Below are 57,671 nucleotides of genomic sequence, written 5' to 3'. Positions count from 1 at the left end.
AACGTTGTGCGGTGTTGAACAAGGGGTTGAGATCCATAGTTTCCCCTGTTTTAAAGGGGGCATCTAACAACATGTCTTTTACCAAATTAAAATCAATTCCTTTGCCGGTTTCATTTAAAAAGTGCAACCATTCTTCTCCATGTAAACTGGCAACGCGCTCTCTTGGATAATAGGCAAGGGCAACTCGACGTAATAATTCTGAAATATGTGCACTGGTTAAGGAGCTATTCTGTTCTTTTTCATAGTGTTTTTGGTAGTCATGTAACAACAGCAACGCTTGTTTCTTTGCCAAAGCATGACGATGTCTTTTATAAGCACCGTAAGCGAGCATGATTATTAAAAATAAAACAAATGCAAGCAAAATGTACCAACCAGGGGCCAATGGCCACCACCCAATAGGCGGCGGAAGATGTATGTCTTTTAACTGGGCCAAGGGAGCTGTGTTAGCCACGCGACCTCCTAGGAAACGTTTGCCGCACCAACTGTGCTAAATCAATATCTGCGGTGACCTGCACATACTGAATGCATAAGCGCCGCAATTGATTTTGCAAGCGATCGATGCGTTGCTGACAATACTGCTCATAAGCCGTGCTCACCGAACGTAGGCTGGTATCGAGTATTATTTCTTGCTGTCCATTGGTTATCGCGTATTGCTGTGGCTTTGGTGGTGCAAGTTCCACGCGATCACAAATATGATAGGCCAGAATGTCATTATGATAACGTAACCGATTTAAATGTTTTTCACATTCACTGTCCATAGAGTAAAAGTCGCTGATTAGAACGAGGATACTTCCGGGTCTCACAACGCGTCGTAAGCGAGCCAAGGCATCACTAAGTAGCTTTGGTTTGGCTTCTCTTTGTTCTTCGGACTGATCCGTATATCGGCTTAGGGACGCTAACAAGGGCAGTACCCCCATATCACGACTGCGGGGAGTAAATTCGCTGTGATCGGTCGCTGAGTAAAATACACCGCCCACTCTATCGCCTTCCTTGATTACGGTCCAGGCAAGAAGTGCCGCTAATCGGGCGGCAACCACTGATTTAAACGCAATGCGTGTACCAAAAATCATTGACGGATTAAAGTCAGTGAGAAGGACTACTGGTCGTTCACGTTCTTCCTGATAAATTTTGACATGAGGTCTACCGGTGCGCGCAGTGACGCGCCACTCCATATGACGTATTTCATCACCTGCCTGATAATTTCTTACTTCAGCAAAATCCATTCCACGGCCACGTAATTTGGATAAATGATTGCCGGATCGTATTGCTTTACCTTCAGGGTGATAATGAACCGATTGTACATAACGCCTCAAGTCAATCAATTCATTTAATTGTGCAATAACGCCATTAGCCATAAAAACCTCGTATACCTCATATGCTGTGTAGGATAGATAGAGCTTAACTCACCCATATCGCAGCCTGGGTGAAGGCACATGCCATAACCCGGGGAATCTGCAGAAAAACCCGGATTACGCTGTGCTTCACCCAGGCTACAACTACGGAACAGCAACTAAACGTAATAAGGAGTCAATAAAATCATCGCTACTGATTCCTTCCGCCTCAGCTTCAAAACTTAATAAAATTCGATGGCGTAATACATCATGAGCAATGACGTGGATGTCGTCTGGAGTGACATAATCTCTTCCGGAAAGCCAAGCATGAGCTTTAGAACAGCGATCTAAGGCAATCGTAGCACGAGGGCTGGCGCCAAAACGCAACCAACGACCTAATTCTTCGCTGTATACGCCAGGATTGCGTGTTGCTACGACCAATTGCACCAGATAGTTCTCTAATGCTTCGCTTGTATGCACGTTAAGTACTTGTTTACGTGCCTCAAATAATGTTTTTTGCGATAATTTTTCCGATGCCAGTGGTTTGCTGGCCATTGTGGCACCTAAGGCTTCTTTGCGTGATAAGGCTAAAATATCATGCTCTACTTTAGCATCAGGATAACTAATTTTTACATACATTAAAAATCGGTCTAATTGAGCCTCAGGTAAGGGATAAGTGCCTTCTTGCTCAATTGGGTTTTGTGTTGCCATAACTAAAAATAATTCAGGCAGAGGATAGGTTTTGCCTCCTATAGTAACCTGCCTTTCTGCCATTGCTTCAAGTAAAGCTGATTGTACTTTTGCTGGGGCGCGGTTAATTTCATCGGCTAAAAGCAAATGATGAAATATGGGGCCTGGTTGAAATACAAATGAACCATTTTGTGGATGATATACATCAGTACCCGTTAAATCGCCCGGCAATAAATCAGGTGTAAATTGGATGCGGTGAAAATTACCTTCGACTCCATCAGACAATTCTTTAACTGCTCTGGTTTTTGCTAACCCAGGCGCACCTTCTACCAGTAAATGGCCATCAGCAAGCAAAGCAATGAGTAAACGTGAAATTAATCCATTCTGACCTAAAATTCGCGAATTTAAGCGATGACTTAGCTGTAATATTTGGTGCTGCACAGCATTTCCAGTCTTATTGTCTTCTACCTGCTCCATAGTTTCTACCTTAATATAAGTAACACTAAATAGAATAAAATAAAGAGAACTTATCCTAGCGTGAATTGTGTGTGATGCCAAGTACCATGAATGGTTGGTTGTTTAATGTTTGTGCATTTTTATCTAAAGATGCTGCCTCATTGTAGCCTGGGTGAAGCGAAGCGCAACCCGGGTCGAGAAATTTTATTCATATCCAGAGAACTCGGGTTACGCTTCGCTTCACCCAGGCTACATGATTATTGCTGATAATCGGGTTGCAGTTCTAATGGCATCAATGTTTGTAACTTTTGATAAAGAGAAAGAATTTCTTCACAAAAGACATGCAGTTGTTGCTGATTTTCCCATAAATCGTAATCCGTTCCTTTAAGAAAAACCTGTTGCTTTGCTAGGGTTTTAAATAAAACGAGCTCTTGCCGAGAAAAGCCCAGATGGCTATTTAATTCAACCAACTCCATAAGTTTCTTATGCTCTTTCACTGGACGATGATCGTGTAAACAGTATGCTTTTAATGTCAGTTGAAAGGCTTGGTACATTAGCGAAGTCACTGGGGTTAATACGGTAAGTGGATCAGCCTGTCGAAATGTCCAATCTGTGATTTGTTGTAATAGATAATCAGCAGCATAGGCATGTTGTGTTGCGATATTGAGCATTTCTAACGGGGATAAGTAGCGTTTGTCCATAAAGCTTTTCCTATTTGATTCAGTACCTTGGGCTTGTGCAGCAAGTTTAAACTGCTTTTTCTAGGTTTAAGTATGTTAAAATAGGTCCTCATTATATCCATGAAATAAATTGATGCACGCTTTTATTAACAGTTCGTTGAAAATAGGCTCTCTGACGCTACCCAATCGGCTAATTCAAGGTCCTTTGGCAGGTTATAGTTGTGCGCCATTCAGAACTTTATTCAATCGATATCTGACACCTGCATATTGCGTTACGGAAATGAGTTCTGCAACCGATATCCTCCATAAACACAGTACTAATTCACGTTATATTTATCGAGCGCCGCAGGAACAGATTCTTGCATATCAAATTGCAGGCACAGAACCATACATATTGGCGCAAGCCGCCCAACGATTACAGTTCAATGGGGCGGATATTATTGATATTAATTGTGGCTGCCCTAAACCTAAAATACGTAAAAAAGGTGCGGGAAGTGCCTTGCTTGAGGCTCCCGAACAATTGGTACGAATTATTCAGGAAGTACGTGCGGCCATTACCATCCCTTTAACTATAAAAATTCGTATCCAAGGCAATGAACAGGATCTTTTACTGGCAAAAAAAATCGAAGAGGCGGGTGCAGATGCTTTGATTGTGCATGGCCGACGTTGGATTGATGATTATGATGTCGCTGCTGATCTGCAGCAAATCGCACAAATCAAACAAAACATGACTATTCCAGTGATTGCTAATGGTGATATTCATGATGTTGCCAGTTTACAAAGAGCCGTAGAGTTAAGTGGTTGTGACGCGTACATGATATCGCGTGCGGGAAGTGGTAAGCCTTGGCTTTATCAGGAGTTATTGCAGCAGCGGGGTGTTCCTGTAAGTGTCACGGAAAAAATCTGCTTGTTTATGACCCATTTGCAAGGATTGGCTAGTCTGGAAGATGAATATAAGGCAGTTTTGCAAAGCAAATCTTTGATTCGTTACTATTTTGGTACATGGCTTGATGAGTCACTATTAAATCGATTTTATCAATTGGGTTCTTTAGTTGGAATTGATAGTTTTTTGCAATCTATATCTTAAATAAACCATAATTAATTACCCCAATCTTGGTATATCTACAAACAAGGTAGGCTGGGTTGTTAAGCCTAGTATGTCTTAATGGGAAAATGCTGGGCTTAACAGCCAAGCCTACTTATTTTTTACCTACATCTACAGGTGGGGCGGAGCGAAAAGCAATTTAAGTTTAAATGAGATCGCTATAATCTTGGTTATAAATAACGAGATGTTGTAATCGCGCCACTACTTTTTTAGCCCCTTGCGGATCGCCGTTTTGAAAACGAAGTTTGGCCAGATAATTGAGGTAAAGCTCTATATATTTTGGGGGAATTGGATAATGAAGACCAGTCTCCAAAACTTCCTGAGCGGACTGTAGCTTATGTTGCTCGACTAAAAATCGAGCAAAAGTAAGTCGCGCCAAACAAAAATGCGGATTATTTTTTAGTGCTTTAAGAAAATATTCTTTTGCTTCCTGTGGGTTATCAAAGACCAAGCTTTGTAACAAGGCCATTTGAAAATATGAATGAGCGAAGTATGGGTTCATTGCGATGGCTTGATTAATAGCCGCTACTGTTTTTGCTGTCCAGTCATACCGTTGACGCTCCGATGGCGTGTGCTGGAGCAATTGCAGGTAAGCATCAATTTGCAGGCTTTGAACTTCAACAAATTGAAATGATTTCAATGCATAATTACTGTAATTAACCGCTTTCCGAAATTGTTTTTCCTGCAGTGCCGCTTCAGTTTTGCCAATATAGTGTTCTAGGGTTAAAAAACGAACAAAGTAACTGCTTACGAGCAGGAGAAATACAATTAGGCTACATTGTAGAATCCAAAAACTTTTACCAGACGGTATTGAATAAACTCTGATGCAGCCTTCTTGTTTAAAGAAGTAATAAAGGTACCCCAAGCAACATCCCATGAGGAGATTTATGGGAAATACATAGAAATTAAAATCGATCACACTATGGCAAACCAGTGCACTTAATGCCGCAAAGCACGCCATACCCTGAATCCCGGCAATAGGATTTTTATTTTGATGGCTTAAGTAGCGTTTTAAATAGACGATACACGTCACCATCACTCCAAGCAGGATAACAACACCTGGAACTCCTGTTTCAATCAACAACTGTAAAAAGTCATTATGCGCATATTCGAGATTGGAACCATCACCCGCTAAACTGAACGCAGGGTAGTACTGTTTAAAATTGAAAATACCAAGCCCATACCAGGGGGTTACTTGCCATAAGTGCCACGCACCTTGCCAAATAACAAGGCGTGATTTCTCATGCGCTAGTAAATCCAGCCGATGTTGGATGGCAGGTTGCGCCAAGAGATACAAGGTACATAAAGCCAAAACCAGAACAGCAGATAGTTGATAAATATTTTTTATTTTTATTGTATGGCGACACAAAGCGACTTCTAGCAAAGCAAAGAAAATAAAACAAAGAATTACACCACGGCTTAAGGCTGCAAACAAAGCAAGGGTGATGATGTAAATACTGATTAGAAGCAAAGTATTATCAATTGTTTTTTGTGTTTTAGATTGATTTATTTCAATGAGTTGAGGATGATTTAATGTAAAGAATTTTCCTATTAGTAATAGATTAACTGTCATTAAAAAGGCTGCAGCAGTATTTTTGCTTGCAAAAAATCCAGCAGGCATTTCATTTTTACCCCAGAGCTGAATCAAGGCATAGGCGGCACAAACCAAAGCCAATACCCACAATAATCGGAGCAAATTTTGCCATAACCATTCAGTGCGAAGATTTTGAGCCACTAAAAAAAAACCAAATATCCACGCAGAGCATTGGAAGATGCCGAAAAAAGCAGTATTGGGCACCCAGCTCAATAGCGGAAGGAGTATTATCCAGACAAGCCAGAGAATCAGCCAAAACGCTATTGTGGTGCATTGAATTAATTTGGCAGACCAATGGAGGGAAATAGAACCAATTAGTGCAACAAGCATTATGCTGTAGCTGAGCAGTAAAATTGAATAATCGCTTGTGCCTTTAAACAAAAACGATGCAACCAGAAGCAGAAAAAACAAGACTCCCATTTGCTTATGAATAGACGACGTAATAGGTCGCCCCCTACTTACATGCTGCAGCATGTAAGTAATGAGGAGGGGTTATTGTCATCATGAGTATTTTTTAACATCCAGAAACCCATTTTGCCGTGATAAAAGGACCATCTAAAGAGAAATCATTCTGAGTGACTACGGTTGCAGGATTAGAGTTTCCTCCTGGAGGTAGAAGAAACATATCAAAATAATGTTGCCACATCCAACCGGCCATTAAACTAAACTGTCCTTTGTGTGTATTCCATTGATAACTGGCCCCTAATTTTGCTTCCACTTCGGGGACGACATGGACCCCTTTGGCATTCGCGCTGAACGAAGTAACATTACTTCCGCTTATGTTTGCTCCAGATAATTTTGCCTTTCTTTCTCCAAGGAGGATGGCTGTGGCGCTTTGCGCAAATACAGCAAAACTATTGTTTAGCTTATGAGCCATATCTATCCCAATGCGAGGACCTGCACCCTGGAATTTAGTATGAGATACTGATTCTTGAAAAAGAATATCGCCCGGTTCGCCAACGATTTCTTCAAAATTAGATTCAGCACGTTTAATCTTGGCGTTGACATATTGTCCACCGCCATAAAAACGAATATTTGTTGTATTCCCGAAGTAGCTGGTTTGTGCTAATTCAAGATTGACTGCATCAAAATTAGTATCAAACCTCAAATTCATCGAGTTATTGATATCTGGTCTGTCTGGGTCTGCATTAATTAAGGTAATCACGCTACTCGAGCGGTTCCCTTGGAAGTGCAACCAATTTATATTAAGGTCATTACCAGTGTTAAAATGATAGCCACCTTCTAGTAAAAAACCCCAATCCCAAGGGGATTTAATGTTCTTAAACGTGTTAGTAGATGTGCCGTCAGCTGCGATATTATTTATAGTCAATGTAGGATTTAGTAGGGGGGAATTGGTATTCGGCTGTAAATATAAAGCACTAATGCCTATCTCCCATGCATTACATGGACAGGGAACAGTGACATCGGGGTTACAAGAAGGTTTTATGATCCCCATGGCACCAGCATGTACCATACTGATATTGAAGGTAACAAATAAAAAGGTAGCTATTTTCTTCATGAATTTACTCATCCGTCCTTATTGATCTTGTCTATTATTCAATAAGTTTTTTCATTAAGCAATTAGATAAGCGTTATTTAGTCCGCATTGTAGTCAGGGTGTGGGCGAGACCATAACCCGGGTTTATAGGTTTCCCTTCATCCAGGGCTACAATCGATTAGCCGAGCAAACTTCTTCCGCCGTCTACTTTGAGTATTTGTCCTGTAATAAAGGGGTTTTCCGCTAAAGCTAAAATGGCCTGGGCAATGTATTCAGGATTACCGTGCTTTTTTAATGGGGTTTTCGCAATAATTTTTTCTTGTAGTTCTGGGGGCAACGTATTGTTGTGCTCAGGCCAGGCAATTGCTCCTGGAGCAACTGCATTGACCCGGATTTCAGGAGCAAACTCGCGTGCTAAACTTTTTGTTTGCATTTCCAAAGCTGATTTGCTTTGGCAATAGACGGAGTACTCTTTCAGTGGCTTTTCTGCATGGGTATCGGTTACATTGATAATTGCTCCCGATTGCTTGGCTAATAATGGACGAGCTGCAAGGCTTAGTAAAAAAGGTGCTTTAACATGGATGTCAAAAAGCGCATACCAATCTGTTTCCGCAAAGGTCGTAAATTCTGTACGGATGAAAACAGAGGCATTATTGACTAATAAATCCAACTGTCCCGCCCAATCTTGCACTGCCGTCATAATTTCTTCCGCGGCACATGGTGCGGTTAAATCTCTTTGCACTACAAAGGCACTGTTTGCTCGTTGGCTATTTAAGTGGGCAGCAAGAGAATGGGCTTCTGACAATGAATGATGGCAATGAATGACTACTTTATATCCTGTTGCATGTAGTTTTTTTACAATAGCCGCGCCAATTCGGCGCGAACTGCCAGTGATTAAGGCAACTTTTGCTTCTTGTTTGTTTGGCGGATTCAATGTATGGTTCCTATTCTTTAGATATTCTGGGTTACCTACTGCTACTCACAGTGAGAGGAACAAGGCGAGGACGTCTCCTCATCCGCTCTGACAGGCACCATCTCCCTGTGTGGGGGATGGGAGAATTAAGCTCTTGGCAGGAGTTTTTTACCCAGGTTGTATCTGCAATTTTTTTAAGTAATTAACTATGAGTATAATACACACCCTACACGCATTACTGAATGAACGTCAGGCTATCCCTTTTGTAGAATTCATGCAACTTGCATTGTACGCTCCTGGTGAAGGATATTACAGTTCTGGGTTGCAAAAACTAGGGAAGCATGGTGATTTTATTACTGCTCCTGAGTTAACCCCTTTATTTGGTAAAACGTTGGCAAATCAATGCTTGCAAGTCCTTAAGGAACTGGAGTCTCCCGTTGTATTCGAATTTGGTGCAGGCTCTGGCGCACTTTGTGTGGCGGTATTAGAACATCTAGAAGAGCATAACTCTTTGCCAGTGGCTTATTATATTTTGGAGGTCAGTGCGAATTTACAGCATCGCCAACGTGAACTTATCGCACAGAAAATTCCTCATTTAGCCCATTTAGTTACCTGGCTTGATCGTTGGCCGGAGGTTCCTTTTAATGGAGTAGTTCTGGCTAATGAAGTTCTGGATGCGATGCCTGTCCATCGGTTCATGAAAACAGAAGACGGTATTATGGAAAGTTATGTTGCTTTGAATGAGCAGCAGCAACTCAGCGAACGATTCAAGCCCTGTCATAATCAACGGTTACTGGATTATGTACAGGAGCGATTATCGTTACCTGATGTACCTTATCTTTCTGAGGTGAATCTTTTTATTGATGATTGGATCTTGAATACGTATCAGATGTTAAAGCAGGGCGTGGTCTTTTTAATTGATTATGGATTTCCGCGCCATGAATATTATCATCCAGATCGCAATCAAGGGACTTTAATGTGCCATTATCAACATCATAGCCATCCCGATCCTTTATTACATCCGGGAGAACAAGACATTACTGCACATGTGGATTTTACGCACGTGGCAGAAGCCGGGCAACAAGCAGGGTTTCATATTGCTGGTTTTACGAACCAGGCCTCTTTTTTGCTGGCGAACGGTTTGCTAAGCTTATTGAATTCAGCAGATAATGAGTTGGTGCAAGTACAAGCAAAACAAGCGATAAAACAGCTTACCCTTCCCAGTGAAATGGGGGAGTTATTTAAAGTCATTGCATTAAGTAAGGATGTAGAAATTTCTCTAAACGGATTTTTATTAAATGATAAACGAGTGAGTTTATGAATATAAAAAAATACCTGACAACAGTAGAATTACAAAAAGAGTCCATGAAATTTTCTGCTGGTCACACGACTATTTTCTCTGCAACTGAAAGAGAGCCATTACATGGCCATATGTATGGCGTTTATTTGGCACTCACGACTTGGGTTGAAGAAAATGGGATGACTTTTGACTATCGCTATTACAAAGAACGTATCCATAAATTATGCCGTCATTTGAATCAAACTTTTCTGATGCCGCAATTTTCTCCTTTTCTGGAATATGCTGAGGATAAAGAATATTATTATTTTACGTTTAACCACAAAAAAATTCCATTTCTTAAAGAAGATGTAACTTTATTGCCAGTAACCAATATTACCGTTGAAGAGTTATCACGTTGGTTTGTTAATGAACTGATTAAAGATAAGGCAGAGTTGGACAGGCATCGTATTGAACAAGTTCTGGTTAAGGTTTTTTCGGCTCCGGGACAATCAGCCAGCCATCAATGGCAAAGAGTGCATGAATAAGAACGGTCGTGAGCATTCTATTGGGACAATTCCGTGACCATATCTGCAGACACATCTTCAGAGCTAATCCATGATGAACGTTCCCAGGAGCTTGGGAAAACGGTCTATCAAGTGTGCATTCCGCATACTCATCGGGATTGTTTTGATTATGTCGCTGATGGTTTAAACCCCTGTACAGGCGCTCGAGTTTGGGTGCCTTTTCGCAAGCAAACCCGTTTGGGGGTAATAATTGGCGCAAGCAACTCGGCGCAGGATGTCACTTGCCTAAAAAGTATCAGCGAGGTCATTGATAAGTATTCTTTAATCGATACAGACATGTTAGCTTTATGCTTATGGATTGCCAATTATTATCAATCGCCTTTGTCTGAAGTATTGCCTCTGGCTTTACCTAAAAAATATCGATTGGGGGAGCTCTGCCAATTACCTATGGGTGATTTTTATCAACTGGCATTACCAGTTGAAGAAGCCAAAAAGCGCATCCCCGCCCGTGCGCGTAAGCAACTGGAACTTATCGAATTCTTAAACTCCCAAAACGAACCAGTTGCCAAACAGCGTTTGACAGCGCAAGGATTTAATTCCACACAACTGTGCAATTTACTTGCTACAGAGGTTATTTCTTTGTCCCAGCAAATCAAGTTGCCAGAAAAAGAAGAGACGGCATTGTCGCCTCCCTTAGCACTTAATCCGGAACAAGCAGTGGCTGTGGCGGCAATTACCGATGCATTGCATCAATATCAGTGCTTTTTATTGCAAGGGGTTACTGGCAGTGGCAAAACGGAAGTTTATTTGCATGTAATCGCGAAAATATTAGAGCAACAAAAACAAGTTTTGGTTTTAGTTCCTGAAATCGGCTTAACACCACAATTGGTCTCCCGCTTTACGGCACGTTTTAAACAGCCAATTGCCGTAATTCATTCCAGCTTGAATGAAACGGAGCGGCAAGTCGCATGGCAATTGGCTAAGGAAGGTAAGGTGCAGATGGTGATTGGCACTCGAGCTGCACTGTTCACGCCTATGCCCAATTTAGGCCTCATTGTCATTGATGAAGAACACGATGCGTCATTAAAGCAAATGGAAGGCGTGCGTTATTCCGCCCGAGATGCTGCGTTGATGCGGGCGCATTTGGCCAATATTCCCATTATTTTAGGTTCAGCAACCCCAAGCCTTGAAAGCATGCACAATGTGAAGCAAAAAAAATACACATTATTACGTCTGAACCATAAGGCACTCTCCACTACCCCTTTGCATTATCAACTGGTTGATTTACGGTCGCAAACATTGCAACATGGTTTGACAACAACCACATTACACGTCATTAAAGAGCATTTGCACAAAAAAAATCAGGTACTGGTATTCATCAATCGCCGCGGTTTTGCACCTGTTGTGTTATGTCATCAATGTGGTTGGATGGCTGACTGTCGTGCTTGTGACAGTCATTTAACGCTGCATAAACAGCTAGGGCAGATGATCTGCCATCATTGTGGACTGACCCAAAAGAAACCAGAGCGTTGCCGCAGTTGCCAAAGCATGGAATTGATCCCTGTTGGGGCCGGTACCCAGCGCATTCATGAATTTTTAAGTAGCTATTTTCCGAGTACTGAAGTAGTGCGCATTGATAGGGATGCGGTGCGTAAAAAGAATTCTTTAAATGAACATCTGCATAAAATTCATCAAGGCGAGGCACAGTTAATTGTGGGCACACAAATGTTAGCCAAAGGCCATCATTTCCCACGCCTGTCTTTAGTCGTTATTCTTGATGCAGATGCCGGACTTTATAATCAGGATTTTCGCGCTCTAGAGCATTTAGGACAATTATTAATGCAAGTTTCGGGGCGTGCAGGGCGTGCAGAGCAAGCTGGCCAGGTTTTGATTCAAACGCATGAACCCAATCATCCCTTGCTGAATTTATTGATTCAGCAAGGATATGATTCCTTTGCAGATGCATTATTAATGACACGTCAACACGCGCAACTGCCCCCTTTTCACTATTTGGCCATCATTAGAGCCCAAGGAAAAGTTGCGGGGAGTGTATTAAACTTCTTACATGCGGCTAAAGAACAAATGCTGGAGCATGCCATTACGGTGATGGGTCCTGCACCTGCTCCTCTGCCGCGTAAAGCCAATCAATATCGTATGCAATTATTACTTAAATCCTCGTCGCGGAGAAACTTAAAAAATGTTTTAACCCAATTACGCCAATGGCTTGCGGGAAATAAATTAAGTAATGGTGTCCGTTGGAATGTGGATGTGGATCCTATGGATTTATCTTGAAGGAGGTCGAGTGGTGACTGAGTCGAAAATCGAAATACATAAAAAGGTTTTTCCCATAGCTTGGGGCGATATGGATGCACTAGGGCATGTAAATAATGCACGTTATTTTGATTATTTTCAGGAAGCGCGTATTGAATGGTTACGAGAGCTCAATATTAGTATGGCCGGAAAAACTGGCCCTGTAGTTATTCATGTGGCATGTACTTTTTTAAAACCAGTTATTTATCCGGCGACCGTGACGCTGTGTTCCAAAATACATAGCCTGGGCAACTCCAGCATGATGATGGATCATGAGCTCTATCAGGATGAGGTCATGATGGCGCAAGGCAGTTGCAAAATTGTTTGGGTGGATTATACACAAAGTAAATCTGTACCTTTGCCTGAAAAAATCCGCAGTTATTTTAAATAGACCTCGAGCAAAATCCGAGGTGATGCAAGAGGTCTGATTCTAATAAAGTAATTAATGTAGCCTGGCTGCTTGCAGCCAGGATCCCCTCTTCCGCATATGGGAGAGGGTTCAATGAGATTTTTTTCTTAGCCTAGTGAATCTAGGTGCAAATAAGGCATTTAAACCGCGATGGGCGCTTTGATTGCAGGATGAGATTGATAGTTCACAAACTCAAAATCATCATAAACATATTCAAATAAGGATTGGGGTTTGCGTTTGATATTTAAAGACGCTAAAGGCAAGGGTTCTCTGCTTAATTGGGTACGGGCTTGTTCTAAGTGATTGAGATATAAGTGGCAATCTCCACCTGTCCATATAAAATCGCCTACTTTGAGATTACATTGCTGGGCAACCATATGGGTTAGCAGCGCATAAGAAGCAATATTAAACGGTACGCCTAAGAATACATCCGCAGAGCGTTGATATAATTGACAAGACAGGGTTCCGTCTGCCACATAAAATTGGAATAAAGCATGACAAGGCATTAAGGCCATTTGCTCCAGTTCGCCAACATTCCAGGCACTAACCAACAAACGGCGTGAGTCAGGATTGGTTTTGATTTGCTGCACAATATCGCTGAGTTGGTCAATTGTACGGCCATCTGCCGTTGGCCAATTGCGCCATTGTTTGCCATAAACAGGCCCTAAATCTCCATGACTGTCAGCCCATTCGTCCCAAATAGTAACCCCATTTTCATTTAAATAGGCAATATTGGTATCCCCTTTTAAAAACCACAGTAATTCATGCACAATACTGCGCATATGTAATTTTTTGGTCGTTATTAAAGGGAATCCTTGGCGTAAATCAAAGCGCATTTGATAGCCAAAAACCGATAGGGTCCCTGTTCCTGTCCGGTCTGTTTTTTGGGTGCCGTGCTGCAAAATATGTTCTAGCAAATTCAAATAAGTTTTCATCGTTTAAGCCACCATAACCAGAGTCCCAATAATAACATGGGAATAGATAAAATTTGTCCCATAGTCAACCATCCAAATGCAAGATAACCAAGCTGCGGATCAGGTTGTCGGAAAAACTCAGCAATGATACGACACACCGCGTATCCCATTAAAAAAACGGCGGATACTCGCCCAACAGGACGAGGTTTACGTGCATAGATCCAAACCAGAAGAAATAATCCAATTCCTTCCATACCAAATTCATACAACTCCGAAGGATGTCGCGGCTGATTATCAACATGGCTATATACCATCCCCCAAGGCATATCGGTCACCCGGCCCCATAATTCGCCATTTATAAAATTGCCGATACGTCCTGCACCTAAGCCTATGGGAACCAGTGGTGTAATAAAATCAGCGATTTCTAAGAATGATTTTTTACTTTTATGAGAAAAGTACCAGAGTGCAGCAGCAACCCCAAGTAAACCACCATGGAACGACATTCCTCCTTGCCAGATTTTAAATAAAGACAAGGGATCATGCAGTAAATCCGGGAAATTATAAAAAAGCATATAACCGATGCGCCCCCCAAGAATGACACCAAGGGCTGCGAAAAAGATCAAATCACTGATTTGTTCTGAAGTCCAATTCAGATGATAGTGTTTGTTACGCCAATGAGCGAGTAACCAGCCACTCACAAAACCAATCAAATACATTAAGCCGTACCAATGGACTTGTATTGGACCTAGTGAAAATGCGACAGGATTAATGTAGGGAAAGGTTAGCATATTTTTTTAAGTTCCTTTTTTATAACACGCACGTTTCCGTAGTTTAAGTGATGAAGCATTGTAGCCTGTAATCAGCTTCCTATTCATAAAGACTTTCCAGCTCTGATGAGGCCGCCTAATCCTTCATCCTCTAGTGCCTTTTGTAAATGAAAACGTATTTGCGCAGGGTGTTCAAATTCCAGCACTTCAGCAAGAATTTTACGCGCATTGGCAATGGACAAATTACGAATGACCCATTTTACTCGCGGTAAACTTGAAGAGTTCATACTTAAGGTATCAAAACCCATGGCGACTAATAAAATAACGGCTAAAGGATCGCTGGCCATTTCGCCACAAATACTGACTTCTACTCCTGCTGCATGGCCTCCTTCCACGACTTTTAGCAATATACGTAACATTGCCGGATGCATGGCATCATAAAGACCGGCAACACGCGCGTTATTGCGATCGACTGCCAGAAAATATTGGGTCAAATCATTGCTTCCTACAGAGATAAAATCGACCCGTTTGGCGATTTCTCGTGCCAAATAGGCTGCTGCAGGAACTTCAATCATGACTCCTACCTTTGGTTTTTCGATGACACAACCTTCTTCTAACAATTCTGTAAACGCTTGATCAATAAGATAGGATGCCTCTTCGACTTCACTTAAATTGGTCACCATAGGTAACATGATGCGTAAATTATTTAACTCTTCGCTTGCACGCATCATTGCCCGAACTTGCATCAGGAAGACATCAGGATGATCCAATGTGACCCGAATACCTCTCCATCCTAAATAGGGGTTATCTTCTTCTACAGGGAAATAGGGGAGGACTTTGTCGCCACCAATATCCAGGGTGCGCATGGTTACAGGGCGTGGGGCAAAGGCTTTCAGTGTTTGTCGGTAAATAATGGTCTGTTCATCTTCTGAAGGAAAATGATCTCGACTCATAAAAGGAACTTCAGAACGATATAAACCAACACCTTCAGCGCCGACGCTCATGGATAAACCCGCGTCCATAGCTAAGCCTGTATTGACTTGTAAAGAAATTTTATAGTTGTCCGTAGTTTCTGCAGGTTTATCGCGTAGACTAATCAGGCTCTGATTTAATGCTTGCTCTTCTTGCTCTAGGAGCTTGAATTCTGCCAGTACGGATTTTGATGGCGAAATATAAACTTGCCCATAATATCCATCCACCACAATAGCCCGGCGGGAAATTGAATCTAATTTTAAACCACGCACGCCCATAACTGTGGGCACTCCTAAGGCGCGCGCTAAAATAGCAACATGTGAATTATTGGAGCCCTTGGCTGATACAACTCCCGCCAGATATCCTTCTGGAACCTCCGCTAGTGCCGCAGCAGTTACTTCTTCTCCAACCAAAATGGTTCTTTTGGGATATACAATTTCTTCTTGTTGTGACCATTGTAATGCCGCCAACACACGACGTCCTAAATCACGGAAATCACTGGCGCGTTCACGAAGATAGGTATCTTCCATATTTTCAAACTGCGCGATGTGCTTTTTAATTACCGCCGCTAAAGCCCCCTGGGCGCCAAGCTTTTCTTTACGAATAATGTGCTCTACTTCTACACCTAGGCTGTCTTTATCAAGAATTCGCAAATAGACATCGAACAGTGCGTGTTCCTCTTCGCCAACAACAGATTTCATGCGTTTACTTAAGCGGTGCATGTCTTCGCGAGTGGATTCCAACGCTTCATAAAACGCATTAATTTCTTCATCCAATGTCTCGACAGGATTTTGTGGGACGGCATCAATATCTGCTTGTGGATACACAACCACAGCCGTACCTATCCCAATTCCTGGGACAGAGCCAACTCCTGCTAAAGCCGCAGGGCTGGTTTCAACTTTTTTGCTCACGCCCATAGGTTTGGGCTGTGTTAATTCGGCTAACTCACCGGTTGCCTCTGCATGGGCAATAATGCCACCAAGCTGGGCCGCTAAGGTAATTAAAAAAGATTCCTCTGTATCATCGAAATGGCGTTGTTCTGTTTGTTGAACAATGAGAACGCCATAGAGCTTTCTATGCTGAATAATAGGGACGCCCAAAAACGCTTTAAGATGCTCTTCGCCTAATAATGGATTATGATAAAAATCAGGATGGGCGGGGGCGTCTTCAAGATTTATAGGTTCTTCACGTCGGCCGACAAGACCTACAAGGCCACTATCAAACGAGATACGCACACGAAATGGTGCTTGCTGATTTAAACCTTCTGTGGCGATAAGAACGTATTCGGCGTGTTTGGTATCGATGAGGTAAACGGAAGCGGCCTCGGCATTAATGGCTTTATTAATTTGTCGCACTAAAATGCCGAGTGCTTCAGAAAGCTGCTTGGCTGTAGTGACTTCTTGAACTATCCGTTTAAGTACTTTGAGCATCTATGCCTATGATTACCTCTTTTCTAAATGGTCAACGGCCGTATTTGGCAAATCTTGCACGAAATTCAACCGCTCCCTAATATTTTATATCTCAGCAACCTATGCTCTCTTTTTGCGTTTAATGCCATAAGGAGAACGACGATTCTTTTTCAATAAAGGTTCTAACTCTTTTAACGCCTGTGAATACACTTGACGTTTAAAGAAAATAACCTGCCCTTCTGGTTCATGAAAGTCGACCCATCGCCAGCTGTCAAATTCTGGTGAGTCACTTAAGTCCAGTTTGACTTTTTGCTCACTAGCAACGAGCTTTAACAAAAACCATTTTTGTTTTTGTCCAATCACTAAAGGTTCGCTGCCATGACGTAGATATTGTTTTGGAAGTCTGTATTTAAGCCAGCGCTTGGTTGAGCCCATAACTTCAACATCTTCCTTATCCAAACCTACTTCCTCATGCAATTCCCGAAACATTGCTTCTAACGATGTTTCGCCAGCAGCTAAGCCGCCTTGCGGAAATTGCCAAGCATCATGACCAGTCCTTCTACCCCAAAAAACTCTATTCTGCGCGTTGACAAGGATAATACCTACATTCAACCGATAACCGGCACGATCAATCACCATGATGTCACTGTTTAGATTAAACCGCTAATAGCTTGATTTTTCCATAAACTGCGAGACCTTGGCAATTAAATCTGTAATTATTATTGAAAAAAGGTTACTACTCAACAAAATCTGTCTTACTTTCGCATTTTGACGATTGAATTTGTAGCCTCGGTGCAGCGCAGCGGAATCCGGGTTTCGCTGCGCCACACCCAGGCTACATCCCTCTGTCCAACATTCATTACACTATCGCAAGCATTTAGTTATATAATTAGGACACATACTCTCATTGACCAGCATATGAAAAAGAGAATTTTAATTATCAATACAGGTGGCACGATTAGCTGCATTAAGACAGAAAATGGTTATGAGCCTGCTGCAGGATACGTAGAAGCTGCATTACAACAAATTCCTTTACTCAAACATGCAGACATGCCCGAATATGCGATCAAGGAATACTTGCCCTTGCTTGATTCTTCGAATATGACGGTGTACGACTGGAACCGAATTGCACGGGATATTGCGGACGACTATGCGCATTTTGATGGCTTTGTTGTGTTTCATGGTACGGATACTATGGCTTATACTGCCTCGGCTTTATCCTTTATGTTGGAGAACTTAGGCAAACCAGTAATTATTACCGGTTCGCAAATCCCTTTATCCGAAGTACGTAATGATGCGATCGATAATGTGATCACCTCTTTATGGCTCTGCGCAAATCAGCCCATACATGAAGTGTGCATTTATTTCAATCAACATTTATTGCGTGGTAATCGCTCACAAAAAATCAGTTCGCAGGGGTTCAAAGCATTTGACTCACCGAATTATCCACATCTAGCGTCTATAGGGATTGAAATAAAAGTTCAGCAAAACTTGTTACTGAAGCGGCCTAAAAAAGCATTTCATTTACAAACGATAGAACCACAGTTTATTGCTAATTTTCGGTTATTCCCAGGTTTTGCTACGGATGTTTTGACATATATTTTAAATCAGCCTTTATGCGGTTTGATTTTGGAGACATATGGTGCTGGTAATGCTCAAAATAATGAGCCTCGTTTTTTAAAATTGCTCAAGGATACTTGTGCACGCGGGGTGATCATTGTTAATTGCACTCAATGCCAACAAGGTGGTGTAGAGATGAGCCAATACGCTACTGGCCATTCTTTAAAGAACGCTGGAGTGATTAGCGGCCATGATATGACTCCGGAAGCTGCCCATTGCAAGTTATTGTATTTGCTCAGCAAAAGATTAGACATTGCAGAAATAAAGAAATTGATGGAAACAGACTTGTGTGGTGAGTTGACTGCGTAGTTTGGATATTTTTGTAGCCTGGTTGCAGTGTGGCGTAACCAGGGTTTGGGGATCTTGATCTGCTGAGGAAACCCGGGTTACGCTGTGAAGCACCCAGGCTATAGAATCAGTGTGACGCAAAAAGTTACAATGCGAGTGCTGCTTTCTCATCATTTTTTTCTTTGAGCCCTCTGGTTTCAATTTCCTCAAATGCATTGTCCATAGCAACTTTTAATCTTCCACGACTGGGCTTTATGGTTGGGGCTTTAACTCGAGCAACGGCAATAAAAGTTACTTGCACAGGTATCGAGTCAATAGGTTTGGATTCTTCACAGATCTCAGCATTCTCTCGATGAATGGCCTGTATGGCTTCAATAACAAAAGTTTTCCGTAGCTCTTTATAATCGGGTTTTTCTGGATCCAAGCCCTCTAGTTTTTTCTTACAGATGAGAATATTTTTCATCAGACAATCTTCTTTTTGGGCTCTGATTTCTATCGCGGTAGCATTACTAATGGAGTTGGCAACTTTTTCATATATCTTAGCAAGCATTCCTTCTTCAGGAGGACAAAGAATATGTTCGCCCAAGTAATAAGCTGCATGAGCACAAAGTAGATTAAACGGATCATCATCATCAGCGACATCGACAAAAGTAAACAATTTCTTCTCAGCCTTATCACTTTTATCAGCTTTCTCGCCTTTCTCACCAAGATAACGGTAGAATCGGTCCAGGCGTGAGTTAAGGTCACTTAAAGTGTCATTCAAGTCACCTCGCTTCCATGATTTTTTGGCGCGCATACTTTCGACCACGACATCTGTTTTGCTGATTAGATCTTGCATGCCTGCTAAATTTTTTTTATCTGTATCTTCTGTTTGAAAGTCCGCGATGAGTTTTTGTAGATTACGTGTTACCTCTCTTTGTTGCTCAGAATGTTTGGTATCTCGAAACCATCCATATATTACCCCTTTATCTTCAGCAATGGAGTCTTCATTCGATTTATTCAAAACTCGGTCTATGAGTGCTTGGGCTGTTCTAACAAATATGGTCATCGCTCTACTCCTTGAACTGTAATTTAGTTATCATACCTCTTTAACTTAGGCAGACTGTTTCATTTGCATCGCTGTCATTGTGTTTTAACTTAGGACTCATAACTACATGAACTTACAAATTATTATTTTAGCTGCAGGGCAAGGTAAACGAATGTATTCCAGTACTCCTAAAGTACTTCACCAAATTGCTGGGAAGCCTATGCTGACTCGAGTAGTGGAAACCGCACAACAACTAAATCCTGATGTAATTCATGTTATATACGGTCATGGTGGTGAACAACTTAAGAACTCACTCCCTGACTTACCTGTGCATTGGGTACAGCAAGCAGAACAATTAGGCACCGGACACGCAGTAATGCAAGCCTTACCATTTATTCCACCACAAACACAAGTACTTGTTTTATCTGCTGATGTACCGCTTATTCAAGCCGATACGTTGCGTGCTTTAATTGAATGCAGCAATACAGCAAACCCCTATAAATCCATTTTGGCACTTTTGGTTGCTCATCTCGAAGATCCTAGCGGTCTTGGACGTATTATTAGAGACAACCAAGGTGAAGTTTCCATCATTGTAGAAGAAAAAGATGCAAATGAGCAAGAAAAGAATATAAAAGAAATTTATTCAGGGGTTTGTTGTGCATTTTCTGACGATTTGGCAGCATGGCTGCCCAAGCTGGGCAATGATAATGCGCAATCTGAGTATTATCTCACAGAAATTATTGCTTTAGCTGTTGCCAGTCAAACACCAATTAAAACACTGAGTGTAAAAGATAGCGCAGAAATTCAAGGGGTAAATAACCGCTTACAATTGCAGCAATTAGAGCGCATCTGGCAAGTACGGAACGCTGAACAATTATTACAGCAAGGCGTTACTTTGGCTGACGCAAATCGTTTTGATGTCCGTGGTGAGTTAGTTTGTGGCAAAGACGTATTCATTGACATCAACTGTATATTCAAAGGCAAGGTTGTTCTTGGTGATGGTTGCTCTATAGGCCCTAACTGCATACTCAGCGATGTGAGTTTGGGTGCTGGTTGTGAGATTCATGCGAACAGTGTATTAGAAGGATGCAACATCGCAAATGATTGCGCTATTGGTCCTTTTGCACGCCTAAGAGCAGGTACCGAATTGGCTGCACACTGTAAGATAGGTAATTTTGTGGAGACCAAAAAGGCTGTATTTGATGAGGGCTCTAAGGCAAGTCATTTAAGTTATTTGGGTGATGTGACTCTTGGGAAGCAAGTGAATGTGGGTGCAGGTACTATTACCTGTAATTACGATGGGGTGAACAAACACAAAACCATTATCGAGGATGGTGTTTTTGTCGGTTCAGATACTCAGTTTATTGCGCCAGTGACTGTAGGCGCTTATGCAACTATAGGGGCGGGCAGTACCATTCGGAAAAATGTTCCTCCCGGTGAGCTGACACTTACGGAGTCAAAACAGAAAACGGTCTATGGCTGGAAAAGACCAATAAAAAAAGAGTAGTATTCACACGGACTTCCTCGTCAATTCATGGCGTAGAATTGTAGCCTGGGTGAAGGCGCGAGCCGTAACCCGGGAGCTTATGTTTATTCACGTCTAGAAACCCGGGTTCCGCTTGCGCTACACCCTGGCTACAACTGCTGGCAGGCTCGATTGAGGTTATGGGGATCAATCATACTGCAAGGTTAATGATTTGTTCTTTTCCATATAAGCACAGAACCACAGAATGAAAGGTAAAGTGATCAAGGTTGTAAATAATTTATAATGCCAAACATTAACTACTAAATTAATCACTTGATCATAAGGATAAATGCCGCCAAATAACAAACCGTAATCGATTAAACACAATAAAGAGTTAGAACAAAAATTAGCAATTAAAATACGCAATGGGCGATGTAAGTTCCACTTAGAATGCTTCAAATAGTTGAGCAACATGGCATTACTAATAAAGGCAATAAATAAGGTTAAGGATGCTGCAGGTAGTCTTTTTAGCATGATGTAGTTGTAAAAATGATTCAAATTACAAAACGTTGGAGAAGGTAAAGCGACAATCCCCATAAGTAATGCATCAAATGTAAATTGGGTGGCAATCAGTATCAGACATAATTTTAGATTGACTCGGTATCCCCAAAGCTCACCAAGAATTGTACTAATCACCAAGGTAATGGGAAAAAATAATGAGCTGGCTGATAGGACCATATATTTATTTATAATGGTGACTATTCTGTACTCACAAGCCAAACAAATCAGCATGACTACGATCGCAACACAAATAAAGTAATGATATAAGGGTAATTGCTCGCTGCCGCGTTCAGGGGTCAATAAATTCTGATATTTTAATAAAAAAGCCAGATAAAAAATACCAATAAGAAGCAGTATTAGCGAGGCAATCATAAATGAATCAATAAAAATGTGTTTAAAACTTTGAAGATGAGTACCTGAAAATAAGAGAAAAAAATCCAGCCCAAAAAAACTGATGCCACCTAATAGTGCAAGGAGCATGCATTGCTTTGGTGTAGGTGATTTTTTACTGGATTTAGGATAAACCAATAGATGCGGCAGGTAGAAACTCAGGGCAAAAGCAATGGTCGTGGCAAAGAACTTTTTAGGTATGTCTTGAAAAATAATTTGATACACTGGATTATCGTGCATGTATTCGGCTGCAGGTAAATTGATTAAGACATAAACCCCGATACAAAAAAGATATAACGTCAGTAAAGAGATATTGAGTAAATGTCTTTGTTCTTTAATTGAGCAGTTTCTTAATGCCAATAAATACAAACCGGCTATGAGTGGACAGATTAAACCATTCACAGAGAATACCAGGCCTTCAACGAGCACAATTTTAAATGAGACGTTGATTAATAAAATAAGAGCGGTAATTACACTGATACTCAGAAACAAAAAGCAGCAAGAGCGCTGTGAAGGCAACGATTGATTCATAGGTGTAGAATTTCCATAATTTTGCCTTGGCCTTTGCTGATAGTTGCCTTGTAATGAACAAGTTCGCGCGTAAATATACCACCATTGCGTTTAATATGGCAAGTAGTTGTCCAGTTGCTTGATGCGCGGAGTGTAGGGGAGAACATGGGGCGAGATTCATAAATTTCTATTGGTTCATCTAGATTTCACGTGCTGTTAACGACCTGATTTTCGCTTTAAAGGAAGTATGCATAAATCAAAATATTAATGAGCGTAAGCGGAGCCCCAATTTTTATAAATTCAAGGAAGTTAAAGCCTCTAATGCCTCTTTTTTCACAGTTTTGAATAATAATGATGTTACTTGCTGCGCCTAAAATTGATAAATTACCGGCAATGGTACTTCCTGCTGCTAAAGCCAATAGGCTGGCATCAGAAACAGAATGGTGCATGAGCAGTGGTAAATACAAGATGACCAGGGGTACATTGGATATAAATTGACTCAGAATAATGCTGATTATCAATATAACCGGCACTTGAGCCATTGAAAGATGGAAATGATTGATCTGCGCTTGCAAAAAACCACTATCCCATACACTTTGCATCAAAATGAACATACTTGCGAAAAAAATCAAAGAGCCCCAATCCAATCGTTTGATAAGTTCCCAGCGGAGTTTACTTAAAAAAATTGGCAAGGAAGAGATAAGTGCTATATGACTGAAATTTAAATGGATGGATGATTGGATGTATTCGAAAACAATTTTCAGCATGATTAAAAGAAAAAAAATGCTTAAGCTTAATTGAACAAGAGTGACTGTATGACGATCATTGATGGGGGCAGGAGTAGGCTTTTCTATAGGTTCGTTTAAAGTATCTCTATATAGAAAATAGAGAAACAGATAAGTAATGATAAGATTTATTATTGTAGGTATCGCCAAAAGTCGGATAAATTGAAAAAAAGGTGATGGCATGTTTCCCTGTACAGCAATTAATAAGTTTTGTGGGTTACCAATAGGGGTGAGGGTACTGCCAATAGTGATTGAAAACGCCAGGGCAAAAAGTAAGGGCTTAATTAACTTTTTATGTGATTGACATAGTTGAATAATAATGGGGGTGCCTATAATTGCAATGGTATCATTCATCAGTAGGGACGCGCTCAATCCAAGGACAAATAGAATAATGAATAAAGCCTGTTTCCCAGTGTGGACACGATAGAAGATTTTGTCCGTTAATTGTTCTAAATAGCCACTGTCTTCAGCTGCTTGGGCGATGAGAAAAACACCAAACAAATAAAACATTACATCCGGTTCAATTGCGGCAATTGCGTGAATTGGGGTGATTTGCTGCAATAATACTGTTGCTGCAGCGCCTACTGTAGTAATAAGCCAAATTGGAATGATAACTTGAGTCATTCTGCGGATAGCAATTGCAATCAAGGTGATTAAAAGAATCAGAAGCGCTATAGGCATTCTTTTAATCCCCTCAACTCATTAGCTGTATTGAAATGCCGCATTTTCTTCGGTTGGTTGGACTAAAGGATGCTCTTCTTTTTTAGGTGGCGTGGCACTTATGAATTGAGAGCGATCTTTAGTAGAAAATAAACTGTGTGCGGTGACTAGAGTTTGCGGAGGTTTTTGAAAAGCTAAGCGTTTGGCATTCGCCATTGTTGGTGTGCGTACTGCTTTTAAATCATCGGCAGGAGGTAATGTGATCGCTTGAGGCTCTATAGGGAGCTCGATGATTCGTCCATGTTCATGTAAACCTACGCCCACTTTAGAGTTTCCTTTTGCCAAAATTACTTCATTAGATAGATTATTTCGTTCAAGCCATAATTTAAGTTCAGATACGAAATCCCAAAAGTCTTCTTTTTTACTTAAGGATAATAGAAATTCAGACAATTTTATAGGTAAGCCAAAACGAAAGTTTAATACAACTGGTAGTGTATATTTCACTGTAGATGCAATGGCTTTAGGTGCTGTGGTTAGTGATTTAACCGGTTTTGTCGATTCTACAATTTCTAAGATGTAGAGTAAGTCACTGCGTATGTCAGGCCAAAATTGCTTAATCACCGGATCATTGACTGCATTTTTTGGACTAAGAAACATGTTCGGTATCAGAATTCTTGTTGCTTTTTTAAAAAATCCAGGCTGTGTAACTTGTACCTGCTCTAAATCACTTTTAAGTACTTTAGTTAAGAATTTAAAAACCGTTGAAAGCGGAATGAAGGGTTTTGAACCTTCTGGCGGTTTAAAATCAATCGGTATTCTTTTCATCAGCCCTGCAAACACAACATCAACCATAAAACGTTTGCTTCGATCATAAATAACAAAAGGATCAAGGGAGATTGTATCTTTTGTCGTTTTGACTAATGGCAAGTTCATGTGTGATGCGAGATTAATGTGCGCTAAAAGTAATAAATGGTGCAAGGTTCTGAGGTACAGATAAGGAGGCATTCCCACTGTGGAATCAAGTCCATAATCCATCAACAATGAGAGTCCGGTGTACACTGCACCTAAAGACAGTACGGATTGCGATTTCATGGCTTTATGCCGTTCACATCGTTCTGGTGTTGCCATCCGGGTGATGTATTCACCATAAAAAAAGACGGCTAATACCCATGAGAGTTGTTTTCCACCGTAGGGAAGGTTGCTAACTACCCAAAGTACCAGATCATTCAATGCCAATGTTAATGGTTCGCGTAAAGTGCCTTTAAATTTACGTTTAAAATTACACTCTTCTTCTTTACATAATGTTGGTGGGGGTTCGCTGAGTTTCCATTTGTATTCATTAAAAGCGGCTGGGCCCATGGAAACAAGGGCAAAAGTATGTACTGCTAATTTAGGGGCTTGCCTATAAGTAAATCCCCATGTTGTATAATCGATAAGAGTTAGGGTAGGTTGTATTAGATAGGATGCCAACATTCCGCTTGGGTCTGCTGGTCGCAAATAAGTTTGAATGCCGTAATTGACACAATGTGCGGCGACAACAGGTGCAACATCATAATAGAGTATATTCCCTGTTCCTTTGACGATCTTCATCACTGGAGGCGTAACTACGGCAGGAACCGCCTCGCGTAAGGCTAAAACCTGTTCAACTACATAAAACCCTGTATTTATAACGTAACCCACGGCTTGCGTGATTGGGGTCTTGTTCCAAACCCATGTTACTCCATTGCCAAGTGATTTGGCGCCATCTGTCCACCAGTTCATATTGTTTGCGCTCCCTGCAACAACGAAATTTTATTGTATGAGTAAAAATATAGAAATGCCAGTCTTTTTCTCATGAAGCCCAGGAACATTACATGTTGTATCAAGATCTTTTTATCTAAAAACAAACTCGATTATTCTTTATTTTTTAACTCAACGACTTCAATGTCATCACTAATTAATTGGTTCTTCCATGGTAAGTCATGATAAGTTTGTCCCTTTTTAAGCGGTAAAATGGGATATTTAATCACATCAAAAAAAGGTGAAAGATCAAAATCGCTTGGCGTATAAAGACGTGGGTTGCGGTGGATTAAGGTATAGCCTGCTTGGTCTTTTTTTATCAGGGGTAAGATAGGATAGTTTATCGATTGAAACACCTTGGCAATCATTGACGAACATATATCTTCAGTGGGTTGCAACATATTGTGTTGAAATAAAGAAGAGCGCCATCTACGCGGAAAAAAACTCCAAGGAAAAATAAAGCGTGCCAGATCAAAAAGATGTCTCAGACTGTAGTTTTTGCCAATTTTATGAATGGCGGCAGCAATCACTTTTTCTTTATCTTCGGGGAGGAGTGCGGAGGGTCTTAAAATACGTATATGATCGTTTTTGTATTCGTCCACACCAGTGATGCGCGTGCCTTCGCCGAGGACACTTTCGATGATCAGCTGTTTTGAAGTCAGATTTTGCACCTGTTTTTGCACTACCTCACGCAAGGAGGGATCGCTAATTTCCTGAAGACGTCCAATATATAAAGCAGCATGGGTCCAGGTACTTTCGGAAATAAGACGAATAATATTACCCATCCGCGTATGGCTTTCTACTAAGAGTACATCGCCAGGCTTTATTTCCTGGGTCATTTGTTCGAAATCGTACAGATACGTTCTTTTGCTGACGTTATCTTCCTTGGATAAAAATCGATAAAATTTTGCTAAAATGAAGTTTGCTAGAGTATTTTTATGACTTTCTTTCATTGTTGTTATCCATAACCAGCATCTAAATGTGGCCTGGGTGCAGCGCAGTGGAATCCGGGAACCGTATTCTTGTATTCCCGGGTTTCACTGCGCTACCCAAGCTACGCTACTGCAAGGCAGTCTCTTATAAATTTTTATCTGGATAGTCGCAAAGATCCTGAATAATGCATGTCTTACATCGAGGGCTGCGGGCTGTACATACGTATCGCCCATGCAAAATCAGCCAATGATGTGCATCTTTTAAAAATTCAGGTTCTATGTTTTTTAGCAGCGCTTTTTCTACTGCTAAAGGGTTTTTTCCTTTCGCCAACCCCGTGCGATTTGCTACCCGAAATATGTGCGTATCTACAGCCATGGTGGGCTCGCCAAAAGCTGTATTGAGCACTACATTTGCGGTTTTGCGCCCCACCCCAGGCAGTGACTCCAATTCCTCACGGGTATTGGGTACATGCCCCTCATGCTTTTTGAGTAGCAGGTCGCACGTTTTCATAATATTTTGCGCTTTGCTGTTATACAGGCCTATAGATTTTATATATTCCTTTAAGCCCTCCAGCCCTAAATCAAGAATATCTTGGGGCGTGTTGGCTACAGGGAATAATTTGGCTGTTGCTTTATTGACGCCTATATCCGTTGCTTGTGCTGAAAGAATAACAGCAATTAATAATTCAAAAGGAGAATGGTAGGTCAATTCAGTAGTTGGATGAGGGTTTTGCTCACGAAAGCGTTCAAAAATTTCTCGACGTTTTTGCTTATTCATGATTTTTTTTCGCTTTTACGCGCGCTAAAGCTTGTTGAATATAGTCTTGCTTGGCTTGTAGGTCTTGAGTTTTATCCGTTTTCAATGCAAGCAGGCGTTTTTCTCTATACGCTTGTTGTTTTTCATGTTCCTCACGCAATAAACGGCTTTGTTTCGCGTGAAAGCGTTTGCGTGCTAACTCTTTATCGTAGGATATCTCTGGTAATGTAACCATCTCGATGCAATCTACTGGGCAGGGCGCAACACATAAACCACAACCGGTACATTCATGGTTGATTACGGCATGCATTAATTTGCCACTGCCGATAATTGCGTCAACCGGGCAGGCTTTGATGCATTTGGTACAGCCAATACATTCTGCTTCACGAATGACGGCAACAGATGGCGGACGTGTATTGGCAAGTGCTTCTGACAAGTAAGGCGTTGGATCAACATGTAGCAAAGCACCTAACGCTTTGACGGTGGCAACGCCTCCAGGAGGACATTTATTAATCGTGGTTGTACCTTGAGCCAAGGCTTCGGCATAGGGTAAACAACCAGGAAAATCGCATTCGCCACATTGGGTTTGTGGCAAAAGCGCGTCAATTTCTTTAACTGTGGGCATTGTACACCTGTTTGGACTGCTCCAGCATCGCTTGTATTTTGTCCTTTTCAACACGCACCATTAACGGCTGGAAGGTATTGAGATGATGATTTAATAAAGGCTGGTCAATTGCATCCCAAGTAAGTGGTTCACAATTCAAAAACTCTTCTGCGGCTTCTGCCATCAGCGGCAATACTGGTTTTAAATAAGCCATGAGGATGCGAAATAAATTAATCCCCATAGTGCAAATGTCTTGCACTTCAGATAAACGCTCCTCTTCTTTTGCCAAAACCCAGGGTTTATTTGTATCGATGTACTGATTCACTTTATCGGCACAATCCATGATTTGGCGAATAGCGCGTGCATAATCACGAGCAATAAAAGACTCCACTACTTCAGCACGCATGGCCAGCAACTCTGCATACAGTTGCGGATCACTTAGACGATTACTGAGTTGGTTATCAAAGCGCTTATTAATAAAACCGGCGCAGCGGCTGGCAATGTTGACTACTTTCCCTACCAGATCGGCGTTGATGCGGTTGGTAAAATCATCAAAATTTAAATCAAGATCATCAACCCGACCATTGAGTTTGGCTGCAAAATAATAGCGTAGGTATTCTGGATGCAAATGTGCTAAATAGGTGCGTGCTTCGAGAAATGTCCCGCGTGATTTTGACATTTTTTGGCCATCAACAGTCAAAAAGCCATGGGTATAAACCGCTGTTGGCATGCGATGACCGCTGGCAGCGAGCATCGCGGGCCAAAATAAAGCATGGAAGTATACGATGTCTTTGCCAACGAAGTGGTACAGTTCGGTGGTGGAGTCTTTATCCCAAAACTCAGCAAAAGAGACACCATGCGCATCACAGTATTTTTTGAAACTAGCCATATAGCCTATAGGCGCATCCAGCCAAACATAAAAGTATTTGTCCGTAGTCCCCGGAATAGGAAAGCCAAAATAGGGGGCGTCACGGGAAATATCCCATTGCTTTAAGCCTGCGGCAAACCATTCATCCAGTTTATTGGCAACTTCTGCTTGTAAGTGATCGCTACGGGTCCATTCTTTTAAGAGCTGTTCATAGCGAGGTAAATCAAAGAAATAATGCTCGGAATCTTTTTCTATGGGTTTGGCCCCCGAAATAGCCGATACTGCATCAAGCAGATCCGTAGGCGAGTAGGTCGCGCCACAGACTTCGCAGTTATCCCCATATTGATCTTTAGCGCCACATTTAGGGCAGGTTCCTTTGACATAACGATCGGGTAAAAACATTTGTTTTAGGGGATCATAAGCCTGGCGGATGGTTCTTTTGATAATTGAACCATTGGCTTGTAATGCCTCGTATATGGCGACAGCCAACTCCTGATTTTCAGGAGAGTGGGTGGTGTGGTAACAGTCATAATCAATTGCAAAGGCTTTAAAATCTTGCTCATGGCTTAATTTGATTTCAGCAGTCAACGCTTCGGGAGTAATTCCCATTTGCTCTGCTTTCAACATAATTGGGGTTCCATGTGCATCATCGCCACAAATGCTAATGCAGTCAATGCCTAACATTTTATGGGTGCGCACCCAAATATCTGTTTGGACATGTTCTACTAAATGCCCAAGATGTAAATGACCATTTGCATAGGGTAAGGCGCTGGTCACCAGCATTTTCCGTTGTTTCGCCATCAATTAGGTACCTACTTGCATGAAATGACTGATTATAACGCATAAGAGTGATAAATGCTTAAAAAATTGTAGCTGGTGCAGACATCGCCGTAACCCGGGAGTGAAGCCTGATGCGAGCCTTGTTTTTTGGTTCTACTTTGCTGCTTTTAAGAATGCATTGGCTGAATTATGGCAAGAATTTTAGTAGGAATGATTTGTGGAGAACGCTATAAGAGGAAATAAAAAACGCGGCCTAGGCCGCGTTTTACAATGGTACTCTCAGCACTAATTAATTAGTGTTGGCTACCTGAAAGGCCAAGACCGCGACCTTGTTGGAGTTCTTCAGCATCATCTTTCTTCTTAGTAGCAACAGTAGCAGTAGCAAGTACTGGAGGAAAGTGTTGTGGTTGTTGTGGTTGTCCTAATCTAACAACAGTCGCAGTTGGTTGCTTCTTAGCTGTAACAGTAGCAGAAGCCTCAACATCATCAGAAGTACTTAATCTAGCAAGTGGTCTTCTAGAGCCAGTGCCCAAAGTAGCAGTGGCTTCATGGCTACTATCTAAATCTTCTTCTTCATCATCTTGTAGACCAGTAGGAGCTACTGAAGAAGGACCTTTCTTAGCACGAAGATCTTTGCAGCACTTTGCAACCCAAGAAGCGAAGTTACCAATAGCAGCACCTGTATAAACAAGAGCAGAAGTAGCCGCAGCAGCTAAACCAGCAGCAAGACCGATTTGTGCAAGGGTGCTAGCACCAGCGATAGCAGCAATAGAAAGACCACCGATTGAGAATGTAGCAACAGCAGCTAAAGCAGCAGGCCACAAGAATAAAGTCAGTGCAGCAGCACCAGCAACAGCTAAAGAAGCCCAAGCAGCAATAGCAATCGCTTTTTTATGGTTCGCTAAGAAATCAGTAGCTGAACGAGCTAGATATTTAGCACCATCAGCCAGTAAACCAACTAAGCCGCGAGTAGTAGTGCCAGTAGGTTTGCCATCTGCATCTACATCAGTACCACCGAGTACTAACTTAGAAAGACCAACGAAAGCACTCGCTGGTAAATAACCAATCGTTTCGAAAAATTTTGCAACTTTTTTTGGTAATGCCATGTTTTACTCCAAGGTTATAAATCACGGCGAATCATAGCAATGTTTTTGCTACATGTGAACCAAAAATGCTCAATTTGTTGTAACAAAAGTGTAAAATAATTTGATTTTTTAGGATTATTAGTGTAATAAATGAGCAGATTTTTTATTATTTGTTCTTTTGGTTTTATTTTTGGGCGCATTTTGTGCCCTCGGTTTTAATTAAGCGATACAGATACTCGAAAATACCCATATCATAATTCACTAGATATTGATTCATTGGCTGTTATTTTGTCGTTGCATGATGATATAAAGTAGGATCCGCAACCCCTGCGCCGCTAAAGCCACGTCGTCTGAAAGTACAACTGTCACATTCACCACAGGCTTCGCCCGCATCATTTGCCTGGTAGCATGAAACCGTTAAGCTGTAGTCTACGCCAAGACTTATCCCTAACTGGATGGTTTGTACCTTACTTAAATGTTGTAATGGCGCATGAATAGAAAAACGATCTCCAGTTACGCCTGCTTTGGTTGCTAAATTGGCCAAAGTTTGAAAGGCTTCAATAAACTCCGGACGACAATCAGGATAATGAGAATAATCAACAGAGCTTGCGCCAATGAAGAGATCTCGTGCACCTATGGATTCAGCCAGGCCTAAGGCCATTGCCAAGAAAATGGTATTGCGCGCAGGAACATAGGTTACCGGAATCTCAGAGCCTTCCTGAAAGGCAGGCACGTCCAGGTTCGTATCTGTTAAAGCGGAGTTACGAAACAGTTCCGTATCTAAGGTCACAATATGATGTTTTATCACTTTATAATGGTGTGCAATACGCTGTGCTGCTTGTAATTCAGCAGAATGTCTTTGCCCATAGGCAAAGCTGATTGCTGCACAGGCAAAACCTTTTGCTGTTGCTAAAGCCAGGCAAGTGGTCGAATCCAGACCCCCAGAGAGTAAGACTACCGCTTTTTTCATAATATATAAGTCTCCATGAAGAGTTTACTTTTGTGGCTTTATTAATAAGTAAGTGTTGGCTGGGCTGTTTAGCTCAGCATTTAACTACGTTTACTTTTTAAGTAAGTCCGAGCAGATTATATTCTCAAATCAATTTTGGCAAATGATATTCAGAACCAAACATTAGATGAACGTCTGTATGCAAATTTGCGCGTGCAACGTAGGCTGTTGTTTTTTTGTTCGGACTTATTGGGAAGTTTGCTTTTTTTAGGTCAAAAATGCTGTTAGAATGCGCCAAATTATGCCATAACATGGAACTTTATGACGACTACTCTTTATCCTGTTATCCTTGCTGGAGGTTCTGGGACTCGTTTATGGCCGTTATCTCGTAAAAATTACCCAAAACAATTCCTGGCCTTAAATGGTGAGTTATCTCTTTTGCAACAAACGGTGAACCGAGCACAGAACTTGGTGAGTACTCATTCTCTGATTGTCAGTAATGATGCACATTATTTTCTTTGTCAGGAGCAATTAAATCATTTAAGTCATTCAATGACCTATCTGTTAGAGCCTTGTGCACGCAATACCGCCCCAGCAATTGCCTGTGCTGCTCATTATTTATCCCAAATTGCCGGTCCTGATGCCGTCATGTTGGTACTTCCTTCAGACCATTGGATAGCGGATGATAAAGCATGGCAAGAAGCCATGTTAACAGGAGCACAATTTGCAGCAGAGCATCAAGCTTTAGTGACTTTTGGGATCGAGCCAGATAGTCCCAAAACAGGCTATGGTTATATAGAGGCGGGAGAGTCGCTAACGGATAAGGTGCAGCAGGTTTTAAGTTTTAGAGAGAAACCAGCCATTGAGATGGCGAAAGAGTTTATTGCCAGTAGAAATTATTTTTGGAATAGCGGTATGTTTGTATGCCGTGCGGGTGTTTATCTTCAGGAGTTAGCTGAATACCAGCCGGATATTTCATATTTTAGTCAGCAAGCTGTTTTAAAAGCGCAACATCATCATGATTTTTTACGTCTCGATTTAGAATACTTTTCACGATGTGAGGCGGAATCGATTGATTATGCGATTATGGAAAAGACAAACAAAGCAGCAGTTATCCCCGTGTCCATGCAATGGAGTGATTTAGGATGTTGGTCTGCAGTAGCTGATGCCAATATACCGGATCAAGACGGGAATACGATGACTGGAAAAGTTATTGCGCAGCAGAGTACTAATTGCTTGATTCATAGTACCGATATTTTGGTCACCGCCATTGGTGTACAAGATCAAATTATTGTGGCAACACAAGATGCAGTTTTAGTTGCTGACAAGCAATATTCACAGCAGGTTAAGGATTTGGTGAGCTCTTTAAGTAAAGATCACCACCAACTCACACAGGATCACCAACGCGTATCTCGCCCTTGGGGATATTATGAGGTTCTCGCCGAGGGCGCTTCATTCAAAGTGAAACGTCTGATGGTCAAACCTGGAGCCCGTTTATCTTTACAAATGCATCAACATCGTGCGGAACATTGGGTTGTTGTTTCTGGAAAAGCCGAAGTAATCAATGACCAGCAAACCATTTTCCTATCGGTAAATCAATCAACTTATATTGCGCAAAATACGCTCCACCGCTTAAGTAATCCGGGGAATGAGCCACTGTATGTCATTGAGGTGCAAAGTGGTGCTTATTTGGGAGAGGATGACATTAAGCGTTTCGATGATATTTACGCGCGTGATCTCTCTTCAGCGACATAGCTTTTTCTAAAATATTGTAGTCTCGGAACCCGGGGATCGTTACTATTGCATTCCCGGGGATTGGCTGCGCTGCACTCAGGCTATAAATTCAACTAAAATGATGAATTTTCAATCAATAATTTATTATTTTATGAAAATTTTGGTTTCAATAGTGTAAATCAATGTCTGTACATCTTGTTTTTAAAATTAGTGCTATGTTATAAAAAAGAACACATTAATTTTTTTCTGTGATAAAATGAATTAGTCGTCGAGATTTATGGGCACAGAGGTGACTGTTATGGCAACAAGTAGCGCAATTCTGCAATCTTTCCTTAGAGATGCATTAAAAGAACAAAGAAACATCGCTGATTTGAGTTTCGAAAAGCTACTTGAGTACAGTCGAACCCAATGTGGTCTTATCAATATAGACTCTGAAGAGATTAATCTTGCAGATGAGGATAATGTTGATTTTGCCAACCTCAAAAGTGTGCTCCATGACAATAATGACGCCGTCATTTTTCAGAACGATAATCTTTATTATGTAGATATACAAAAAGAAAGTATTCAACTTCTGCAAGAACCCATAGAACCAGAAATCACGGCAGAGGAAGAGTACGATGAATACTTTAAATCTCCTAAGTACATTCAATATCTTCGTCATCAAACGTACTATAATCGGTTAAAACAAGCATCCTCTGAAGCCAACACCTATAAACGAGCGAAAGGAAGGGAACTGGATTATATTGGGTCTTTAACCGGTCGCGCGTTTGCAGAACATCGTAGTGATGACTTTCTTCCTTCCTTAGAATTTTATTTAGGAAAATTGGATAAAGCTGATGTTGTCCTGTGTCGATACATGAGTGATAAACAAAAAGAACAGCTAATATATGACTTAAGAATTACGCTGTTGCTTTTGGCCGCGCAACAACAACATGAAAAAGACTATCAAAAAACAGAAAACGATAAGAAATATAACCAACAGATTGCGAAGTGTTCACTTTTACTTAAAGAGCTCGACCCCGAATATCAACGACGCGTTCAAGAATCTCCTGAGCTAGCGGAGATTTCTGATGCACAACCTATAAAATATATGGGTATTCCTGTTGCTCGCTTGTTAGCTAAAGACATTGTTGACCTATCAGGGGGAACCACTAAGACCATTAGAGGGTACATGGATTCCCTGAATGATAAGAGATTATATTGGGTCTGGGGGTCAAGTTTTATAAAAACCTTGATTGGCTTAGTTGCTGAAGACTCTCGTTTTTTCGGAGATCAAGCCGATAAAGCGATTAAAATGCCGGATCCTTACACCGGGAATTTGAGCTGGATTTTATATTACGCGCGTTTTTTCATGAATTTATTTTTGTTACTCAAACATACTATTCGATATGATGAAGAGCAGATGAGTGACGAAGAGGCAAAAACTCCTTGGCAGGAGCGCTTCCAAACCGAGTGGTCAAAAAGAAAATTTACTTTATTGAATGATTCAATTTGGGGAACAGCGAATTTAGTGTGTTTTTTCTGGCTTACTGGAGGAGGCACATTGGGTGCTGCGGGAGATGCGGTTACCCTTGCATTGTTAATTTTTGATATTGCTATATCGATCTGGGATTTGGCTGAGCAAAAAACAAAATATGATAAAGCCATGCTGCAATATGAGGAAGATTTAGCAAGATTAGAGCGGCAACTTCATGCCTTGCGTAATAAAAATGGACAACTTGAAGAGGAAGAGCTAAAAACAATACGCCAAATCGAGATGCAAATCCATACGTTAAAACAAGAGCAGAAAAAGTGTAAAAGAGAGTGGCAGCTGCAAAAAGTATCCTTAATTTGGGGTATTGTGTACGCGACTGCTTTGATGGGCGCGTTTTTGGTCTTAACCATGCCATTCCTGCCTATATCAGCTCCAGTTTTAGCTTCAATGGCTATTGCGGGTGCGGTATTGTGCTTTGCATTTACTGTGATTAATAATATAGTCAAAGGTGGTATTGAACTCTATAAAACTCATAAGACAAAACAAGAGTCACAGCAAGATGCCGACTTTAAGATTAAGTGCTTAGTTCAATTGATAAGAAGCGATAGATTAAAAGGCGATAACTCTCTGGACAGCAACGAAAAAAAATTTCTTTACCTTGAAATTAAGCAATGCCTAGCAGAAACTGAATATCAAAAACAGATGATGATTTATCAATCAGTCAATTTAATCCGTAGTACTTTGATTCAACTTCTTATTCCTGCCGTGGTGTTCGCCAGTTTAGCGGTCGTACCTTTGGGTATTGGTATCCCTATGCTTATTGCAGCGGCGGCACTGGCAATTGCAACCCAATTTTTAGTGGACGCTAGGTTTAAACCTGAGGAAAAAAAGGAATTGGAATTTGATGAGCAAGAATATAAGACCTTTTGTGGTGAAATTATGAAGCCTAAGAAACCTGAGCGCCCTCGTCTTTTCTCTGCAGGAGCTGAAAAAGAACGACGAGAAGAACTTGATGATCTAGCGAATCTTCCAGGGGACACCATCCTTGCAAATGATTAAGATGTAGCCCGGGTGCGGCGTAGCGAAACCCAGGCTACGGATACTAACCATGTCACTTTGGTGTTCAGAATAAACACTTTAATCAAAAAATTTTCATTAATATTCAATATATTATATAAAAATAAAAAGCTGGATTTCATTTTCTGCTTATGTATAATGTTTGAAAGAAGCCTTGGTTGGAGGCCTTAATGAAACAGCTCACTGCTCTGTTGTTGCTTGTTTTTTCTGTCAACGTTGTTGCTTCTGTTGGATTCGGTGATGCTTGCGATACGCATGCGGGCATGTCTGATTCTTATGTTCTTGCGCTTAGTTCGCAGCCTGGTTTTTGCCAAACTTACGGCTATGAAGCTGGCAAGCCAGAATGCATGAACTTACCCCCAAATTCGTACCAAGCAAAACATCTTACCTTACATGGTTTATGGCCTAACCAGAATGCCTGTGGTCAAAGTTATGGATACTGTGGCGTAGAACAAAAATTCAAGCATTGTGCTTATCCCCCACTAAATTTGTCACCACAAGTATCCGAACACTTGAAAAAAATCATGCCCAGCTATAATTATGGGAGTTGTTTGGAGCGCCATGAATGGAATAAGCATGGCAGTTGTCAGGTACTATCTGCAGATGAGTATTTTTCTTTGGCCATGCGTTTGACTGATGCGGTCGACCATTCTGTTTTAGGACAGTATCTGACCCAGCATCAAGGACAAAAATTACCTTTAACCGCATTGCGGGAGATGGTGGTGCAAGCTTTTGGGAAAAAGAACTCCGGTAAAGTTTATCTGGGGTGTCGAAACGGTATCTTGGTTGATATTTACATTGAATTGCCGGCATTAATTCCTTTTGATGAATCTTTAGAGACGTTAATCGATAGTGCACCGAATTCACCAGTGAATGATACCTGTCCTGCTAATGTAATGCTTTCCAATTTTAATAAAGGATCTTGGTTTTAGATGGCTCTGAGTGAGGTGAGGTACGATTCTCTATTGGAAAACCCGGGTTCCGCTTTGCTTCACCTAGGCTACACCTTGCACATTGCCAGAACTTCCTCTAATGTAGAGGAATTATTGAACCAGGAATGAACTTTATGCTAAAGCGGTGTTACTTATTGATTCTAATTGTCTTTTTATTAGCTGCTTGTGCGCATCATGGGCCCAGAAAAAAAACGATGTCTCCTTTGCCGCCAGCTGTAAAGACGAAACAAGTCAGATCAGTTACTCCGTTTAATCAGGTTGTCTTCCAAGGCCCTCTGTATGTGAGTTTGCATACGGGGTATAAACAGCCACAGGTGATTTTATCTGGTGACGCCCGCGATTTAGTTGCGGTCAAGGCAGAGGTCAAAGGAAACATACTGTATTTGACAGGATATCCATCACATGGCCCAGTATATGCTGATGTTCGCGGCCAGTTTCTTAACCGCATAATGGCATCAGGTACTCCTCTAATTACCGGAAGTCAGATACGTACCAGTGCATTGGATGCCTATTTGGTCAATACCGGGACCGTCAAATTAGGCGGCTCTATTGGCTTACGTGTGCTGGATATTAAAGGTAAAGGTCTTGTCCAAATTGGGGGTATTTCTAGCCCAAACTTACAGGTACATCTGCAAGGAAATCCAAAAGTTCAGCTCGAAGGAGTTGCCAATTTAGCCAATTTGTCGATGCATGGAAATGCTTGGCTCAGTTTGTATTGGGTCAGAACGGATAATTTAACGGTGCGCGCAAAGCAGAAATCAACGATTCAATTAGCTGGTGCAGTCAATAGGCTCGATGTTGAGCTTTGGGGAAATGCGCACTTTAAAGGACGCTATTTACGTGCACAACGCAGTTTTGTAAGAACACACGGTCACTCTATTGCAGAAATTTCAGTGGCAAAACATCAGAGTAATTTGGCTACGGATGCAAGTGACATTTATTATTATAACCTTCCCACTACGCGTGCGGACTTTATGGCTTTTGATGGATCGGTATTAGATATGCGTGAGTGGAATCAAGCCGAGTTGAAAGATTTTACGCGTTACAATAAACAATTCCCTTAAAAAGTAGCGAGTTTGGTTTTCCCTCACCTCTCTCCCGATGGCGGGAGAGGGGATTTTTTGTTTTCCATAAGTCGAACAAATGCGTCCCCCTTCTCCCTTGAAGGGGAGATGGCGCTCATCAGAGTGGATTAAATTTCGTTTACTCTTAGTTCCTTCTCCATTAACAGAAGTGAGGGCTGCTCCTTCGAGTTATGAGGCATATGTCGATTAATGCATTGGGTAATCTGCTCTAGGTCACTCTCCAATGGTAAAACATGTGCCGAGTTAGTAAGCCAGTGTATGGTGGTGTTAGGTAAAGAGGAAAACATCCTTTCTACTTCTTTGGAAGCAACAACACGATCATAAGTGCCTAAAAAGAGATCAACTGGACAGTTTGGTGCGATCCAATGGTGTTCGCGAATAAAGTGAAACACCTCAATCAGCGTAGGAATTGGAAATTTTCTGTATGATATTTCCGCATGTTCATTGGTTATTAGGTTACCTGCCTGTCCACGGATCTCACAAAATCCAAGTTTTTTTAGTAGATTAAGAATCATTAGGTTCTTATGAATATTCATGTGTAGTTTTAAGGCTGGCGCTAAAAGAAACATGTGATTGAATGTAAATTTGGCACTCAACTTACAAGCTAAAAGTCCACCAAGCGATAAGCCTAGAACATCTACTTTTTGATATTCTTTAAATAATGTCTCGCATTCTTGCATGACACAATTGAACCAATCCTCAGCCTTGACTTGTGCAAAAGCAGAGATGCTTTCAGCATGCCCCGGTAATACAGGACAAACTAATGCATCATAATGATTTAATTGAGGAATCAGATAACGATAAACTGCTGGGGAGGAAGTAAACCCATGTATCAGCAGCAGGGCACGATCTTTTTTGGGACCCCGTCGATAAATTGGTTCGAGCAAAGCTAAATCATCCTTGTTTAAATCAAGCAGTTGTTTGCCTCGTCGCATATACCGAAAATCATCTTGCTTCATCATGATGTATTATTCCATTTTATGTTGCCATTTTTTTGCAAAATTAGTGTAAATTATGGGTTAATATAATTCACAAAAAGCAAATCCTGATACTATTTAGTGTATCTGAAAATATTAAATTCGCGCTATTTATTTCAGGGCAACGTTTCTTTTAATGTGCTATCTTTAATATAATAGGGGCAGATACTATAGAGGTTAAGATAAATGAGTACAGACAAAACTGAACCTAAGAAGCCAAAAACAGATACACAGACTCCAGGTCCTACTAGTGGTACACCTACTCCTCCACAACCGCAGGTGATAACTCCGGATGTTTCTAATGGTCCAAAACCAAGCAAGAAAGACGACGGCAAAGCCAAGCAGGACGATGCATCTCCACCTAAAAAAACGGACGCTAAAAAAGACGAGGGTAAGGGCAAGGAGAAAAGCGCTAGCCAAGAGATGCTTGAAGATATGGGGAAGATGGTTGCGGACATTAATGGTTCCATAAACGATGCTTTGAAAAAGGGCGTAGAGAAACTTGGTGATAAATTTGCAGAAACTAGGGTAGGAAAAGCGCTGAGTGGCTTGAAGGATGCGGTAAACGAAAAAGCAGGTGAGCTAAAAGACGCAATTTCAGATAAAATAGACGATAAAGTAAACGCTTTCAAGCAAACGACAGTAGGGCAGGCGCTTACTAAAGTTGCAAACACGGTGGGTGCAGTTACCGATGCGATAACTTCTGCTCCTGACAAATTGGGCGATAAAATAGCTGATGCTCTAGAGAAACTTATAGATAAAGTAAAAAAACTTGATTTTTCGCCCAAAAAAGAAGAGGAAGATAAGGCAGTAGTTGAAGCAGAAAATGATGAAGATGAGGAAGTAGTTGAAGCAGAAAATGATGAAGATGAGGAAGTAGTTGAAGCAGAAAATGATGAAGAAGAAAACGTCGAAGAATGGAATACCGAATGGAATTCTGAGCTTCCATTTAATGATGATGATACCCTAGGTGGAGCCATTGAAATGACTGCTCTAAGTAGCAGTAAAACTGGTGAAGCGGAACAATCTCTCGGGTCTGTGGATGATAGTAGTTTTGATGAGGTTGCACCTCAACAAAAACAACCAGCTCCTGCTCCTGATACTCCAGCTCCCGATACCCCTACTGTGGGAACTCCGTAATTTCTGGGAGCACTCGAAAACCTGGGTTAAGGCCTTATCCCTTTACCCAGGCGACAATGGATGAGTGAGTTCTTTTTAATTTCCAGTCAATAATTTATGCGGTAAGCTTTCAATACGACCGGCTTGGGTGACCACCACGTAATTTAACTTGCGTTGCAGTTCGCTAATGGTGTCCGCGCCAGCATAGGTCAGACCAGATCGTAAACCACCTACGATATCTGCAATAATTGCGTCAGGGTTTTCTTTGAAGGGTACTTCCGTTGCGACGCCCTCAGCCGTTTTCCATTCATGCATTTGTCCTAAGAAGTTTTCCTGGGCTTCCTTGGATGCCATGCCACGGTAACGCTTTACTTTAGTTCCATCTTGCTTTTGAATGATTTCGCCAGGTGTTGGGGCAGTTCCTGCGAGCATACCGCCTATCATGACAAAGTCAGCGCCAAAGGCTAATGCTTTGACGATATCTCCGGAGGTTTTAATTCCACCATCAGCAACGATAGAGCGATCCGAACGTGAACAGTCTTGAATGCAGGTTAGCATGGGGACACCAAAACCGGTTTTGATGCGCGTACTGCACACGGAACCTCCGCCAATACCCGCTTTAATGATGTCCGCACCACATGAGGCAAGATAATCCGCGCCTGCATAGGTGGCAACATTTCCAGCCATAATACAGCGGTCAGCAAGGATTTGGCGTAAACTCTTTAGCGTTTTCCCCACATATTTGGCATGCGCATGGGCCACATCCACGCAGAAATAGTCAGCGCCTGCATCACGTAATGCTTCTGCCCTTTCTAAATCGGCAACACTGCAACCTACGGAAACAAAAACTTTAGTTTGGCACTTTTTAAATTCTTCAACGTTTTCTTCGATGCTCATAAAGCGGTGTAAAGCACCCATAGCACCTTTGGAACCCATGAAGTTTGCCATAGTACTTTCAGTAATGGTGTCCATGTTGGAACTAATTACAGGGAGTTCTAGAGTTAATTTACCCAGTCGGTCAGTACTGGTGGTTTCCACCACGCGTCTTGATTCGTGGTGGTTGTATGAAGGAACAAGCAGAACGTCATCAAAGGTGATGGCATGATCGGTCATGGTAAATCCTTAAAGTACATTTCTACTATCCTGGCCAAACTGTCTCGATTTTTTGTGCTCCGATGCTCACATACTTCATGTATGCTGCGCTTCGGTGCTCAAAAATCAAGCCATTTTGGCTCAAGCTAGCGAAATTTAAACGGACCCTACTATAAATGTTCCGCAGCATAAAATGCAAGTCTTGAACGCTCCCCACGGGTTAAGCTCATGTGGGCACTATGCTCCCAGTGTTTAAAACGATCTACTGCAAAAGTTAAACCCGACGTCGTTTCACTCAAATAAGGGGTATCTATTTGTTTGATATCCCCAAGACAAATAATTTTAGATCCAGGGCCTGCACGTGTAACTAAAGTCTTTATTTGTTTGGGCGTTAAATTTTGCGCTTCATCAATGATAATGTAGCGATTTAAAAAGGTACGACCACGCATGAAATTCAAAGAACGAATTTTAATTTTGTTCTGTAATAAATCTTGGGTTGCGCCACGTCCGAAAGTACCACCCACTTGTGAGCTGTGGAGCACCTCTAGGTTATCCATTAGCGCGCCCATCCACGGAGTCATTTTTTCTTCTTCGGTGCCAGGAAGAAAACCAATATCTTCGCCTACAGGAATTGTCACCCGCGTCATTAAAATCTCTGAATAACGGTTTTGATCTAAGACTTGGGTAAGACCTGCAGCAATAGTGAGTAGTGTTTTTCCTGTTCCCGCAGGACCTTGTAAGCTAACAAAATCGATATCGGGATCCATCAGCAAGTTTAGGGAAAAGTTTTGCTCCCGATTTTTCGCATGGATTCCCCATACAGAATGTTTTGTATAATCACGCACGAGCTGAATTACCGCATGATCACTTTCCAATTTTTTTACTATGGCTTGGAACTGATCATCTTCGGTGCTGATGCAATCATTGGGGTTCCACTGATGGATTAGCGGGCCAGCTACTTTATAAAAAGTTTTGCCGCTTTCCTGCCATGATCCCATGTCTTTGGCGTGGGTATCCCAGAAATTATTATCTAGAATGTGTAAGCCTCTATGCAACAGATTGACGTCATCAAGGACCTGATCGCTGTAATAATCTTCTGCAAGAATTCCCAAAATTCCCGCTTTGATACGTAAGTTAATGTCTTTGGATACAATAATGACCTGCTTTTTCCCGGCGTATTTTTTTTGTAAGCCTAAAGCGGTAGCCAGAATTGTATTATCTACTTTATGCCCTGGGAGCGTTGAGGGGACAGCTTGGTCAAATTCATCGGTTTGAAAAAATAGCTTGCCGCTGCACTTTTTCTTATCGGAGTGCAAATAATTAGGTATCGCTAATCCAGATACAATTTGCTCATGGGTAGAATTACTCATGAGTTCTACCATCATGCGGTTGGTTTGGCGTACGTTACGCGCTACTTCCGAGGTACCCATTTTATGATTGTCTAACTCTTCCAGAACAACCATGGGCACATAGATATCATGTTCTTCAAAATGATAGAGCGCTGTAGGATCATGCATTAAAATATTGGTATCAAGTACAAACAGCTTGGTATTGCTATTATCCATAAATTCACCTTGTGATTAAAACGTGTAGCCTGGGCGAAGGCAAAGCCGTAACCTGGGGTCAGTGGTGAGAAATTTCCCGGGTTAGGGCTACGCCTTCACCCAGGCTACAATTATTTGATTGCTTCCTTCATTCATTCTGCTTAGGGGATGAGACCCAGTCAAGAATTTTATTTTAAAGCACTGAGTACTTCGTCTACATGGCCTTTGACACTTACTTTACGCCATTCTTTGCTTAATTTGCCTTGGGGATCAATGAGAAACGTACTGCGCTCAATGCCACGTACTTGTTTGCCGTACATGGACTTCATTTTTATCACATCAAACAATTGGCATAACTGTTCGTCGTGATCACTAATGAGCTCGAAGGGAAAGTTTTGTTTTGCTTTAAAATTCTCATGTGATTTCATGCTGTCACGAGAGATGCCAAAGACTTGGGTATTTAATTTTTGAAATTGAGGATATGCATCACGGAAATCCTGGCCTTCAGTAGTACAGCCTGGTGTGGCATCTTTAGGATAAAAATAGAGAACGACATACTGACCTTGATAATCACTCAGATGTGCATTGAGTCCACTCGTTGCTGCAAAAGCAAAATCGGGTATGGATTCACCAATATTCATTAATCTCTCCCTGTTTTTTTCATTATTCGCGAACGGTCTCTTTCCCACTCGCGATCTTTAATGGTGCCTCGTTTATCATGTTCTTTTTTACCTTTAGCCAGCGCTATTTTTATCTTTATGTTATTTTTTTTCCAGTATAAAGAAAGGGGCACTATAGTATAGCCTTGGCGTTCAACACTGCCGATGAGATGATTCAATTCTTTTTTATTTAACAATAGCTTACGTGTACGTATCGGGTCGGGGATAGAATGTGTCGAGGCGGTTATGAGCGGTTGAATTTGCGCACCAAGTAAAAAGGCTTCACTGTTTTTGATAATAATATGCGCATCAGATAAATTTATTTTTCCTGCGCGCAAGCTTTTGACTTCCCAGCCTTCGAGTACGAGACCTGCTTCGTACTGATCTTCAATAAAATAGTTAAAACCTGCTTTGCGATTCAACACGATGGTTGAATCGGATTGTTTTTTGTTAGTCATATTTATTCTTTGACGCGATCGTGTTTGTAATCCAGTGGTAATTGAGGATAGACGCGATTTAATTGATCATCAACTGCGACGCGATTATCAAAAACAAAACACTGTCCTTCCCAGAGCGATTCTTCTTTGGGCATTTTTTCAATGTAATTGAGAATACCGTCATGCAAATGATAGACATTTTCAAAACCCAACTCTTTTAAATAAGCAGTGGATTTTTCGCAGCGTATCCCACCTGTGCAAAACATGGCGATTTTTTTATCTTTTTTATCGTTTAACTGTTCACGCACATATTGTGGAAAATCACGAAAATTTTCTGTAGTGGGGTTAATGGCATTTTTGAATGTACCCAATTCAAATTCATAGTCATTACGGGTATCAATTAACACCACATCCGGATCTTGAATTAATTCGTTCCACTCTTCAGGGCTCAGATAAGTCCCTACGGTTTTCAGTGGGTCAATGTTATTTATGCCCATGGTTACGATTTCTTTGCGTAGTTTGACCTTAGATTTTTCAAAGGGATTCTCTTTATCAAAAGTTTCTTTAAACCTTAAATCGGCCAAACGCTCATCTTGGCGAATGAATTGGTAGAATAGGTTCATCTGCTCACGTGTGCCGGCAAAACTTCCATTGATTCCTTCAGAGGCCAATATAATCGTTCCCTTGATTTTGATTTCATGCATTTTCGCCAGCAAAGGCTCACGCATCGTTTCAAAATCTTCTAAAAGAACAAATTTATAAAATGAAGCAATCACTATCTCGTTCATCATACTACCTGAAAAATAACCCAAAATAATCGACAAAAATTACCATTTACACAGAATTTAATCAATAGGCATGAATTAAATGCATCTTATTAAGACGTTTAAATTTGAAGCAAAATTAGCTAAATGCGTTGACAAAAACTAACCAGCGATCATACTGTTATATACCTAAGGAACTTCAAAATGCTAAGTTTTAAACAACTTAAATTGTTCACTCCAGAAGCTTTAAAGATGAGTAATAGCCTAGTTTAATGGCGAGTTTTAAAAGCGTCCAGAGCGGGAAAGTAATGACTAAAAATAGCATTTTGAAGTTTCTTAGGTAGGTACCAAAGCTATCGGTGTTTTTCATTCTGCCGGCTTTATAAGGAGATAATATGGCACATTACATGCGGAAGTTGCGTTGGTTCTTTATCCTTTGTTTCTTTATCCCGTTCATGAGTTTTGCCGCTACGCCCATAAAAACTATGGTTGTTTTTGGCGACAGTTTATCAGATACAGGGAATACCACTCATTTACTCAAAAGCTTACGTCAGGAAGAGGATCCTGCTTTTTTAGTTGCGCCTTTTAAAGTTTTTGTACTCAATAAAATGGTTGAGTTTGCTGATGAATATTATGTACCACAAATGGTTTTGGATTCGGGCATCGCGATAGTAACCGATTTTTTTGATAATCAATTGGCACCCTATATTGCCAATTTGGTCAGCAAAGTTAAGTTGGTGCCTGTCCTACCCGGAAAACCATACTGGAATGCTCGTTTCTCTAATGGTCAGGTATGGAATGAGTATTTAGCAAAAATGCTATCTATTTCTCCTGAAGATGAAGAAGTTTATTTGAACCGTGCTTTTGGTGGAAGCTGGGCAGCAACATATGATTATCAACTTACCGTATGGAATTTGATTCGGCATCCATTAGGAACAATCAAAAATCTTATTGTAGGTAAATTGGTGCCACCAAGCCTTGGCTTGACCGTCCAAGCTTATTTGCTAGAGCACCCTGTTTTAAGTGATGAAACGGTATTTTTCATTTTCACAGGAAATAATGATTATATTAATGTCTTGTTCTTTGAAGATAATTACAACACTGAAGTAATGAGTACCTATGTGGATAATGTCCTTTCCGGCACCGGTTCTGCTGTCATGAAATTAATGAAAGCAGGTGCGCGTCGTTTTGTGATCATGGGACTGCCACATATAGGCGATACTCCTCGGGTCGTGCAAACCACAGATAGGGAAGTTTTAAATAATGCGGTGGATGTACACAATGAGCGTTTGCAAAATCGCATGAAAGAATGGGCGAAGATTTATCCTGAGTCCGATTTTCTTTACGTCGATATGCATGATTATTTGTCCCGGGCCTTAAAAAATCCAGAAAACTATGGATTTACTAATACGACTGAGGCATGTATTGACGTGAAGTTCCCTATGTATGATGCATTCCGTAGTTCACCTTTTGCGAATAACTATGTATTACGTTACGCACAAGTACTTCAATATCGGGATGCGAGTTTTGCGTCAGGAGATAAAAATTATCATGTATGCGATACACCTGATAGTTATTTATTCTGGGATGAAATTCATCCAAGCACCCGTGCGCATGGGCTACTTGCTTTTGAGATTTGCAAGACAATGAAATACCATGGATATGAAGTAACGTGTGAAAATCCTATAGAGTAAACGTGTGTTAAAGCGTTAAAACCTGTTTAGGTTTTTCGGAGCCTGGGTGAAGGCATGGCCCTAACCCGGGTTTTCTTTTTAGAGCATCTAAAATCGCGGTGTTCTTCGTTTAATTTTAGAGAATAATTTGTGGCATCGTCCTTTCTAAATCGTTACGAATCATGTTAGTGATTTATAAATGTTTATGGCATAATTGCCCTTTTTTTATTGATATATCGTTCATATGCGGTTTTTGAAACGAGGAGCAGGTTTATGTGTGGGATTATTGGAGCTGTATCTGAAAGGGATATCAGTAAAATTTTACTGGAAGGATTACGTCGTTTGGAATATAGAGGTTATGATTCTGCCGGGATTGCAGTCATCGATAATCAAGAGCATTTAAAGCGCGTACGAATTCAGGGCAAGGTACAAAATTTAGCGAATGCGATGCAAGAAACAGCTATTGCAGGTTCTACAGGGATTGCCCACACACGATGGGCCACACATGGTAAGCCTTCTGAGCAAAATGCACATCCTCATTTGTCTCATGGGGAAATTGCCATAGTACATAATGGTATTATTGAAAATCATGACACGTTACGTCATGAATTAATGATGAAGGGATATCAGTTTACTTCTGAAACCGATACAGAAGTCGCTGCACATTTAATTCATTACTACTATCAACAAAGTGAAAATTTGCTTGAATCAGTACAAACCGCAGCTGCAGAAATGGATGGTGCGTTTGCTTTAGGCGTTATTCATCAACAAAAACCAATGGAGCTTGTTGCAGTTCGTAAAGGTAGTCCTTTGGTTGTTGGTTTAGGTATCGGTGAGAATTTTATCGCTTCTGATGGATTGGCATTAAAGTCTTTTGCACAGTCAGTGATCTATTTAGAAGAAGGTGATAGTGCCTTTATTACTTCAAAAAATGTGGCAATCTATGATGCATCTAAATCGGTTGTTGAGCGTCCTTTGCATCCTTTAACCAGCGATGCTGAAACTGTAAGCAAAGGACCTTACCGGCATTTTATGCTCAAGGAAATCTTTGAGCAATCTAAGGTGCTGACGGATACTTTAGAAGGGCGAGTAAATAGCCTTGAGGTGCTTAAATCCAGTTTTGGTGAACGCGCTTCCCATATATTTCCAACCGTAAAACAAATTCATATTGTTGCCTGCGGTACCAGTTATCATGCCGGCATGATTGCCAAATATTGGTTAGAGTCTCTTACTGGATTGCCCACACAAGTTGAAATCGCGAGTGAATATCGATATCGCGACGTTGTTGTACCCAAAGATACTTTATTTATTACAGTTTCCCAATCAGGAGAAACAGCAGATACACTAGCTGCTTTGCAAAAAGCGAAGGGTATGGGTTATGTCGCCACTTTAGCTATTTGTAATGTTGCAACAAGCACTTTAGTCAGAGAGGCGGATTGTGTTTTCTTAACGCGCGCAGGAGTCGAGATTGGTGTGGCTTCTACTAAAGCATTTACCACCCAATTGGCTGCTTTTTTGATGTTAGCGGCAGCACTTTCCCACGATAATCGTGCTAATGAAGTCTTACAACAATTGCAAGAGTTGCCTGCATGCTGTGAGCGTGTATTAAAAATGAATGAGGAAATCGAAGATCTCGCTTCTTTATTTGTTAATAAAGCACATGCTTTATTTTTAGGGCGTGGCGTTCAGTACCCAGTTGCTCTTGAAGGTGCTTTAAAATTAAAAGAAATTTCTTATATTCACGCGGAGGCATACCCTTCCGGAGAATTGAAACACGGGCCTTTGGCTTTAGTTGATGAAAACATGCCTGTTATTGCTGTTGCGCCTAATGATGAACTTTTGGATAAATTAAAATCTAATTTACACGAAGTGAGTGCGCGCGGTGGTCAGCTGTTTGTTTTTGTTGATAACACTCAAAACTGGCAAGCAAATGGCACACGTCTAATTAAGGTGCCTTACTGTGGTTTATGGGTTGCGCCAATAGTTTATACGATTCCTTTGCAGCTGTTGGCTTATCATGTTGCTGTGGCTAAAGGTACTGACGTTGATCAGCCGCGTAATCTTGCCAAGTCGGTGACTGTTGAGTAATAATGTGGCGGTTTTTTAAACGACTTACCCAGCCTAATTTTAAAAGGTTTAGGTTGTGGTAATTAAATTGTTCTATATTTATGTTTTACGGGGATGTAAATGACTCAAGAGATGTTGGGATTAGCTGCGATTATTGCGCAAGAGCTTAAAGTTAAACCAGCGCAGGTAGAAGCGTCCATTCGTCTGCTCAATGAAGGGGCAACAGTTCCTTTTATTGCACGTTATCGTAAGGAGGCCACCGATGGGCTGGATGATGTGCAATTACGCTTTATTGATGAACGTGTACATTATCTACGTGAGTTGGATGAGCGTCGCGCTGTTGTGTTGCAGTCTATCCGAGAACAAGAGAAATTAACTCCTGAACTTGAAAAGAGTATTCTCGCTGCAGATACTAAAACGCGTCTTGAAGATTTATATCTACCTTTTAGACCCAAGCGTCGCACTAAGGCACAAATTGCTATAGAAGCCGGCTTAGATCCATTAGCCCAGGCTCTTTGGACAAATCCTGATTTGGATCCCGAAGAACACGCGGTTCAATTTATCAATCCCGAGGCAGGTGTCGAGGATGCAAAGGCAGCATTAGAAGGCGCGCGGCATATATTAATGGAGCATTTTGCTGAAGACGCTGATTTAATTAATGAACTGCGCGAACATCTGTGGCAGCATTGTATTGTTAAATCGATAGGCAGCTCTAAGAAAAAAGAAACTGTAAACAAGTTTTCAGATTACTTTGATTATGCTGAAGCGATTAAAAAAATTCCTTCTCATCGTGCTTTAGCTTTATTCCGTGGCCGTCGCGAAAGTGTGTTACAAGTAAGCCTTACTTTACCTGAACATGAAGCAACATATGGTGAAAATAAATTAGCAGTACATTTCAATATTGTTGACCAACAAAGAAAAGCAGACAGTTGGCTGCTTGAAACAATACGTCTTACTTGGAAGGTAAAATTATTTACTAAGTTAGAGCTGGAATTACTCACTCGTTTACGTGAAATGGCTGATGAAGAAGCAATAAAAGTATTTTCTAGAAATTTACGGGACTTGTTACTCGCGGCGCCCGCTGGTCCACAAATCACGATAGGTCTTGATCCTGGAATCCGAACTGGTGTGAAAGTGGTTGTAGTCGACGCAACTGGTAAACTGCTGGATTACACCGTTATTTTTCCATTTGCCCCACAAAATGAATGGCATCAGGCAATTACTGATTTGGCTAAATTGGCAGCAAAATACCAAGTTAACTTGCTCAGTATTGGTAACGGAACAGGCTCTCGTGAAACCGAACGTTTGGTGTCTGATTTAATAAAAATGTACCCTGATTTAAAACTGACTAAAGTTATTGTGAGTGAAGCAGGAGCATCGGTTTATTCGGCGTCAGAAATTGCTTCTCAGGAGTTTCCTGATTTAGACGTTACCTTGAGAGGTGCTGTTTCTATCGCACGCCGCCTTCAAGATCCACTCGCAGAATTAGTTAAAATTGAAGCCAAGTCTATTGGCGTAGGCCAATACCAACATGATGTGAATCAAACTCGCTTGGCGCGTTGTTTGGATGGCGTGGTAGAGGATTGCGTGAATGCGGTTGGTGTCGATGTAAATACTGCTTCGGCGGCTCTGTTGTCTCATGTTTCTGGTCTTAACGAAGCTTTAGCCAAAAATATAGTACTTTATCGGGATGAACATGGTGCATTTAAAAACCGAATGGAATTAAAAAGTGTAAGCCGCATGGGTGAAAAAGCATTCCAACAAGCTGCAGGCTTTTTACGTATCATGCACGGAGATAATCCTTTGGATGCCTCCTGTGTGCATCCAGAAGCCTATCCTTTAGTAGAAAAAATTATTGCCGATAAGAACATTGATATTAAGAAATTGATAGGTAATAAAGACGCTTTACACAGTGTCAATGCAGCACAATTTATTGATGAGCAATTTGGTTTGCCTACTATAAGAGATGTATTGCGCGAATTAGAAAAACCTGGCCGTGATCCCAGGCCTGAATTTAAAACAGCACAGTTCAAGGAAGGTGTTGAAGACATCGAACATTTACATGAAGGGATGATCCTTGAAGGGGTCGTCAGTAATGTAACTAACTTTGGTGCTTTTGTGGATGTTGGTGTGCATCAGGATGGACTAGTACATATTTCCGCGATGACGAATAAGTTTATTTCTGATCCACGCACCGTCGTAAAGGCTGGTGATATTGTGACTGTTAAGGTCATTGAAGTCGACAAAGAAAGAAAACGTATTGGTCTTAGTATGAAATTGGAAGACGAACCAGCGAGCCAACCGGTTAAAAAAGTTGCAAAAACATCTGAAGTGAAAAAACAGCCTCAAGTTAAGAAGCCTGAGCATAAGAAAAAGCCTGAGGCTAAAAAAGTTGAGCCGGTTAAAAAGACTGTATTTAATACGGCAATGGCAGATGCGTTAGCGAAATTAAAGCGTAATTAAAGGTTTGGTGCATTGTAGCCTGGATGCAACGTAGCAAAACCCGGGTTTTGCTACGTTGCATCCAGGGCTACATCTGACTAACATAAAAACACGATGGTGAATCATGACCAATACTCCAAAGGGAGAGTTAGCTATCCAGACTTTGGCAATGCCAGCAAATACTAATGCCAATGGCGATATATTTGGTGGATGGATTGTGTCACAAATGGATTTAGCGGCAGGAATATTGGCGAAAAAATTGGCATTGGGCCGTGTCGCTACAGTGGCTATTCATTCCATGAGTTTTTTAAAACCAGTTCATGTGGGTGATCTGGTGAGCTGCTATGTCACTCTGATAAAGCAAGGTAATACCTCTATGACCTTTAGTGTTGAAGTATGGGCACATCCTGCAACGCAGAATGAAGCATATCAAGTTACTGAAGGCGTTTTTGTTTTTGTTGCTATAGATGAAGAAGGTCGCTCAAGACAGGTGCCTAAAAAAATATGACTCATGATTCGTCAGAACTGCAGCACCTACTTACGGAAATGGCTACACTCATTGAACAAAATGCAGAGCCAGATCCCCAGTTATATACGTTATTTTTTCAAGAGCCCGAACTTGCCTTTAAACTAGTCGATATCATCAATAATTTGGAAGAAAAGCTGGATGAAGGTCTTTCAGTTTATTCCGCATGTGTTTTTGCTTTAGATATTTGTGTGGCACAACTACAGGGAGCCGCCGAATCTAATAAAGTTACTGCAAGATCATTAATTCAATTGATGGATCATTTGGCGGAAATGATTGATTCACGCAAACACACTTTAAGTTTTTGGCTTCCTGTATTAAATTCCTTTTATGAATCACATGTTGAATTGACTGAAGAGTTGAAAAATGCCTATTTTGATCTCGCCAGTGATGAAGACGAAACGACTCATGAAGGCGAACCGATATCCCATTTAGATGCGATTCGTGATTTGATTCATGAGTTGTCTGATCTGAATGTTTTCGAAATTGCTGAAAATTTTTTCGCGCAGAGCTATGCGATGCCGGCGGATTTTTTTATCGACCTGATGGTTGATTTATATAATATTGAAGAGGGGGCGGATATTGGCCTACTCATTTTATTGCACCCTAAAGCTGAGGTTCGCGACATTGCGATTAATACCTTAGGCCAAATTATAGATTTCGTAACATTATCTTCTGTGTCTCTTTCACGGTTGCAGACTATTAAGTACTGGTATCCAGAACATTATCATGCACTTTTTAATTCCTGGATAAAAACGCAACGCAAAAAAGGGGTCGTATTTGCACCTGAACCTGAACCGGCCAGCGCGACAATTAGAGCCACCGAAGTGGATGGTACAGGCTCACAAGGTATTTTTTTACATGTTCGTAAACGTAGAAAAAATAGATTATGTGGCTTATTACTGAAGTATGATGTAGGGATTAAAGATGCATGGATAACGCCTACTTTATCAGCAAAAGATGTAAAAGATTATTACCATAAGGCTTTTGATGAGAATGTGACGCTACGTGAGGTCGATTTATCTTATTTCGTAATGATGGTGGAACATTTCTTGGCCGTGTCGATAGAAAAAGGCGAGATTCCCAACATCCAGTTTTTAGAGATGCAAGAGTTATTAGGAGTCCGTTTACGCCCTGTGAAACTGGATTTAGATTATCTCTTCGAACAAATGAGTATCCAAATCACACCGTTTACTCAAGAAGTGATTTCTGAGTCTCTACGTCGTTCAAAGTCCTGGCTTAAAAATAAATCGTTTACTGAATCCTGGTATTTAGAAAATCCTATAGTTGATAAGATTGTCAATCACAACAGTAGTTTTGTGGATGGAATTAGAGTCTGCCGCATGGAAGATGCAATGGATGCAGTATTTTCTGAGGAAATGGAAATACATCGCGATAAATGGCAATTTCATTTTTTATGGATTGCTTTATGGATGAAAGCGAAAGAAAAACGCACTGAAAAAATATGGCGTGATAGTTTCTTGATTGCTTATAGCATTTATAAAGGAACGCCTTTGCAGGAAATTCCTGTTATGCGCGAGATTTGTCGACAAACGGTGATTAATAGCGTGGAAACCATGCAAGAAAGACGCACACACTTGAGCCAGGAATAAGAGGAATTCATGTTTACCGGAATTATTGAAAGAAAAGGTACCGTAATTAGCAATACGCATCATGCTGAAGCAAATCGATTGGTTATTGCATCTACCTTTACTGAGTTGGAGGTTGGCGAAAGCATTGCAGTAAATGGCGTATGTTTAACTTTACTGCCTTCTGAAGATGCAAAATTGAATTTTGATGTTTCTCCCGAAACCTTAAATAGAACTACTTTGGGCACATTAAATACTGATGATGAAGTCAATTTAGAACGCGCAATGCTTGCCTCCACACGTTTTGGTGGACATTATGTAAGCGGTCATGTAGATACAATTGCACGCATTCGCTCAATAACGCACCTGAATGAATTTGTCGAAGTCGAACTCGGTGGATTTGATGCAAATGCAATGTTGTATTTAATTCCTAAAGGTAGTATTACTGTTGAAGGGGTAAGCTTAACGATTAATTCAGTTGCGAATCAAGGTATTAAATTAATGCTGATTCCACATACATTACTGAGTACAACCTTATGCGTCTTAAAACAGGGCCAAGAGGTTAATATTGAGTTTGATTACTTGACTCGCATCGTTGCCCATCAGCTGCAAATTGCCGGAACTATTAAACAATAGAGTAAAATGCGCTGGTGATGCAAGAGCCTCGAATCAGATCCCGTTATGAATTAAGGAGTCATTCATGACCAAACATTTAACATCCCGCTGGCATCGTCTTTTTTTTGCCACCATTATTATTGGGATTGTTTCTGGTTTTGGCGGAATGTTTTTAGCCATATTATTGCATTTTATTCAACATCTCGCTTATGAGCATACCGTATTTCCTATTCTTGGAAATAAGAGTTTCTTATATGTTGTAAGTGATTCAACTGCACCAAGAAGATTGGTTGCGCTGTTGCTTTGTGGATTTATTGCAGGTTTTGGCTGGTGGGTCGTGTTTCGTTATGGCAGACCCTTAGTCAGTATTGCCAGTGCAATTAAATCCCCAAGACCGTACATGCCAATAAAAACTACTCTCACACACGTACTTCTGCAAATTGTTACAGTTGCCTTGGGCTCTCCCCTGGGGCGTGAGGTTGCTCCGAGAGAATTAGCGGCCACTTTTGCTTGTTGGCTTACTAATAAGTTGAAATTACATCCTAAAGAAAGTCAGGTATTAGTGGCCAGTGCCGCAGGGGCAGGACTCGCTGCAGTTTATAATGTGCCGTTTGGTGGTGCTTTATTTACTCTCGAAGTATTACTTGGGAGTTTCCGCTGGTTTGCGGTAATACCTGCAATCACTACGGCTGCGATTGCTGTGGTCATCTCTTGGATAGGCCTTGGAAATCAATCGTTATATCATATACCGGCCTTAATATTAGATACTTCAGTTGTCGTTTGGGCGATTATCTCTGGACCTATTTTTGGTTTTGCAGCCTATTGGTTTAAAGAAATTACCAATAGAGCACAACATCGAGCGCCGCGCGACTGGAGAATTATTGTATTTTGTCTGTTCAATTTTTTCATCATCGGCTTATTATCTATTTATTTTCCTGCCATCTTGGGAAATGGTCGTTCGGCGGCACAGTTAGGATTTGATGGCAATATATTAGGCCTAAGTATCGCTGCGGTTTTATTGATCCTGAGAGTGTTAATTGTCTGTTCTAGTGTGCAAGCTGGCGCTGCGGGCGGATTACTCACTCCTTCACTTGCAAATGGAGCTTTATTGGCGGTTGTTCTCGGTACTCTTTGGAGTTATTTATTGCCGGGTATTTCTATATCAGCTTTTGCCGTTATTGGGGGAACTGCGTTTCTTGCTGCAGCACAAAAAATGCCACTTACCGCAATTGTCCTCATTATTGAATTTACGGGGATCAATTTCAGCTTTTTCATTCCTATACTTTTTGCTGTTGCGGGCGCAATTAGTATGTTTAATTATTGTGCTACCAAACGCTTGGTTGCTGTTGTAACTTGAGGCAGAGAATGCTGATAGCATTTATTCCTAATTCTAAGCGTTAATCAATGTTCTCTTAAGCGCTCCTGTTGTTATGCGTCATTTTATGATAATTTACGCCTTTTATCATTTTTAAATTAGGATATTCTAAATGCTTAAGGTAATGACTATAGTGGGCACTAGGCCTGAGTTGATAAAGATGTCGCGTGTCATTGCTGAGTTTGATAAGCATACACATCATGTTTTAGTTCATACCGGCCAGAATTTTGATTATGAACTCAATCAAATTTTTTTTGATGATTTGGAAATTCGCAAGCCTGATTATTTTCTTGAGGCAGTAGGAGATACTGCTGCGCAAGCAATTGCGCGTATTATTGAAAAAGCAGATGCAGTATTGGAAAAAGAAAAACCTGATGCGCTACTTCTTTATGGGGATACTAATTCCTGTCTGTCAGTGATTCCGGCTAAGCGTCGTAAAATTCCTGTATTTCATATGGAGGCAGGTAACCGTTGTTTTGATCAACGTGTTCCAGAAGAATTAAACCGCAAAGTGCTTGATCACTTGAGTGACATCAATCTCGTGTTGTCAGAGCATGCGCGTCGCTATTTAATTAATGAAGGCATCCCCGCAGAGAGAATCATTAAAACAGGTTCTCATATGCACGAGGTGCTCGAGCATTGCATGCCCAATATTTTATCATCAAACATCTTGGCACAACTTGACTTACAGCCGCAGCAATATTTCTTAGTCAGTAATCATCGAGAAGAAAATGTAGATATTCCTGAGAACTTGCATGATTTATTAGACACATTACAGTCTCTAGCTCAAACATATAACATGCCAGTTGTTGTTTCCACACATCCGAGAACAAGAAAAAGATTAGAAAGTCTTAATGTCACCCAATTGGATTCACGTATTCGCTTCTTAAAGCCTTTTGGCTTTCTCGATTATATTAAATTGCAAATGGAAGCATTTTGTATTTTATCAGACAGCGGCACAATTACAGAGGAAGCCTCTCTTCTTAATCTTCCGGCGGTGACCATTCGTAACACGCATGAGCGCCCAGAAGGTATGGATGAGGCGACCTTGATTATGTGTGGACTCAAATCAGCGAGTGTTCTGGATGCAGTGCGTATGGTTACCTCACAACATAATCAAAATCCGCGCACTTTTAAAGTTGTTGCAGATTATGAGGGTGGATGTGTTTCGAAAAAAATGGTCCGCATTGTGGCCAGTTACGTTGATTATATTAATCGAGAAGTGTGGTCAAAAATAGACAAATAGAGTTCAACGCCGTGCTATGCTCATGCGCAATACGCTTAGTGAGCATTAGTCAACGGCTATAACCCCTTCTTGGCTCAGTTTTTAAAGCTTTCTGTAATACAGTGGGTGTATGGTATCCATTTTTTGTGCTTAATCTGAATTTTATAAGATGAAAATACTTGTGACACAAGTTCTGTATATCCCTTTTCTGTGCGAACATTTCTACCGCGATCTTGCGTTATTAAGAATTTTGCAATAGGGTTTTGATTTTTAACAAAACAGGGGTCAAGCGTTATCAGTCTTCCTCCTGGCTTTAAGGCAGAAAAAGCTAAGTGAAGCATGTTGATTAATATATCATCATCAAGGTGATGTAAAAGCCCTATCGCTAATACAATATCGACTTTAGGTATATTCTCTAAATCAGTTAATTCAAATTCTTTACAATAGAAGTTCCCTCGATCTCCGAATATAGATTTTGCTTTTTTTATATATTCGTTAGATACATCGAACCCATAATATTCTACTTCATTCATATAATTAAGTATTTCCGCTGGTCCGCATCCTATATCTAAAATTTTCATACCAGAAAATGGTCTAATGAAATTTTTCGTAAATAGAGTTCTCGCTTTATGTGCGCCCATGAGTCCCTGAAATAAGGAGTAAACTATAGGCGAGGATAAAATTGAACGAAGGCCATTAGTTATTTGCGTCATAATTGTTTGTCCTTATTCTAATCGGGTGATTTTGCAGTCTATTGTGGGTTGCATGATAATTGGTATGAATCCAAATAAATAATGCAAGCGTAAATGGGTAATTCCTTTAATTATATGAATCATCCAGCCAGAACGGCGTTTACAAAACTCGGAATCATGGAGAATTCTTTCGAAAATTGAAACTACATAGTGTTTATTAAAAGTAAGGTCAAAATGCGATAGGCTATGAACTATTTTCTTGATTTGGTGGACATTAATCCAATTTAATGAGTTCCAAGTCCCTTCTGGATCGGGTATTTTAATTTTGTTAAATATTAATTTTTTAAAAAACTTTTCTGTTATTGATTTGGAAAAAAGAGTGGGAATATTAAAATGAGGCTCATAGGGAAATAAATAATTGGGGCATGTAAATCTGTATACCGCTTTTTCCTTCAGACTATTGCTAATTAAAGTGAGCGCAAGAGATACATCTTCAACGTGTTCCATTACATTGATTGAGAAAGCAAAGTCAAAATTATTTTGTACATTCAATTTCTCTACTGGAAGGTGCAAGATTTGGGGACTGCAATTTTGATGGTTAGCCAAATCTAATATTAATGCCTGCATTTGGTTAAAATGAG

At 40.9% G+C, this 57,671-nt stretch carries 49 protein-coding genes (2 of these 49 cut by a window edge); 20 read left to right on the top strand and 29 right to left on the bottom strand.

Annotated elements, in window-relative coordinates; all coding sequences use genetic code 11:
- From BGO44_RS14625 to BGO44_RS14610, 4 genes are all read right to left on the bottom strand, one after another.
- Positions 1-451, bottom strand: the 5' portion of a protein-coding gene (locus BGO44_RS14625) for a DUF4381 domain-containing protein (RefSeq protein ID WP_273198729.1). The gene continues 35 nt to the left of window position 1, outside the view; only the first 451 of its 486 coding nucleotides appear in the window; the start codon lies at positions 449-451; its stop codon lies off the left edge, out of view.
- A complete protein-coding gene (locus tag BGO44_RS14620) occupies positions 444-1,355 on the bottom strand; it encodes a DUF58 domain-containing protein (protein ID WP_273198730.1) in 912 nt (303 codons plus the stop codon). The genes BGO44_RS14625 and BGO44_RS14620 overlap by 8 nt, the downstream gene beginning before the upstream one ends.
- Positions 1,356-1,496: 141 nt before the next feature.
- Positions 1,497-2,498, bottom strand: coding sequence for an AAA family ATPase (locus BGO44_RS14615; RefSeq protein ID WP_058511516.1), 1,002 nt, complete (start codon positions 2,496-2,498; stop codon positions 1,497-1,499).
- A 236-nt stretch (positions 2,499-2,734) separates the two neighbouring features.
- A complete protein-coding gene (locus tag BGO44_RS14610) occupies positions 2,735-3,178 on the bottom strand; it encodes a hypothetical protein (protein WP_273198732.1) in 444 nt (147 codons plus the stop codon).
- A 112-nt stretch (positions 3,179-3,290) separates the two neighbouring features.
- Here BGO44_RS14610 and BGO44_RS14605 point away from each other — a divergent pair, with 112 nt between their 5' ends.
- Positions 3,291-4,244 carry a tRNA dihydrouridine synthase gene (locus BGO44_RS14605; RefSeq protein ID WP_273198734.1) on the top strand — a complete coding sequence of 318 codons (954 nt, stop codon included), beginning with the start codon at positions 3,291-3,293 and terminating at the stop codon, positions 4,242-4,244.
- 163 nt (positions 4,245-4,407) lie between these two features.
- On the opposite strand, the gene BGO44_RS14600 is transcribed toward BGO44_RS14605, so the two are convergent.
- From BGO44_RS14600 to BGO44_RS14590, 3 genes are all read right to left on the bottom strand, one after another.
- Entirely contained in the window at positions 4,408-5,997 is a 1,590-nt protein-coding gene (locus BGO44_RS14600) for an O-antigen ligase family protein (RefSeq protein ID WP_273198735.1), read from the bottom strand.
- Between the two features lie 373 nt (positions 5,998-6,370).
- The gene (locus BGO44_RS14595) at positions 6,371-7,375 is read right to left on the bottom strand and encodes an Lpg1974 family pore-forming outer membrane protein (protein WP_058511519.1); all 1,005 of its coding nucleotides are present in this window, start codon (positions 7,373-7,375) and stop codon (positions 6,371-6,373) included.
- A gap of 157 nt (positions 7,376-7,532) precedes the next feature.
- Positions 7,533-8,288, bottom strand: coding sequence for a pteridine reductase (locus tag BGO44_RS14590; RefSeq protein ID WP_273198736.1), 756 nt, complete (start codon positions 8,286-8,288; stop codon positions 7,533-7,535).
- Between the two features lie 187 nt (positions 8,289-8,475).
- On the opposite strand from BGO44_RS14590, the gene BGO44_RS14585 reads away from it, so the two are divergent.
- From BGO44_RS14585 to BGO44_RS14570, 4 genes are all read left to right on the top strand, one after another.
- A complete protein-coding gene (locus BGO44_RS14585) occupies positions 8,476-9,588 on the top strand; it encodes a class I SAM-dependent methyltransferase (protein WP_273198737.1) in 1,113 nt (370 codons plus the stop codon).
- Entirely contained in the window at positions 9,585-10,091 is a 507-nt protein-coding gene (locus tag BGO44_RS14580; RefSeq protein WP_273198738.1) for a 6-pyruvoyl trahydropterin synthase family protein, read from the top strand. Before BGO44_RS14585 ends, BGO44_RS14580 begins: the two co-directional genes overlap by 4 nt.
- A gap of 66 nt (positions 10,092-10,157) precedes the next feature.
- Positions 10,158-12,362: a primosomal protein N' gene (locus tag BGO44_RS14575; RefSeq protein ID WP_463673240.1), complete on the top strand. Its 2,205-nt coding sequence runs from the start codon at positions 10,158-10,160 to the stop codon at positions 12,360-12,362.
- The gene (locus BGO44_RS14570; protein ID WP_157070753.1) at positions 12,337-12,771 is read left to right on the top strand and encodes an acyl-CoA thioesterase; all 435 of its coding nucleotides are present in this window, start codon (positions 12,337-12,339) and stop codon (positions 12,769-12,771) included. Before BGO44_RS14575 ends, BGO44_RS14570 begins: the two co-directional genes overlap by 26 nt.
- Before the next feature lie 158 nt (positions 12,772-12,929).
- Here the strand turns inward: BGO44_RS14570 and thyA are convergent, their stop codons facing one another.
- From thyA to BGO44_RS14550, 4 genes are all read right to left on the bottom strand, one after another.
- Positions 12,930-13,724 (bottom strand): thymidylate synthase, encoded by a 795-nt coding sequence (gene thyA, locus BGO44_RS14565; protein WP_058511523.1) that lies wholly within the window; start codon positions 13,722-13,724, stop codon positions 12,930-12,932.
- Entirely contained in the window at positions 13,721-14,491 is a 771-nt protein-coding gene (gene lgt, locus BGO44_RS14560) for a prolipoprotein diacylglyceryl transferase (protein WP_273198740.1), read from the bottom strand. The genes thyA and lgt overlap by 4 nt, the downstream gene beginning before the upstream one ends.
- Before the next feature lie 83 nt (positions 14,492-14,574).
- Complete coding sequence (gene ptsP / locus BGO44_RS14555) at positions 14,575-16,872, bottom strand: phosphoenolpyruvate--protein phosphotransferase (protein ID WP_273198741.1); 2,298 nt, start codon at positions 16,870-16,872, stop codon at positions 14,575-14,577.
- A gap of 99 nt (positions 16,873-16,971) precedes the next feature.
- Entirely contained in the window at positions 16,972-17,490 is a 519-nt protein-coding gene (locus BGO44_RS14550; protein WP_058511526.1) for an RNA pyrophosphohydrolase, read from the bottom strand.
- A 279-nt stretch (positions 17,491-17,769) separates the two neighbouring features.
- Here BGO44_RS14550 and ansA point away from each other — a divergent pair, with 279 nt between their 5' ends.
- Positions 17,770-18,780: an asparaginase gene (gene ansA / locus BGO44_RS14545; RefSeq protein WP_273198742.1), complete on the top strand. Its 1,011-nt coding sequence runs from the start codon at positions 17,770-17,772 to the stop codon at positions 18,778-18,780.
- A gap of 124 nt (positions 18,781-18,904) precedes the next feature.
- Here the strand turns inward: ansA and BGO44_RS14540 are convergent, their stop codons facing one another.
- Positions 18,905-19,807 (bottom strand): hypothetical protein, encoded by a 903-nt coding sequence (locus tag BGO44_RS14540; RefSeq protein ID WP_058511528.1) that lies wholly within the window; start codon positions 19,805-19,807, stop codon positions 18,905-18,907.
- A 106-nt stretch (positions 19,808-19,913) separates the two neighbouring features.
- Here BGO44_RS14540 and glmU point away from each other — a divergent pair, with 106 nt between their 5' ends.
- Positions 19,914-21,293: a bifunctional UDP-N-acetylglucosamine diphosphorylase/glucosamine-1-phosphate N-acetyltransferase GlmU gene (gene glmU / locus BGO44_RS14535; RefSeq protein WP_273198743.1), complete on the top strand. Its 1,380-nt coding sequence runs from the start codon at positions 19,914-19,916 to the stop codon at positions 21,291-21,293.
- 165 nt (positions 21,294-21,458) lie between these two features.
- Here glmU and BGO44_RS14530 read toward each other — a convergent pair whose 3' ends face one another.
- The 9 genes from BGO44_RS14530 to queC form a co-directional block, all read right to left on the bottom strand.
- Positions 21,459-22,733: a VUT family protein gene (locus BGO44_RS14530; RefSeq protein WP_058511530.1), complete on the bottom strand. Its 1,275-nt coding sequence runs from the start codon at positions 22,731-22,733 to the stop codon at positions 21,459-21,461.
- 215 nt (positions 22,734-22,948) lie between these two features.
- A complete protein-coding gene (locus tag BGO44_RS14525; RefSeq protein WP_058511531.1) occupies positions 22,949-24,178 on the bottom strand; it encodes an SLC13 family permease in 1,230 nt (409 codons plus the stop codon).
- A gap of 21 nt (positions 24,179-24,199) precedes the next feature.
- Positions 24,200-25,918: a hypothetical protein gene (locus BGO44_RS14520; protein ID WP_058511532.1), complete on the bottom strand. Its 1,719-nt coding sequence runs from the start codon at positions 25,916-25,918 to the stop codon at positions 24,200-24,202.
- 131 nt (positions 25,919-26,049) lie between these two features.
- A complete protein-coding gene (locus BGO44_RS14515; protein ID WP_273198744.1) occupies positions 26,050-26,889 on the bottom strand; it encodes a YiiX/YebB-like N1pC/P60 family cysteine hydrolase in 840 nt (279 codons plus the stop codon).
- A 124-nt stretch (positions 26,890-27,013) separates the two neighbouring features.
- Positions 27,014-27,646 (bottom strand): endonuclease III, encoded by a 633-nt coding sequence (gene nth, locus BGO44_RS14510; protein ID WP_058511534.1) that lies wholly within the window; start codon positions 27,644-27,646, stop codon positions 27,014-27,016.
- A complete protein-coding gene (locus BGO44_RS14505; RefSeq protein WP_058511535.1) occupies positions 27,639-28,250 on the bottom strand; it encodes an RnfABCDGE type electron transport complex subunit B in 612 nt (203 codons plus the stop codon). Before BGO44_RS14505 ends, nth begins: the two co-directional genes overlap by 8 nt.
- Positions 28,237-29,898 (bottom strand): methionine--tRNA ligase, encoded by a 1,662-nt coding sequence (metG, locus tag BGO44_RS14500; RefSeq protein WP_058511536.1) that lies wholly within the window; start codon positions 29,896-29,898, stop codon positions 28,237-28,239. Before metG ends, BGO44_RS14505 begins: the two co-directional genes overlap by 14 nt.
- Before the next feature lie 272 nt (positions 29,899-30,170).
- On the bottom strand, positions 30,171-30,983 hold the full coding sequence (locus tag BGO44_RS14495) for a hypothetical protein (RefSeq protein WP_058511537.1): 813 nt from the start codon (positions 30,981-30,983) through the stop codon (positions 30,171-30,173).
- A 262-nt stretch (positions 30,984-31,245) separates the two neighbouring features.
- A complete protein-coding gene (gene queC, locus BGO44_RS14490; RefSeq protein ID WP_058511538.1) occupies positions 31,246-31,932 on the bottom strand; it encodes a 7-cyano-7-deazaguanine synthase QueC in 687 nt (228 codons plus the stop codon).
- Between the two features lie 300 nt (positions 31,933-32,232).
- On the opposite strand from queC, the gene BGO44_RS14485 reads away from it, so the two are divergent.
- The 4 genes from BGO44_RS14485 (at position 32,233) to BGO44_RS14470 (ending at position 38,213) form a co-directional block, all read left to right on the top strand.
- Positions 32,233-33,666, top strand: coding sequence for a mannose-1-phosphate guanylyltransferase/mannose-6-phosphate isomerase (locus BGO44_RS14485; RefSeq protein WP_058511539.1), 1,434 nt, complete (start codon positions 32,233-32,235; stop codon positions 33,664-33,666).
- Between the two features lie 277 nt (positions 33,667-33,943).
- Positions 33,944-36,178, top strand: a complete 2,235-nt coding sequence (locus BGO44_RS14480) for a hypothetical protein (protein WP_273198745.1) — start codon at positions 33,944-33,946, stop codon at positions 36,176-36,178.
- 188 nt (positions 36,179-36,366) lie between these two features.
- On the top strand, positions 36,367-37,128 hold the full coding sequence (locus tag BGO44_RS14475) for a ribonuclease T2 family protein (protein ID WP_273198746.1): 762 nt from the start codon (positions 36,367-36,369) through the stop codon (positions 37,126-37,128).
- Positions 37,129-37,262: 134 nt separating this feature from the next.
- Positions 37,263-38,213, top strand: coding sequence for a GIN domain-containing protein (locus tag BGO44_RS14470; RefSeq protein ID WP_058511542.1), 951 nt, complete (start codon positions 37,263-37,265; stop codon positions 38,211-38,213).
- Between the two features lie 128 nt (positions 38,214-38,341).
- Here the strand turns inward: BGO44_RS14470 and BGO44_RS14465 are convergent, their stop codons facing one another.
- Positions 38,342-39,193, bottom strand: coding sequence for an alpha/beta hydrolase (locus BGO44_RS14465; RefSeq protein WP_193393432.1), 852 nt, complete (start codon positions 39,191-39,193; stop codon positions 38,342-38,344).
- 204 nt (positions 39,194-39,397) lie between these two features.
- Here BGO44_RS14465 and BGO44_RS14460 point away from each other — a divergent pair, with 204 nt between their 5' ends.
- A complete protein-coding gene (locus BGO44_RS14460) occupies positions 39,398-40,351 on the top strand; it encodes a hypothetical protein (protein WP_273198747.1) in 954 nt (317 codons plus the stop codon).
- A 75-nt stretch (positions 40,352-40,426) separates the two neighbouring features.
- Here the strand turns inward: BGO44_RS14460 and BGO44_RS14455 are convergent, their stop codons facing one another.
- The 5 genes from BGO44_RS14455 to trhO form a co-directional block, all read right to left on the bottom strand.
- A complete protein-coding gene (locus BGO44_RS14455; protein ID WP_058511545.1) occupies positions 40,427-41,443 on the bottom strand; it encodes a guanosine monophosphate reductase in 1,017 nt (338 codons plus the stop codon).
- Between the two features lie 149 nt (positions 41,444-41,592).
- Positions 41,593-42,987 (bottom strand): PhoH family protein, encoded by a 1,395-nt coding sequence (locus BGO44_RS14450; protein WP_058511546.1) that lies wholly within the window; start codon positions 42,985-42,987, stop codon positions 41,593-41,595.
- A 167-nt stretch (positions 42,988-43,154) separates the two neighbouring features.
- Positions 43,155-43,607, bottom strand: coding sequence for a peroxiredoxin (locus BGO44_RS14445; RefSeq protein ID WP_058511547.1), 453 nt, complete (start codon positions 43,605-43,607; stop codon positions 43,155-43,157).
- Positions 43,607-44,083: an SsrA-binding protein SmpB gene (gene smpB, locus BGO44_RS14440; RefSeq protein ID WP_273198748.1), complete on the bottom strand. Its 477-nt coding sequence runs from the start codon at positions 44,081-44,083 to the stop codon at positions 43,607-43,609. The genes BGO44_RS14445 and smpB overlap by 1 nt, the downstream gene beginning before the upstream one ends.
- A gap of 2 nt (positions 44,084-44,085) precedes the next feature.
- On the bottom strand, positions 44,086-44,850 hold the full coding sequence (gene trhO, locus BGO44_RS14435) for an oxygen-dependent tRNA uridine(34) hydroxylase TrhO (protein ID WP_058511549.1): 765 nt from the start codon (positions 44,848-44,850) through the stop codon (positions 44,086-44,088).
- A 371-nt stretch (positions 44,851-45,221) separates the two neighbouring features.
- Here trhO and plaC point away from each other — a divergent pair, with 371 nt between their 5' ends.
- The 8 genes from plaC to wecB all read left to right on the top strand — a co-directional run bounded on the left by plaC (position 45,222) and on the right by wecB (position 56,359).
- On the top strand, positions 45,222-46,520 hold the full coding sequence (plaC, locus tag BGO44_RS14430; protein ID WP_058511550.1) for a lysophospholipase/glycerophospholipid:cholesterol acyltransferase PlaC: 1,299 nt from the start codon (positions 45,222-45,224) through the stop codon (positions 46,518-46,520).
- 252 nt (positions 46,521-46,772) lie between these two features.
- Positions 46,773-48,587 (top strand): glutamine--fructose-6-phosphate transaminase (isomerizing), encoded by a 1,815-nt coding sequence (gene glmS / locus BGO44_RS14425; protein ID WP_058511551.1) that lies wholly within the window; start codon positions 46,773-46,775, stop codon positions 48,585-48,587.
- Positions 48,588-48,686: 99 nt separating this feature from the next.
- On the top strand, positions 48,687-51,029 hold the full coding sequence (locus tag BGO44_RS14420) for a Tex family protein (RefSeq protein WP_273198751.1): 2,343 nt from the start codon (positions 48,687-48,689) through the stop codon (positions 51,027-51,029).
- Between the two features lie 103 nt (positions 51,030-51,132).
- Complete coding sequence (locus tag BGO44_RS14415; RefSeq protein WP_273198752.1) at positions 51,133-51,516, top strand: acyl-CoA thioesterase; 384 nt, start codon at positions 51,133-51,135, stop codon at positions 51,514-51,516.
- On the top strand, positions 51,513-53,147 hold the full coding sequence (locus tag BGO44_RS14410; RefSeq protein ID WP_273198754.1) for a Y4lR C-terminal helical domain-containing protein: 1,635 nt from the start codon (positions 51,513-51,515) through the stop codon (positions 53,145-53,147). Before BGO44_RS14415 ends, BGO44_RS14410 begins: the two co-directional genes overlap by 4 nt.
- Positions 53,148-53,156: 9 nt before the next feature.
- A complete protein-coding gene (locus BGO44_RS14405; RefSeq protein ID WP_058511555.1) occupies positions 53,157-53,759 on the top strand; it encodes a riboflavin synthase in 603 nt (200 codons plus the stop codon).
- A 64-nt stretch (positions 53,760-53,823) separates the two neighbouring features.
- The gene (locus BGO44_RS14400) at positions 53,824-55,095 is read left to right on the top strand and encodes a chloride channel protein (RefSeq protein WP_058511556.1); all 1,272 of its coding nucleotides are present in this window, start codon (positions 53,824-53,826) and stop codon (positions 55,093-55,095) included.
- A 130-nt stretch (positions 55,096-55,225) separates the two neighbouring features.
- Positions 55,226-56,359, top strand: coding sequence for a non-hydrolyzing UDP-N-acetylglucosamine 2-epimerase (gene wecB / locus BGO44_RS14395; RefSeq protein WP_273198755.1), 1,134 nt, complete (start codon positions 55,226-55,228; stop codon positions 56,357-56,359).
- 74 nt (positions 56,360-56,433) lie between these two features.
- Here the strand turns inward: wecB and BGO44_RS14390 are convergent, their stop codons facing one another.
- Complete coding sequence (locus BGO44_RS14390; RefSeq protein ID WP_058511558.1) at positions 56,434-57,051, bottom strand: class I SAM-dependent methyltransferase; 618 nt, start codon at positions 57,049-57,051, stop codon at positions 56,434-56,436.
- Between the two features lie 12 nt (positions 57,052-57,063).
- On the bottom strand, positions 57,064-57,671 hold the 3' portion of the coding sequence (locus BGO44_RS14385; RefSeq protein WP_273198757.1) for a class I SAM-dependent methyltransferase. Its footprint extends 271 nt past the window's final position; only the last 608 of its 879 coding nucleotides appear in the window; its start codon lies beyond the right edge, outside the window — the gene reads right to left on this strand; it ends in the stop codon at positions 57,064-57,066.

This window comes from Legionella sp. 39-23 (assembly GCF_001897665.1).
Lineage (GTDB): Bacteria > Pseudomonadota > Gammaproteobacteria > Legionellales > Legionellaceae > Legionella > Legionella steelei.
Note: the sequence above shows the minus strand (reverse complement) of the source record. Positions and strands in the feature narration are given on the sequence as shown.

Coding starts and splice junctions, on each gene's coding strand:
- BGO44_RS14445 (WP_058511547.1), bottom strand. CDS start 43,607: ATGAATATTGGTGAATCCATACCCGATTTTGCTTTTGCAGCAACGAGT.
- queC (WP_058511538.1), bottom strand. CDS start 31,932: ATGAAAAAAGCGGTAGTCTTACTCTCTGGGGGTCTGGATTCGACCACT.
- BGO44_RS14505 (WP_058511535.1), bottom strand. CDS start 28,250: ATGCCCACAGTTAAAGAAATTGACGCGCTTTTGCCACAAACCCAATGT.
- BGO44_RS14480 (WP_273198745.1), top strand. CDS start 33,944: ATGGCAACAAGTAGCGCAATTCTGCAATCTTTCCTTAGAGATGCATTA.
- BGO44_RS14540 (WP_058511528.1), bottom strand. CDS start 19,807: ATGACCATATTTGTTAGAACAGCCCAAGCACTCATAGACCGAGTTTTG.
- plaC (WP_058511550.1), top strand. CDS start 45,222: ATGGCACATTACATGCGGAAGTTGCGTTGGTTCTTTATCCTTTGTTTC.
- lgt (WP_273198740.1), bottom strand. CDS start 14,491: ATGCTAACCTTTCCCTACATTAATCCTGTCGCATTTTCACTAGGTCCA.
- BGO44_RS14605 (WP_273198734.1), top strand. CDS start 3,291: ATGCACGCTTTTATTAACAGTTCGTTGAAAATAGGCTCTCTGACGCTA.
- BGO44_RS14525 (WP_058511531.1), bottom strand. CDS start 24,178: ATGCCTATAGCGCTTCTGATTCTTTTAATCACCTTGATTGCAATTGCT.
- thyA (WP_058511523.1), bottom strand. CDS start 13,724: ATGAAAACTTATTTGAATTTGCTAGAACATATTTTGCAGCACGGCACC.
- BGO44_RS14530 (WP_058511530.1), bottom strand. CDS start 22,733: ATGAATCAATCGTTGCCTTCACAGCGCTCTTGCTGCTTTTTGTTTCTG.
- smpB (WP_273198748.1), bottom strand. CDS start 44,083: ATGACTAACAAAAAACAATCCGATTCAACCATCGTGTTGAATCGCAAA.
- BGO44_RS14400 (WP_058511556.1), top strand. CDS start 53,824: ATGACCAAACATTTAACATCCCGCTGGCATCGTCTTTTTTTTGCCACC.
- BGO44_RS14390 (WP_058511558.1), bottom strand. CDS start 57,051: ATGACGCAAATAACTAATGGCCTTCGTTCAATTTTATCCTCGCCTATA.
- BGO44_RS14495 (WP_058511537.1), bottom strand. CDS start 30,983: ATGGCATTACCAAAAAAAGTTGCAAAATTTTTCGAAACGATTGGTTAT.
- ansA (WP_273198742.1), top strand. CDS start 17,770: ATGAAAAAGAGAATTTTAATTATCAATACAGGTGGCACGATTAGCTGC.
- BGO44_RS14615 (WP_058511516.1), bottom strand. CDS start 2,498: ATGGAGCAGGTAGAAGACAATAAGACTGGAAATGCTGTGCAGCACCAA.
- BGO44_RS14405 (WP_058511555.1), top strand. CDS start 53,157: ATGTTTACCGGAATTATTGAAAGAAAAGGTACCGTAATTAGCAATACG.
- glmS (WP_058511551.1), top strand. CDS start 46,773: ATGTGTGGGATTATTGGAGCTGTATCTGAAAGGGATATCAGTAAAATT.
- BGO44_RS14580 (WP_273198738.1), top strand. CDS start 9,585: ATGAATATAAAAAAATACCTGACAACAGTAGAATTACAAAAAGAGTCC.
- wecB (WP_273198755.1), top strand. CDS start 55,226: ATGCTTAAGGTAATGACTATAGTGGGCACTAGGCCTGAGTTGATAAAG.
- BGO44_RS14420 (WP_273198751.1), top strand. CDS start 48,687: ATGACTCAAGAGATGTTGGGATTAGCTGCGATTATTGCGCAAGAGCTT.
- BGO44_RS14520 (WP_058511532.1), bottom strand. CDS start 25,918: ATGAACTGGTGGACAGATGGCGCCAAATCACTTGGCAATGGAGTAACA.
- glmU (WP_273198743.1), top strand. CDS start 19,914: ATGAACTTACAAATTATTATTTTAGCTGCAGGGCAAGGTAAACGAATG.
- metG (WP_058511536.1), bottom strand. CDS start 29,898: ATGGCGAAACAACGGAAAATGCTGGTGACCAGCGCCTTACCCTATGCA.
- BGO44_RS14585 (WP_273198737.1), top strand. CDS start 8,476: ATGAGTATAATACACACCCTACACGCATTACTGAATGAACGTCAGGCT.
- BGO44_RS14570 (WP_157070753.1), top strand. CDS start 12,337: ATGTGGATCCTATGGATTTATCTTGAAGGAGGTCGAGTGGTGACTGAG.
- BGO44_RS14450 (WP_058511546.1), bottom strand. CDS start 42,987: ATGGATAATAGCAATACCAAGCTGTTTGTACTTGATACCAATATTTTA.
- nth (WP_058511534.1), bottom strand. CDS start 27,646: ATGAATAAGCAAAAACGTCGAGAAATTTTTGAACGCTTTCGTGAGCAA.
- BGO44_RS14595 (WP_058511519.1), bottom strand. CDS start 7,375: ATGAAGAAAATAGCTACCTTTTTATTTGTTACCTTCAATATCAGTATG.
- trhO (WP_058511549.1), bottom strand. CDS start 44,850: ATGAACGAGATAGTGATTGCTTCATTTTATAAATTTGTTCTTTTAGAA.
- BGO44_RS14410 (WP_273198754.1), top strand. CDS start 51,513: ATGACTCATGATTCGTCAGAACTGCAGCACCTACTTACGGAAATGGCT.
- BGO44_RS14470 (WP_058511542.1), top strand. CDS start 37,263: ATGCTAAAGCGGTGTTACTTATTGATTCTAATTGTCTTTTTATTAGCT.
- BGO44_RS14415 (WP_273198752.1), top strand. CDS start 51,133: ATGACCAATACTCCAAAGGGAGAGTTAGCTATCCAGACTTTGGCAATG.
- BGO44_RS14475 (WP_273198746.1), top strand. CDS start 36,367: ATGAAACAGCTCACTGCTCTGTTGTTGCTTGTTTTTTCTGTCAACGTT.
- BGO44_RS14455 (WP_058511545.1), bottom strand. CDS start 41,443: ATGACCGATCATGCCATCACCTTTGATGACGTTCTGCTTGTTCCTTCA.
- BGO44_RS14465 (WP_193393432.1), bottom strand. CDS start 39,193: ATGAAGCAAGATGATTTTCGGTATATGCGACGAGGCAAACAACTGCTT.
- BGO44_RS14515 (WP_273198744.1), bottom strand. CDS start 26,889: ATGAAAGAAAGTCATAAAAATACTCTAGCAAACTTCATTTTAGCAAAA.
- BGO44_RS14610 (WP_273198732.1), bottom strand. CDS start 3,178: ATGGACAAACGCTACTTATCCCCGTTAGAAATGCTCAATATCGCAACA.
- BGO44_RS14550 (WP_058511526.1), bottom strand. CDS start 17,490: ATGGTGATTGATCGTGCCGGTTATCGGTTGAATGTAGGTATTATCCTT.
- BGO44_RS14620 (WP_273198730.1), bottom strand. CDS start 1,355: ATGGCTAATGGCGTTATTGCACAATTAAATGAATTGATTGACTTGAGG.
- BGO44_RS14485 (WP_058511539.1), top strand. CDS start 32,233: ATGACGACTACTCTTTATCCTGTTATCCTTGCTGGAGGTTCTGGGACT.
- ptsP (WP_273198741.1), bottom strand. CDS start 16,872: ATGCTCAAAGTACTTAAACGGATAGTTCAAGAAGTCACTACAGCCAAG.
- BGO44_RS14460 (WP_273198747.1), top strand. CDS start 39,398: ATGAGTACAGACAAAACTGAACCTAAGAAGCCAAAAACAGATACACAG.